This window comes from Novosphingobium profundi, assembly GCF_020524485.1.
In the GTDB taxonomy this organism is placed as follows: domain Bacteria; phylum Pseudomonadota; class Alphaproteobacteria; order Sphingomonadales; family Sphingomonadaceae; genus Novosphingobium; species Novosphingobium profundi_A.
Genome location: NZ_JAIVLF010000005.1, coordinates 513005 through 562030, shown reverse-complemented (window position 1 = coordinate 562030; position 49026 = coordinate 513005). Strand labels below are relative to the sequence as shown.

48 protein-coding genes and 2 tRNA genes (1 of these 50 running past the window's edge) are annotated in these 49026 nt (G+C 64.9%); 32 read left to right on the top strand and 18 right to left on the bottom strand.

Features of this window, described 5'->3' with window-relative positions; all coding sequences use genetic code 11:
- Nucleotides 1-35 precede the first annotated feature (35 nt).
- A tRNA-Met gene (locus tag LC060_RS16415) sits at nt 36-112 on the top strand.
- 162 nt (nt 113-274) lie between these two features.
- Here LC060_RS16415 and LC060_RS16410 read toward each other — a convergent pair.
- Nucleotides 275-1015: a hypothetical protein gene (locus LC060_RS16410; protein ID WP_226637435.1), complete on the bottom strand. Its 741-nt coding sequence runs from the start codon at nt 1013-1015 to the stop codon at nt 275-277.
- Nucleotides 1016-1330: 315 nt separating this feature from the next.
- Here LC060_RS16410 and LC060_RS16405 point away from each other — a divergent pair, with 315 nt between their 5' ends.
- The gene (locus LC060_RS16405; protein WP_226637433.1) at nt 1331-1495 is read left to right on the top strand and encodes a hypothetical protein; all 165 of its coding nucleotides are present in this window, start codon (nt 1331-1333) and stop codon (nt 1493-1495) included.
- Between the two features lie 19 nt (nt 1496-1514).
- On the opposite strand, the gene LC060_RS16400 is transcribed toward LC060_RS16405, so the two are convergent.
- From LC060_RS16400 to LC060_RS16385, 4 genes are all read right to left on the bottom strand, one after another.
- Nucleotides 1515-2204 carry a cytochrome b/b6 domain-containing protein gene (locus LC060_RS16400; protein ID WP_226637430.1) on the bottom strand — a complete coding sequence of 230 codons (690 nt, stop codon included), beginning with the start codon at nt 2202-2204 and terminating at the stop codon, nt 1515-1517.
- A 4-nt stretch (nt 2205-2208) separates the two neighbouring features.
- Nucleotides 2209-2739 (bottom strand): c-type cytochrome, encoded by a 531-nt coding sequence (locus LC060_RS16395; RefSeq protein ID WP_226637421.1) that lies wholly within the window; start codon nt 2737-2739, stop codon nt 2209-2211.
- 128 nt (nt 2740-2867) lie between these two features.
- Nucleotides 2868-3293, bottom strand: a complete 426-nt coding sequence (locus tag LC060_RS16390; protein WP_226637418.1) for a hypothetical protein — start codon at nt 3291-3293, stop codon at nt 2868-2870.
- A gap of 171 nt (nt 3294-3464) precedes the next feature.
- Nucleotides 3465-5915 (bottom strand): PhoX family protein, encoded by a 2451-nt coding sequence (locus tag LC060_RS16385; RefSeq protein ID WP_226637416.1) that lies wholly within the window; start codon nt 5913-5915, stop codon nt 3465-3467.
- Nucleotides 5916-6255: 340 nt separating this feature from the next.
- Between LC060_RS16385 and rpoZ the strand changes: the two genes are divergently transcribed.
- The 3 genes from rpoZ (at nt 6256) to LC060_RS16370 (ending at nt 8581) form a co-directional block, all read left to right on the top strand.
- Nucleotides 6256-6600, top strand: a complete 345-nt coding sequence (gene rpoZ / locus LC060_RS16380) for a DNA-directed RNA polymerase subunit omega (protein WP_226637414.1) — start codon at nt 6256-6258, stop codon at nt 6598-6600.
- Nucleotides 6601-6676: 76 nt separating this feature from the next.
- Entirely contained in the window at nt 6677-7471 is a 795-nt protein-coding gene (locus tag LC060_RS16375; protein ID WP_226637505.1) for a ParA family protein, read from the top strand.
- Nucleotides 7472-7567: 96 nt separating this feature from the next.
- On the top strand, nt 7568-8581 hold the full coding sequence (locus tag LC060_RS16370; RefSeq protein WP_226637413.1) for a DUF3667 domain-containing protein: 1014 nt from the start codon (nt 7568-7570) through the stop codon (nt 8579-8581).
- Nucleotides 8582-8692: 111 nt separating this feature from the next.
- Here LC060_RS16370 and ftsH read toward each other — a convergent pair whose 3' ends face one another.
- Nucleotides 8693-10624 (bottom strand): ATP-dependent zinc metalloprotease FtsH, encoded by a 1932-nt coding sequence (gene ftsH / locus LC060_RS16365; RefSeq protein ID WP_226637411.1) that lies wholly within the window; start codon nt 10622-10624, stop codon nt 8693-8695.
- Nucleotides 10625-10895: 271 nt separating this feature from the next.
- Between ftsH and LC060_RS16360 the strand changes: the two genes are divergently transcribed.
- Nucleotides 10896-12377 (top strand): NCS1 family nucleobase:cation symporter-1, encoded by a 1482-nt coding sequence (locus tag LC060_RS16360; protein WP_226637401.1) that lies wholly within the window; start codon nt 10896-10898, stop codon nt 12375-12377.
- A gap of 132 nt (nt 12378-12509) precedes the next feature.
- Here the strand turns inward: LC060_RS16360 and LC060_RS16355 are convergent, their stop codons facing one another.
- On the bottom strand, nt 12510-14036 hold the full coding sequence (locus LC060_RS16355; protein ID WP_226637400.1) for a replicative DNA helicase: 1527 nt from the start codon (nt 14034-14036) through the stop codon (nt 12510-12512).
- A gap of 155 nt (nt 14037-14191) precedes the next feature.
- Between LC060_RS16355 and LC060_RS16350 the strand changes: the two genes are divergently transcribed.
- The 3 genes from LC060_RS16350 (at nt 14192) to LC060_RS16340 (ending at nt 15924) form a co-directional block, all read left to right on the top strand.
- On the top strand, nt 14192-14674 hold the full coding sequence (locus LC060_RS16350) for a UPF0262 family protein (protein WP_226637398.1): 483 nt from the start codon (nt 14192-14194) through the stop codon (nt 14672-14674).
- A 78-nt stretch (nt 14675-14752) separates the two neighbouring features.
- Entirely contained in the window at nt 14753-15472 is a 720-nt protein-coding gene (locus LC060_RS16345; RefSeq protein WP_226637396.1) for a glycoside hydrolase family 25 protein, read from the top strand.
- Nucleotides 15469-15924 carry a cytidine deaminase gene (locus LC060_RS16340; protein WP_264191920.1) on the top strand — a complete coding sequence of 152 codons (456 nt, stop codon included), beginning with the start codon at nt 15469-15471 and terminating at the stop codon, nt 15922-15924. Before LC060_RS16345 ends, LC060_RS16340 begins: the two co-directional genes overlap by 4 nt.
- 161 nt (nt 15925-16085) lie before the next feature.
- On the opposite strand, the gene LC060_RS16335 is transcribed toward LC060_RS16340, so the two are convergent.
- From LC060_RS16335 to LC060_RS16325, 3 genes are all read right to left on the bottom strand, one after another.
- Nucleotides 16086-17228: a M14-type cytosolic carboxypeptidase gene (locus LC060_RS16335; RefSeq protein ID WP_226637392.1), complete on the bottom strand. Its 1143-nt coding sequence runs from the start codon at nt 17226-17228 to the stop codon at nt 16086-16088.
- A gap of 14 nt (nt 17229-17242) precedes the next feature.
- Nucleotides 17243-17866 (bottom strand): DUF4136 domain-containing protein, encoded by a 624-nt coding sequence (locus tag LC060_RS16330; protein ID WP_226637390.1) that lies wholly within the window; start codon nt 17864-17866, stop codon nt 17243-17245.
- Nucleotides 17867-17983: 117 nt separating this feature from the next.
- Nucleotides 17984-18859 carry a DUF4136 domain-containing protein gene (locus tag LC060_RS16325; RefSeq protein WP_226637388.1) on the bottom strand — a complete coding sequence of 292 codons (876 nt, stop codon included), beginning with the start codon at nt 18857-18859 and terminating at the stop codon, nt 17984-17986.
- Between the two features lie 221 nt (nt 18860-19080).
- Between LC060_RS16325 and ykgO the strand changes: the two genes are divergently transcribed.
- The 7 genes from ykgO to LC060_RS16290 all read left to right on the top strand — a co-directional run bounded on the left by ykgO (nt 19081) and on the right by LC060_RS16290 (nt 24852).
- Nucleotides 19081-19206: a type B 50S ribosomal protein L36 gene (gene ykgO, locus LC060_RS16320; protein ID WP_226637386.1), complete on the top strand. Its 126-nt coding sequence runs from the start codon at nt 19081-19083 to the stop codon at nt 19204-19206.
- 103 nt (nt 19207-19309) lie between these two features.
- Nucleotides 19310-19921 (top strand): HAD-IA family hydrolase, encoded by a 612-nt coding sequence (locus LC060_RS16315; protein WP_226637384.1) that lies wholly within the window; start codon nt 19310-19312, stop codon nt 19919-19921.
- A gap of 165 nt (nt 19922-20086) precedes the next feature.
- Complete coding sequence (locus LC060_RS16310) at nt 20087-21529, top strand: circularly permuted type 2 ATP-grasp protein (RefSeq protein ID WP_226637382.1); 1443 nt, start codon at nt 20087-20089, stop codon at nt 21527-21529.
- Entirely contained in the window at nt 21529-22476 is a 948-nt protein-coding gene (locus tag LC060_RS16305; protein ID WP_226637380.1) for an alpha-E domain-containing protein, read from the top strand. Before LC060_RS16310 ends, LC060_RS16305 begins: the two co-directional genes overlap by 1 nt.
- A 9-nt stretch (nt 22477-22485) precedes the next feature.
- Nucleotides 22486-23364 carry a transglutaminase family protein gene (locus tag LC060_RS16300; RefSeq protein WP_226637379.1) on the top strand — a complete coding sequence of 293 codons (879 nt, stop codon included), beginning with the start codon at nt 22486-22488 and terminating at the stop codon, nt 23362-23364.
- A 102-nt stretch (nt 23365-23466) separates the two neighbouring features.
- Complete coding sequence (locus LC060_RS16295) at nt 23467-24231, top strand: proteasome-type protease (RefSeq protein WP_226637377.1); 765 nt, start codon at nt 23467-23469, stop codon at nt 24229-24231.
- Nucleotides 24232-24402: 171 nt separating this feature from the next.
- Complete coding sequence (locus LC060_RS16290) at nt 24403-24852, top strand: hypothetical protein (protein WP_226637375.1); 450 nt, start codon at nt 24403-24405, stop codon at nt 24850-24852.
- A 24-nt stretch (nt 24853-24876) separates the two neighbouring features.
- Here LC060_RS16290 and LC060_RS16285 read toward each other — a convergent pair whose 3' ends face one another.
- Nucleotides 24877-25560: an extensin family protein gene (locus LC060_RS16285; RefSeq protein WP_226637373.1), complete on the bottom strand. Its 684-nt coding sequence runs from the start codon at nt 25558-25560 to the stop codon at nt 24877-24879.
- A gap of 237 nt (nt 25561-25797) precedes the next feature.
- Between LC060_RS16285 and LC060_RS20960 the strand changes: the two genes are divergently transcribed.
- The 3 genes from LC060_RS20960 to serA all read left to right on the top strand — a co-directional run bounded on the left by LC060_RS20960 (nt 25798) and on the right by serA (nt 28857).
- Entirely contained in the window at nt 25798-25929 is a 132-nt protein-coding gene (locus LC060_RS20960; protein WP_264191919.1) for a hypothetical protein, read from the top strand.
- 81 nt (nt 25930-26010) lie between these two features.
- Nucleotides 26011-27144, top strand: a complete 1134-nt coding sequence (locus LC060_RS16280) for a phosphoserine transaminase (protein ID WP_226637371.1) — start codon at nt 26011-26013, stop codon at nt 27142-27144.
- 126 nt (nt 27145-27270) lie between these two features.
- The gene (gene serA / locus LC060_RS16275; RefSeq protein ID WP_226637369.1) at nt 27271-28857 is read left to right on the top strand and encodes a phosphoglycerate dehydrogenase; all 1587 of its coding nucleotides are present in this window, start codon (nt 27271-27273) and stop codon (nt 28855-28857) included.
- A gap of 523 nt (nt 28858-29380) precedes the next feature.
- Here the strand turns inward: serA and LC060_RS21150 are convergent.
- Nucleotides 29381-29926, bottom strand: a complete 546-nt coding sequence (locus LC060_RS21150) for a helix-turn-helix domain-containing protein (protein ID WP_226637367.1) — start codon at nt 29924-29926, stop codon at nt 29381-29383.
- 1209 nt (nt 29927-31135) lie between these two features.
- On the opposite strand from LC060_RS21150, the gene LC060_RS16265 reads away from it, so the two are divergent.
- The 8 genes from LC060_RS16265 (at nt 31136) to LC060_RS16230 (ending at nt 39563) form a co-directional block, all read left to right on the top strand.
- Nucleotides 31136-32260: an ATP phosphoribosyltransferase regulatory subunit gene (locus LC060_RS16265; protein WP_226637366.1), complete on the top strand. Its 1125-nt coding sequence runs from the start codon at nt 31136-31138 to the stop codon at nt 32258-32260.
- Between the two features lie 152 nt (nt 32261-32412).
- Nucleotides 32413-33702, top strand: coding sequence for an adenylosuccinate synthase (locus LC060_RS16260; protein WP_226637363.1), 1290 nt, complete (start codon nt 32413-32415; stop codon nt 33700-33702).
- 69 nt (nt 33703-33771) lie between these two features.
- Nucleotides 33772-34278, top strand: a complete 507-nt coding sequence (locus LC060_RS16255) for a L,D-transpeptidase family protein (protein ID WP_226637361.1) — start codon at nt 33772-33774, stop codon at nt 34276-34278.
- Nucleotides 34279-34464: 186 nt separating this feature from the next.
- Nucleotides 34465-34872 (top strand): MarR family winged helix-turn-helix transcriptional regulator, encoded by a 408-nt coding sequence (locus LC060_RS16250; protein ID WP_226637359.1) that lies wholly within the window; start codon nt 34465-34467, stop codon nt 34870-34872.
- A complete protein-coding gene (locus LC060_RS16245; protein ID WP_226637356.1) occupies nt 34869-36956 on the top strand; it encodes an FUSC family protein in 2088 nt (695 codons plus the stop codon). Before LC060_RS16250 ends, LC060_RS16245 begins: the two co-directional genes overlap by 4 nt.
- A complete protein-coding gene (locus LC060_RS16240; RefSeq protein ID WP_226637354.1) occupies nt 36953-37168 on the top strand; it encodes a DUF1656 domain-containing protein in 216 nt (71 codons plus the stop codon). The genes LC060_RS16245 and LC060_RS16240 overlap by 4 nt, the downstream gene beginning before the upstream one ends.
- Complete coding sequence (locus tag LC060_RS16235; protein WP_226637352.1) at nt 37165-38067, top strand: efflux RND transporter periplasmic adaptor subunit; 903 nt, start codon at nt 37165-37167, stop codon at nt 38065-38067. The genes LC060_RS16240 and LC060_RS16235 overlap by 4 nt, the downstream gene beginning before the upstream one ends.
- Nucleotides 38067-39563, top strand: a complete 1497-nt coding sequence (locus LC060_RS16230) for a TolC family protein (protein WP_226637351.1) — start codon at nt 38067-38069, stop codon at nt 39561-39563. The genes LC060_RS16235 and LC060_RS16230 overlap by 1 nt, the downstream gene beginning before the upstream one ends.
- Before the next feature lie 26 nt (nt 39564-39589).
- On the opposite strand, the gene LC060_RS16225 is transcribed toward LC060_RS16230, so the two are convergent.
- On the bottom strand, nt 39590-39772 hold the full coding sequence (locus LC060_RS16225; RefSeq protein ID WP_052322424.1) for a DUF1674 domain-containing protein: 183 nt from the start codon (nt 39770-39772) through the stop codon (nt 39590-39592).
- 54 nt (nt 39773-39826) lie between these two features.
- Between LC060_RS16225 and LC060_RS16220 the strand changes: the two genes are divergently transcribed.
- Complete coding sequence (locus LC060_RS16220; RefSeq protein ID WP_226637349.1) at nt 39827-41062, top strand: RsmB/NOP family class I SAM-dependent RNA methyltransferase; 1236 nt, start codon at nt 39827-39829, stop codon at nt 41060-41062.
- A 244-nt stretch (nt 41063-41306) separates the two neighbouring features.
- Here the strand turns inward: LC060_RS16220 and LC060_RS16215 are convergent, their stop codons facing one another.
- Complete coding sequence (locus LC060_RS16215; RefSeq protein ID WP_226637347.1) at nt 41307-42386, bottom strand: choice-of-anchor A family protein; 1080 nt, start codon at nt 42384-42386, stop codon at nt 41307-41309.
- 128 nt (nt 42387-42514) lie between these two features.
- On the bottom strand, nt 42515-43051 hold the full coding sequence (gene msrA / locus LC060_RS16210) for a peptide-methionine (S)-S-oxide reductase MsrA (RefSeq protein ID WP_226637345.1): 537 nt from the start codon (nt 43049-43051) through the stop codon (nt 42515-42517).
- Between the two features lie 160 nt (nt 43052-43211).
- Here msrA and LC060_RS16205 point away from each other — a divergent pair, with 160 nt between their 5' ends.
- The 4 genes from LC060_RS16205 to LC060_RS16190 all read left to right on the top strand — a co-directional run bounded on the left by LC060_RS16205 (nt 43212) and on the right by LC060_RS16190 (nt 45606).
- The gene (locus LC060_RS16205) at nt 43212-44063 is read left to right on the top strand and encodes a class I SAM-dependent methyltransferase (RefSeq protein ID WP_226637343.1); all 852 of its coding nucleotides are present in this window, start codon (nt 43212-43214) and stop codon (nt 44061-44063) included.
- A 14-nt stretch (nt 44064-44077) separates the two neighbouring features.
- Nucleotides 44078-44953: an N-carbamoylputrescine amidase gene (aguB, locus tag LC060_RS16200; RefSeq protein ID WP_226637342.1), complete on the top strand. Its 876-nt coding sequence runs from the start codon at nt 44078-44080 to the stop codon at nt 44951-44953.
- A gap of 4 nt (nt 44954-44957) precedes the next feature.
- Nucleotides 44958-45500, top strand: coding sequence for a 2-amino-4-hydroxy-6-hydroxymethyldihydropteridine diphosphokinase (folK, locus tag LC060_RS16195; protein WP_226637340.1), 543 nt, complete (start codon nt 44958-44960; stop codon nt 45498-45500).
- 30 nt (nt 45501-45530) lie between these two features.
- A tRNA-Lys gene (locus LC060_RS16190) sits at nt 45531-45606 on the top strand.
- A gap of 137 nt (nt 45607-45743) precedes the next feature.
- Here LC060_RS16190 and LC060_RS16185 read toward each other — a convergent pair.
- The 3 genes from LC060_RS16185 to LC060_RS16175 all read right to left on the bottom strand — a co-directional run.
- Nucleotides 45744-47144: a diguanylate cyclase domain-containing protein gene (locus LC060_RS16185; protein WP_226637503.1), complete on the bottom strand. Its 1401-nt coding sequence runs from the start codon at nt 47142-47144 to the stop codon at nt 45744-45746.
- Between the two features lie 169 nt (nt 47145-47313).
- Nucleotides 47314-48558 (bottom strand): polysaccharide pyruvyl transferase family protein, encoded by a 1245-nt coding sequence (locus LC060_RS16180; protein ID WP_226637338.1) that lies wholly within the window; start codon nt 48556-48558, stop codon nt 47314-47316.
- A gap of 291 nt (nt 48559-48849) precedes the next feature.
- Nucleotides 48850-49026 carry the final stretch of a sulfotransferase family protein gene (locus LC060_RS16175; RefSeq protein ID WP_226637337.1) on the bottom strand. It continues 654 nt past the right edge of the window, so 177 of the gene's 831 nt are visible here — the last part of the coding sequence; the start codon falls outside the window, past its right edge — the gene reads right to left on this strand; its stop codon occupies nt 48850-48852.

Below are 49026 nucleotides of genomic sequence, written 5' to 3'. Positions count from 1 at the left end.
TTTTTGCGTCTCTACAAGACGCTCAACATCGGTGACGCGGGGTGGAGCAGCCCGGTAGCTCGTCAGGCTCATAACCTGAAGGTCGTAGGTTCAAATCCTACCCCCGCAACCAACACCAAACCAACACTCTCCAAAGCCCGCCAGCACGGCGGGCTTTTGGCGTTCAAGGCCCTGGCAAATCACAACCAGCAGGCGCCAAACACGCTCAACCTCGACAGTTCGGGGAGCCCGAGCGCAATAGCCCTCGGATAAATCCTCTTCCTTCCCAGCCCCGTCAGAACTCGTGCTGGTACGACACCCCGATACGCTGCTTCTGACCGAACGTGTTGTCGATATGGCTGGCGCGGATTGCGACGGTGTCGTTGGGACCGAGGTGATAGGAGAGGCCTCCGGCCACGGCGTATCCCGAGAAACCCCGGGTGCCCTTCGTGAAGTTGCCTCCGGCCATCAGCGTCATGCGCTGGGTGAGAGGGCGGATGGTGAAGAGGCCGACGTAACCACTGTTGCTGCTGATCTGCATGGGAATGCCATCCTGCACATCGAGGTCGGTCACGGGTTGGCGGCTGTTGGTGTAGGAATAGCCAAAGGGGACGAAGACCTGCCACTTGCCGGTCTTGAGGCCCAGCGAACTGAGCGGGACGAAGCCACCGAGTGAATAGCGGGTCTGCTTGACGCCGGTGTCGAGCTCGCTGCGGCCTGCCGCGAAAGTCAGGATCGCGACCGGCAGCAGATAGGAGGCACCCAGCGACCACTGCCCGGACTTGGCGACACGCCCGTTGATCTTGAACTTCGGGCCGATGGCAAGGGAACCCGATGCGGAGAGTTCGCCCGCATAGGCGGCGCCCACGCGGGTGGAGATCTTGGTGGGGTCTTCGGCCGCTTTCTCCTCTTCGCTGGACGCGGCTGTCTGCTCCTGGGCGTGCGCGGGAGGCGATTGCGTGCTGGAGGCCAGGGCGAGTGCGCCGAAAACCTGCCTTAGAGTGGAGCGCCGGGTCTTCCCGAAGATCGTGCGCATATGGAAAACCCCTGTCCCTGCCTTGGCCCGCCGTGCACGGTCCTGCGTCACTATAGGCGTGCGCGTTTGCCGCGCAGGCGGGGAAGACCCCATGATATCAGAGGGTAACTACTGAGAGCGGAGCGCCGGAGGCCTTGCGGGAACGTGCCGATAGTGCGGGCGCGCTCTGACTCAGGCGCGCTCTGCCTGCGGGGGGGGCCTGAGCAATGCTCCAAATCTTAAGAACAACGTGTGCCGGGTTAACTCTAGACGGAGGCAATCCGGTAGCTCCTTGGGCCCTAGACAGGCACTGTCATCTCCTGGGAGTTAAGCACAGTGGCGACCGCGTTTTCCGATATCGAGATCTCTACACCGACCATGGATGCGCAGGCCTTTACGCCTGATGCACGCCCGCGCATGCGGGGCATCTTCGCGGGCCTCCTCGTCGCTGCGCCGATTTCGCTGGTGATGTGGGCGGGTATCTTCGCGCTCGTCTTCTGACGGCTCGCCTTCCGCTCCGTCAGGACGTGAGCGGGGGAGCCCCCAACCACAGCCAGATCGCAAAGCCGATGGCGATGCCTGCGCAGATGAGCGCGCGCCATGCGGGAACAGGGGCCATGCCCGTCGTACCTGCAGGGGCTTGGCGGCTTCCGGTGACCATCGGGGCGACGAGATTGTCGCGCTTGACGGCGCGGTAGAAGACGATCGCGGCCAGGTGCAGGCCGATCACCGCGAGAATGAGATTGAAGCCGACTTCGGTGTGCCAGTCGGTGGCTTCGTAGGCGAGCTCGAAACCGGCCAGGTCGTATAAGGGACCTGCGGCGCCGTAATCGGGATCGCCGCTGATGAGACCAAGCGCCACCTGCAGCGTCATCGCGCCCAGCAGCGCCAGAACGCTCCATCCACCGGCCGCGTTGTGGCCGACGGTGACATCATGGCCCGGCTTGCCGAGCGAGGCCAGGTAGCGCACCACGGCGAGAGGTCCGCGCACGAAGTTCGTGAAGCGCGCCGTCGAACTGCCCACGAAACCCCACAGCACGCGGAAGGTGAGGAGCGCGGCCAGCGCAAGACCCAGGCGCATGTGCCAGGTCATCTCGTCGTTTTCCGCTGTCCACCAGAGCGCGGGGATCAGCCCCACGAAGCTCCAGTGGCACAGGCGGACCGGAAGGTCCCAGAGCCGGATACGGGTCTGTGCGGGACCTTCCGTCATCACGTCAGCCTTCCTTCTTTTCCTTGCGGAAGTCATCGTGGCAGCCCTTGCAGGCCATGCCGACGTTGCCGAAGGCTTCCTTGGTGGCGGCCGCGTCTTCGCTCTGGGCGGCGGTGCGCAGCGCCATGGTGGCGTCGATCAGCTTGGTAGCGGCGGCCTCGAAGTCCTCGGGACGTTCCCAAATGGTGGGAAGCGCATCGGTTTCCTCACCCGAATCCGGGCCGGTGCCCGCGGGGAAGAGGGCGGGGATCTTCTGCGCGGCGGTGACCATCGCGGTCGCGTTTTCGCCGATGTCCTCGAAATCGGGGCTGCTCTCGTCGAGTTCGGCCTTGTTGGCCTTCATCGCCTTGGCGAGCGACTTGAAGTTGTCCTCGCGCGCCTCGATCGTGGCTTCGGCGTCAACCGCACCGATCGAGGGATCGACGCTCGCCGCCTCGGTCGGATCGCCGGCGGGCTCCGAGCCGCTGCAGGCCGAGAGCGAAAGGGCAAGGGCGAGGGCGGGCGCGGCAAGCCCGGTTACAGACTTCAAGGCCATGTGCGGTTCTCCTGTTGCGTATTTTGACAGCGTTATACCGAAAGCCACGAACGAATGAAGTGACAGAATGTTGCAGCTGCGAAGCAAAAGGCTTTGGCCTTCGTGTCTTGCAGCACCATGACAGCCTGTCAGCTGCTGGATGCGGCGAACGGGACAGCCTCTTCCGGCCAGTCGGCAAAGGGCTGGCGCAGCGCATCCCAATCGTTGGGAAAGCGAAGGTTGAGCGCGGTAAGGGGCGCGCCTTCGAGCCGGGACGCCTCGTGGCCCTGACCCTGTGTGTCGACGAAGACGAAGGCATCGCCGGGCCGGGCAATCGCCTCGCGCAAGGGCCCGCCAGTCACGCGGATGCGCAGGGCGCCTTCGAGGACAAGCTGGAAGCTGCCGCAGCCCTTGGAGGTATGGAAGGGATCGATGAGAGGTCCGCTGTCCCAGACCAGCGTGCGCCAGCCGGGGGTGGAGAACGGGGGATCGCCATAGGCCGGGGCCGTTCGTAGCGAGACGGGCGCCAGGCAGGAGTGCCCGTCCGCCCGGGCGTAGACCACATGAACTGCCATTCGTGCTCCCTCCTGCCGTGAAGGAGAGGCTAGGCGGTGTGCGGGCGCGGCGCGAGTGGCGATTGCGGCCCTGTTCAGCGAACGGATATGCAAAGAGGGAGGGGCCACCTGGGCGCCCTCCCTCCAGCAGGAACTGTGCGTCCCGAAGGACGGCGGTGTTGGCCTGGCGCCTTAGAGCGCGATCACGCCGCCATCGTCCTTGGTGATCGCGACCACCGCCGAGCGGGGGCGCGAGGTGGCCGAGGCGTTGGTCTGGCTTTCGGGCCAGTGGCTGGTCACGTTCCCGGCATCGCCGCGTTCGCCCGGGTGCTGGATGCCCACGAAAAGCGTGCGGCCATCGGGCGTCATGTCGATGCCGGTGATCTCGCACTCGACCGGGCCGACGAGGAAGCGGCGCAGCGTGGCGGGGGTGGCCAGAGCGCCCACGTGCGTGCCCTGGGTGGTGGTGAGCGAGCCATCGGTGTTGGTGACGGTGAAGGCGTTGCCATCGCCCACGGTGCCCGGCATCGCGGCGAGCATCATGCAGTTGGTGACGTCGGTCATCGCGCCATCGTCGGTCTGGATCCAGAACACCGGGTTGAACTGACCCGAGACCGCGCTCTCGCGCGAGAAGTAGGCGCCGTCCGGGCTCGAGAAGTCGTTGCTGGTGTCGAGGTCCGAGATGTTGATGTTGGTCTGCTCGAAGGCGGTGTCGCAGTCGAGCGTGTCCGCACCGAACATGTAGATGTCCCAGGCGAAAGTGCGCGCCGCCGTGGTGTCACCGTCCTCGCGCAGGCGCACGATGTGGCCATTGGGGTTGCCCGAATTCCAGTACGAGCGGGGGTTGGCGGCGTTGGTGCCGTCGACCGGGCGGTTGGAATTGTTCGAGTTGGTGAGGGTCAGGTAGATCTCACCCGTGACAGGGTTGCCCGCGGTCCATTCCGGACGGTCCATCGGGGTGGCGCCCAGCGCGTCGGCGGCAAGACGCGGGTTGATCAGGATGTCGGCCTGGTCGGCGAAAGTGTACTCGGGATAGCTGCCCGAGGCCGGGCGCGGCGGGACCTGGCCAAAGACGAGGGGGAGCCACTCGCCGGTGCCGTCCGCGTTGAAGCGCGCGACGTAGAGCGTGCCGTGGTCGAGGTACTTGTCGCCAACTGCAAGGCGGTCGGCGTTGTCGGCATCGCCTGCGTTCCAGTTCGCGTTCGAGACGTATTTGTAGAGGTATTCGCCGCGCGAATCGTCGCCCATGTAGGCGCCGACCGGCTGTCCGGCGACCGCGCGCACGAAGGCGCCTTCATGGCCGAAGCGGCCAAGCGCCGTGCGCTTGCGCGGGGTCGAGGTGGGATCGTAGGGATCGATCTCGACGACCCAGCCGAACTGGAAGGGTTCGTTGCGGAAGTCCTCGGTGGCATCCGCGCCCATGATCGTCGCGTTCCAGCGGGTGATCGTGGTGTCGGTGGTGGATGCGCTCGACCAGCCGTAGTTACCGCTCGTGCTGCGCACGCCGTAGCGCTGGAGCGAAGTCAGCTGCGCCGGGGTGCGGTTGGCATCATCGCCGCTGTCACGGCGGAAATAGCCGGCCCAGTTTTCCTCGCAGGTGAGGTTGGTGTGCCAGGCCGAGATGCCGTTGGCGCAGTTGTTGATGGTGCCGCGTCCGCTCGTACCATCGGCCGAATAGGCGGTGGTCATCCAGGCCGAGCCTGCCGCCGGGCCCGAAAGCGTCATCGGCGTGTTGGGGGTGATGCGGCGGTTGAAGCTGCTGTCCTGCACGTAGGACCAGGTGCGGTTGCCGCTGTCGACATATTCGGCGACCGAGACGCCGTGGCACTCGATCTCCTTGCGCACTTCATCGAGCGGACGCGCGCCGCCGATGGTCGTGGGGCCTGCGGGGTGGAGGTAGTCCTCGGTAATGTTCTCGTGGTTCTGGACCATGAGGCCGCGGGTGTTGGCCATGTCGTCGGGCGCGCCGGCGGCGGAGAGGCCGAAATAGTGCAGCGCGTCGGCGTGGTCACCGATGCGGTTGGCAAAGTCGGTGTCGGTGCCGTCGTTGGCATAGGCCGAAGTCGCGGCGGTGAGCGGATCGCCCAGGCGCGTCATGACGGTGACCGAGTAGCCGGTGGGGACGACGACCGTGTCGGCGAGGCTGTGCTCGACCGCGGTGAAGCCCAGGACCGCGGGCGAGACACGCACGTAGGTCACGGCCTTGCGCTCGGTGCCCTCGCTGGTGGTGGCGATGAAGGTGAAGGCGAGGTCGATGGCCTCCTCGACGGCGGGCGCAAGGAAGGTCGCGGTGGTGCCGTCAAGCGTCAGCTCGACATCCGGGCCGTCGGTCTGGACCCAGGTGGTGGAGCTTGCCGATCCGGCGACCACGGTGCCGGTCAGCGTGACGACGCGGCCCGCGCTGGTGGCGGCATTGGTGCCGGCATTGACGATGATGCCCGCATCCGAGCCGGTGTCGTCATCGTCGCAGGCGGCGAGCATCGCGGTGCCCATCAGCGCCATGCCGGTGGCCTTGGCCCCGCCCATGATCGTCTGGCGGCGCGAGAACCGATTGTCCGCGAGCGTTTCGAGCGAAGGCGTGGTGGTATCGTTGGTGTCGACGTCGCCGTCGCTGTAACCGCAGGCAGGATCAAGAGGTGTCATGCTAGAAGAGCCCCATCCGTTTGAAGATGGCGCTCCAGTTAAGCGGGGATTGTGTCAGTCGAACGCAAGTTTGATGGCGAATGCGTGACTGTTCTTTTGCTGTGCTTCCCTTTTTGTGTGACAGGCGTCTACTTGAGGGCTTCGTAGGGAAGGGGACGGGCTCACCGGGACCGGATCGGTTTCCACTTCGGGCGAGGAGTGCGGGATCTACCTTTGCGGCCTCTGCGAGACGTGTGTGAAAGGTGCGGAAAAGCGGCGTTTTTCGGGATTTTCTTGACTTCTTCGGCCGCCTTCACTAAGCAGCGTCCTTTCAGGAAAACCAGTTTCTTACGGAGTGCCCATGGCGCGCGTTACCGTCGAAGATTGCGTCGACAAGATCCCCAACCGTTTCGATCTCGTTCTGCTTGCCGCACAGCGTGCGCGCGAGATCTCGGGTGGCGCCGAGCTCACCGTCGACCGCGACCGTGACAAGAACCCCGTCGTTGCCCTGCGCGAGATCGCCGAGCAGACCGTGGTCCCCACCACCCTCAAGGAATCGCTCGTCACCTCGATGCAGCGCGTGCTGCCCGACGACGACGACGAGATGGACGAGATCGGCTCGCTCAGCCAGTCGGCCGAGGCCCTGCGCATCACGGCGTCCGCGCCCACGCGCAACACCTCGATCGGTGGCGATTACGACGGTTGATCCTCACCGCTTGACCTCCCCGGCCTGACGCGCAAGACATTGCGATGTGGCCGGGAAGAAAAGAACTTTGCCCCGCATTGCGGGCTTGACCGGGGGATCGCCTGAGACAAAGGGCGATCCCTCTGGCGCATCGGGCGCCACCATCGCGATCTACAGCGTCAAGGGCGGCGTGGGTAAAACCACCTTCGCCAGCAATCTGGCTTGGTGCTCGGCGCAGATCTCCGGGCACAGGACATTGCTGTGGGACCTTGATGCCGCAGGCGGTTCGGGGTTTCTCTATGGGCTGGAGCCCAAGGGGACGAAGCCCGCGCACGATGTCTTTGCCAAGGAGCGCGCCCCCGAAAAGCTGATCCAGAAGACCGGCTATTCGCGCATTCACCTGCTTCCCGCCGACGAATCCATCCGGGCTATCGACGCCCGGCTGACCGAGATCGGCAAGCGGCGGCGTCTGGCGAAACTGACCCGGGCGCTGGGGGCGGACTACGCCCGCGTCATTCTCGACTGCCCGCCGGTCATCAACGAGCTTTCCGCCCAGATCGTGCGCGCGGCCGATCTTGTCATCGTGCCGCTGCCGCCATCGCCGCTCTCCACACGCGCCTTCGATCTTGTCGTGCGCGAGATTGCCGGGAATACCCGGCGCCATCCCCCGATCCTCCCTGTGCTCTCGATGCTCGACATGCGCCGAACGCTGCACCGCGAGGTGCGCGACCAGCATCCGGGCTGGCCCGCCGTCCCCTATGCGAGCGCGCTGGAGCAATGTGCGGTGCAGCATCGCCCGGTCGGCGAGATCGCGCCGGGCAGTCCGGCCGCGCGTGCCTTTGCAAACCTGTGGGGCGCCATCGAGCGCAAGCTGGCCGAACGGCGCGCCTGATCTGACCGTGCATCCGAATGGCGGGCAGGGCGTTCGCCGTCTTTTCGCAGCTGCACACCTGCGCTAGCGTCCCTGTTGCACAGCAAGGGGCACGAAATGAGCACGAATGTCGAAGGCCACCGGGCCGAGGCGGACGGACACACGCATGAGACCAACTGTCTGAATTGCGGGACGGCGCTGAGCGGTCCGTACTGCGTGCAGTGCGGCCAGCACGCGCACCTGCACCGCACGGTGGGCGCGCTGTTCCACGATATCCTGCACGGGGTCCTCCACTTCGAGGGCCGGACCTGGGCGACACTGCCCAGGCTCGCCTGGAAGCCGGGCGAGCTGACCCGCGCCTACATCGAAGGCGCGCGGGTGCGTTTCGTCTCGCCCATGGCGATGTTCCTGTTCTCGGTATTCGTGATGTTCGCGGTGTTCCAGGTCATGGGGATCGCCCCGCCCGTGGATACCGGCGGGGCCATGGAAGCGCATGTCCACAAGCTTGAGGACGAGCTGAAGGACCAGCGCAGGAACCTGGAGCAGGCCCGTGCCTTCACCGAGCCGGAAACCCACGAGCGGGCGATGATCGACAAGGAACTGGCGGCCAATGCCTCCGAGCTGGAAAAGCTGCGCTCGTTTCCCAGCTACATCCGCGAGGAAGAGAACGAGGAGCGCTTCAACTCGCTCCATTCGGGCTGGAAGCGGCTCGACAAGGGCATCGACAAGTGGCGCAAGAACCCGGGCCTCATGCTCTACAAGCTCCAGACGAGCGCCTACAAGTTCTCCTGGCTGCTGATCCCGCTCTCGGTCCCCTTCGTGGCGCTCCTGTTCCTCTGGCGCCGCCGCTTCGGGCTCTACGATCACGCGGTCTTCGTGACCTATTCGCTTGCCTTCATGTCGTTCATGGGCATCGTGCTGACCATCGCGAGCGGGCTGGGCGCGCCTTCCAACTGGTTGATGAGCATCTTCACGTTTGCGGCCATGGTCCACATCTACCGGCACCTGAAGGGCACCTACGAGCTTTCGCACCGCTCCACGGTGTGGCGCTGGTTCGTGCTCGTGTTCTTCATCGGCGTGATTGCCCTGCTGTTCACGATGATCCTGCTCTTCCTCGGCCTGGTGGGCTGAGGAGGGCGCACATACTGCAGGCAGCAAAAAGGGGCGTCAGGGTAAACCCGGCGCCCCTCCTGCATTCCCCTCTCGGGAACCTTTGGCGGGATCAGAAAGCCTTGACGGCTATCAGGCCCCTTGCGGCTGTGTGCCGCCGGAAAAGCGCTTGCCCGACTTGGGGATCGAGGAGCCGGTGACCGGGCGGACCGAGGAGGGACCGCGCGGGTCGCTCGGACGGTCGATGGTGCCCTTGTCCATCAGTTCCTTGATCTCGTCGCCCGACAGCGTCTCGTATTCGAGCATGGCCTGCGCCAGCGCTTCGAGCTGGTCGCCCTTCTCGGTGAGGATCTGGTTGGCGCGGGCGTGCGCGTTGTCGATCAGCGCGCGGATCTCGCTGTCGATGAGCTTGTTGGTCTCATCCGAGGCCATCGTGCGGTTCGAGCCGCCCATGCCGAGGTAGCCTTCCTGGCTTTCCTCGTACTGGAGCGGGCCCAGCTTGTCCGACATGCCCCACTTGGTCACCATCGAGCGCGCGAGGCTGGTCGCGTACTGGATGTCGCCCGAAGCGCCCGAGGAGACCTTGTCGTGGCCGAAGATCAGCTCTTCCGCCACGCGGCCGCCCATCGCGACCGAGAGGTTCGCGAGCATCTTGTCGCGGTGGTAGGAATAGCTGTCGCGCTCGGGCAGGCGCATGACCATGCCCAGCGCACGGCCGCGCGGGATGATCGTCGCCTTGTGGATCGGGTCCGAGGCAGGCTCGTTCAGCGAGACGATGGCGTGACCGGCCTCGTGGTAGGCGGTCATCTTCTTCTCGTCCTCGGTCATGACCATCGAGCGGCGTTCCGCGCCCATCATGACCTTGTCCTTGGCGTCCTCGAATTCCTGCATGGCCACCAGACGCTTGTTGCGGCGCGCGGCAAGGAGAGCCGCCTCGTTGACGAGGTTGGCAAGGTCCGCACCCGAGAAACCGGGGGTACCGCGGGCAATGACGCGCGCGTTGACGTCGGGTGCCAGCGGCACCTTCTTCATGTGGACAGCCAGGATCTGCTCACGCCCCTCGATGTCGGGCACGGGCACCACGACCTGGCGGTCGAAGCGGCCCGGCCGCAGCAGCGCGGGGTCGAGCACGTCGGGGCGGTTGGTCGCCGCGATGATGATGATGCCCTCGTTGGCCTCGAAGCCGTCCATCTCGACCAGCAGCTGGTTGAGGGTCTGTTCACGCTCGTCGTTCGAATTGCCCAGACCATGGCCGCGATGACGGCCGACCGCGTCGATCTCGTCGATGAAGACGATGCACGGCGCGTTCTTCTTGGCCTGCTCGAACATGTCGCGCACGCGGCTTGCGCCCACGCCCACGAACATCTCGACGAAGTCCGAACCCGAGATGGTGAAGAAAGGCACGCCCGCCTCACCCGCGATGGCGCGGGCGAGCAGGGTCTTGCCGGTGCCGGGCGAGCCGACGAGGAGGGCACCCTTGGGGATCTGGCCACCGAGCTTGGAGAAACGGGTCGGGTCCTTCAGGAACTCGACGATTTCCTCCAGTTCCTCGCGCGCTTCATCGATCCCTGCGACATTTTCAAACGTCACACGGCCCGAGCGTTCGGTCAGCATCTTGGCCTTGGACTTGCCAAAGCCCATCGCGCCCGAGCCGCCGCCCTTCTGGACCTGGCGCAGCGCGAAGAAGGCGATGCCGATCAGGAGCAGGAAGGGCAGGGTGTTGGCGAGGATGTAGACAAGCATGCTGCCCTGTTCGGGCGCCTTGCCCGAAACCTGCACGCCCTGTTCCTCCAGAAGCGGGAGAAGTGTGGTGTCGGTGCCGACGGGAACGGTCGAGAAGGTGTCGCCGTTGCGCATCTTGCCGTCGATCCGGTCCTGCCCGATCTCGACCTGCGAAATGCTGCCTTCGGCCACCTTGTCGCGGAAGTCGGAGTAGGGAATCGTCGTCCCGGTCGTCTCCCGGGCGCTGAACATGGATACCACCATGAGCAGGGCCAGAAAGATGCCACCCCAGACGAGGAGGCTCTTGACCCATGGATTGCCGTTGGGCTGGTCGTCGTTCATTAGTGCAGTACCTGTCCTTTCGCTCCCCCAATGTAGGTGAGCGGGGCTGAATCGCAAGTTAGCGCGCCTATAGTTGGCGAACCTTTCGCCCGCCACCTGTGGGTGTGAACAAGTGTGGCCCGCGAGACGGAGGTGAGCGGTCGCGCAAATGCCCGGGCTTATCCGTCAGATGAACAGCGAATTGCGGTTTCACTTGCCAATCTTGTGCGATGCAGCATCCTCCTTCGCTTCGAAGGTTTCGTAAGGGGCCGGGCAAGATGAGGGGGATGACGTGAGCGAGGGACGCGATTCGCTGTGGAACGAGGATCTGGCCCCCAGCGGGCCGGAGCAGCGCACCTGGCGCTGGTACCATTTCGCCGCGCTGTGGGTGGGCATGATCGTCGCCGTGCCGACCTGGATGCTGGCGGCAGGGCTGATCGAACAGGGCATGTCCGCGCTCCAGGCGACCAGCGTGGTCATCCTCGGCAACATCATCATCCTCATTCCCATGCTGCTGATCGGGCACCCCGGTGCGCGTTATGGCGTGCCGTTCGCGGTGCTGGTGCGCTCCTCCTTCGGGACGGTGGGCGGACGGCTTCCGGCCGCGGCCCGCGCGCTCGTCGCTTGCGGGTGGTACGGCATCCAGACCTGGATCGGGGGCGAGGCGCTCCTCACGCTGCTCGGCATCTTCCTCGGCGCGGACATGCGCGGAAGCCCACTGCCCTTCTTCGGCATCGGTATCGGCGAACTGCTTGCGTTCCTCACCTTCTGGACGATCCAGCTGGCCTTCGTGCGCAAGGGCATCCTCACCATCCGGCGTCTGGAGACCTGGACGGCGCCCTTGAAGATGGTGGCCTGCTTTGGCCTCCTGTGGTGGGCGCTGGATGCTGCGGGCGGTGTCGGGCCGATCTTCTCCAGCCCTTCGGCTTTCGTTCCGGGCGGTGCGCGCGAGGGCGAGTTCTGGCTGGTCTTCCTGCCCTCGCTCACCGCCATGGTCGGCTTCTGGGGCACGCTGGCGCTCAACATCCCGGACTTTACCCGTTTCGCCAAGAGCCAGAAGGACCAGATGATCGGCCAGACGCTGGGCCTGCCGCCGACGATGGGCCTTGTCGCGCTGATCAGCGTGATGACGACTTCGGCTACCGTTGTGATCTACGGCGAGGCGATCTGGGACCCGGTGCAACTGGCGGGCACGCTCTCGGGACCGTTCGTGCTGCTCGGCCTCATCGTCATCGCGGTCGACACCGTCTCGTGCAACATCGCGGCGAACCTGGTGTGCTCGGCCTATGACTTTGCCGCGCTCTACCCCTCGCGCATTTCCTACCGCACCGGGGCACTGTTCACCGCCTTCATCGGCCTGTTCATGATGCCCTGGAAGCTCCTGGAGAGCACCAACGGCTACATCTACACCTGGCTTACCGGCTACGGCGCGCTGCTCGGTCCCATCGCGGGCATCCTCATCGCGGACTACTGGCTGGTGCGCGCAACGCGGCTCGACGTCGAGGGGCTCTACCAGGAGCATGGGCCCTACCGCTATGGCAATGGCTGGAACCCCAAGGCCCTGATCGCGCTGGCCGCGGGCATCGCGCCCAACGTGCCGGGCTTCCTTGCCGTCTCGTTCCCGGCAAGCTTTGGCTCCGTGGGCTGGTTCTGGGGGCAGGTCTACACCTACGCCTGGTTCGTGGGCGTGCTGGTGGCGCTGGGCGTCTATGCCGGGCTCATGCGGATGGGCGCTGAGGAGGTGCCTTCGGGGGAAGTCCAGGCAGCAGAATAAAGAGATTCCGAGGGCCATCGCCCTCGGGCTCCCCATACTGTCGACCTCACCGTTCTCAGCCACCGTGGCGCGAGAGAGGTGAGGTCGCTGATTCTGGGGTCAAGGGGCGATGGCCCCTTGGAAAATATCTTCTTAGTCCGAAACGAACCCGCCGCGCGGATCGTCGGCATCGAGGTCCGAGAACTTCGTGATGCGCGCCTCGAACTTCAGGCGCACGCGGCCCGTGGAACCGTGACGCTGTTTGGCGACGATCAGTTCGGCAAGACCTGTGACCTGCTCCATGCGCTGGCGCCAGGCCTCCCACTTGTCGACTACGTCTGGCGGATCGCCTTCGGCGGGGAACTTGGGTTCGGTCGCGTTGACGTAGTAGTCTTCGCGGAAGACGAACCAGACCATGTCGGCGTCCTGCTCGATCGAGCCGGATTCGCGAAGGTCGGAGAGCATCGGCTTCTTGTCCTCGCGGCTTTCCACCGCGCGGCTGAGCTGGGAAAGCGCGATCACGGGCACTTCCAGTTCCTTCGCCAGCGTCTTCAAACCACGCGAAATTTCCGAAATTTCGTTCACGCGGTTGTCGTTGGCGCGGCCCGAGCCGGAGAGCAGCTGCAGGTAGTCGATGATGATGAGGCCGATGTTGTAGCGGCGCTTCAAGCGGCGCGCGCGGGTGCGCAGCGCGGCAATCGAGAGGCCCGGCGTATCGTCGATGTAGAGCGGCAGCTCGGCGAGGCGCTGGCTGGCAAAGGAGAGCTGTTGGAAGTCCTCGCGGCTGATCTTGCCCATGCGCAGCGCTTCGGAGCTGATGCCCGACTGTTCGGCGAGGATACGCGTGGCCAGCTGGTCGGCGCTCATTTCGAGGCTGAAGAAGGCGGTCGGTGCGCCGACCGAGCGCTTGTGCTCGATCCCCAGCGCCATGTCGTCGACATAGCGCTGCGCGGTGTTGAACGCGATATTGGTGACGAGCGAGGTCTTGCCCATGCCGGGACGCCCGGCCAGGATGATCAAGTCGGAATCGTGAAGGCCACCGATCTTGGAGTTGACCGATTCCAGACCGGTCGTCTTGCCCGAGATGTTGCCGCCCGAATTGAACGCCTTCTCGATGTTGAAGATCGCGGTGTGGGTGGCCTGCGCGAAGCTCTTGGCCTCGTTGGCCGACGCAGCGCCTTCGGCCACCTTGTAGAGCGCGGCTTCGGCCTGTTCGATCTGCTGCTGCGGCTCGACCGCCTCGGAGGTGTCCATCGCTCCTTCGACGAGGGTGCGGCCCACCGTAATCAGTTCGCGCAGGAGCGCCAGGTCGTAGATCTGGTCGGCCAGCTCGCGCGGGGCGAGGAGGCCCTGTCCGTCGGCGGTGAGGCGCGCGAGGTAGGAGACGCCGCCCAGCGCCTTGAGCTGCTCGTCGGCCTCGAAATAAGGGCGCAGCGTGACCGGGGTGACCACCGCCTTGCGGTCGAGCAGGGTGACGATGCGCTCGAAGATGCGGGCGTGGACCGGCTCGAAGAAGTGCTGGGGGCCGAGCTGGGTCTGGAGTTCCTCCAGCACGCGGTTGTCGATCAGCAGCGCGCCCAGGAACGCGGCTTCGGCTTCCACGTTCGAGGGAAGGGCGCGCGCGCCCTGCGTGTCGTCGCTCGAGACTTCGGCGAGTTTGAGAACGTCCTGCTGTGCCATAAGCCTTCCCCAATGCGCCCGCGCGCGCCAGCGGGCAAGGGGGCGAGGCACAGGCGACGGCGAATTTTTTCCCCAGCTTGTGGATGGGGCGTGGCAAGGGCACCAAAGGTCAGGGTTGCCCGGTCCTGCTGCAAGCGCGTAAGGCCAGAGGAATCATGGCGGACCCGCGCATCTCTCATATCGAACTCGACGATACCACGATCCTGTGGCGCAATGCCGATATCGAGCAGGAGCGCCGGATCGCGATCTTCGACCTGATCGAGGACAACCTCTTCAAGCCGCTGCGCGCCTACGAGGGCGGGCACGAGGGCCCCTACCACCTGCATCTTTCGGTACGCGACGGGCGGCTCTCGATGCAGGTCTCCGACGAGAAGGGCACCGAGCTGGAAACGCTGGTGCTGGGCCTGGCGCGCTTTCGCCGCCCCATCCGTGAATACTTCGCGATCTGCGAGAGCTACTACCAGGCGATTCGCAAGGCCACCGCGCAGGAGATCGAGACCATCGACATGGCCCGGCGCGGCATTCACAACGACGCCGCCGAACTGCTGATCGAGCGTCTCGACGGCAAGGTCGAGACCGACCATCCCACCGCGCGGCGTCTGTTCACGCTGATCTGCGTGCTCCATATCCGTGGTTGACGATTGTTAACGATCGAAGACCATACTTCACTCTTACACTGCACGCGCTGACGACAGGGCCCGGGACGCAATCAAGGCATGACATCGCGAAGGAAGAAGGCGGCCGCACGGCTGCGCTGGCTGGTGCGCTTCGTCGTGGTGCTGGCGGTGCTGGGCCTGGGCGGGGCAGGCTGGGCCTGGTACCGGGCGCATAGCTGGCTGCCCGACCGGGCGCTCTACCCCACGCAAGGGGTGGAAATCGGCGCGCGCGACGGCGTGGTCAGCTGGAAGTCGCTGAAGGCCATCGGCGCGGACTTTGCCTATATCGATGCGAGCGCGGGCGTGGACGAGCGTGATCCGCGTTTCGTCGCCAATTTCGAGGCCGCGCGCGGCGCCGGGATGCAGGTGGGGGCGGTCCACCGCTACGATCCGTGCCAACCGGCTGAAAAGCAGGCCGCCAACTTCGTCACCACGGTCCCGCGCGAGGGGGATCTGCTGCCCCCTGCGGTGGAGCTCGACACGCTGGCCGATGGCTGCGCGGGCAAGGTCTCCGACGCGCGGGTCGAAAGCGAGCTGATGACCTTCCTCAACCAGGTCGAGACGCATACCGGCAAGCCCACGATCCTCAAGGTCACGCAAGCTTTCCAGGCGCGCTATGCGATCGCGCGCAAGCTCGACCGCAACCTGTGGCTGGTGCGCGACCGCTTCGCGCCGTCCTATGCGGGGCGCGACTGGATGCTGTGGACCGCCAACAGCGCGCTTTCGACACAGATTGCCCCGGGCGATCTGCGCTGGCTCGTGATAAGGCCCGCCTCATGACGACAACGCCCGATTCCTTTTCCGAAGCCCAGCGCGATGCGCTGATGGCGAAGGCGCGCGAGGCCGCGCACAGCGCCTATGCGCCCTATTCGAAGTTTCATGTCGGGGCCGCGCTCCTGATGGGCGATGGCGCGGTGGTGACCGGCGCCAATGTCGAGAACGCGAGCTACGGTCTCTCGCTCTGCGCCGAGACGGTGGCGGTTGCCAAGATCCTGTCCCAGCCCGGAGACGCCGGGCAGCTTGTTGCGGTCGCGGTGACGGGCGGAGCGCCGGGGCATCCGGGCGAGGGCATGGTGGTGACGCCGTGTGGTCGCTGCCGTCAGATGCTGAACGAGGTGGCGCAGCTGGGCGGTACCGACCCGGTGGTGTGGAGCGATGGCGCGGAGGGCGTGCTGGAAGAGCCGCTCTCGGTGCTGATCCCGCACGCGTTCGGTCCGGCCAACCTTGCGTAAGGGCAGCCAGTAAAGAAGGTTTTCAAGGGGCCATCGCCCCTTGACCCCAAAACTGTCTACCTCACCTCTCGCGCGCCACCGTGGCTGAGAACGGTGCGGTCGACAGTTCCGGGAGCCCGAGGGCGATGGCCCTCGGATTCTCTCTTCTTCCTGCTCTATCTTCAGCCTGCGTCGCGCTCTTCAAGCCATTCAAGCAGCGCGCCCAGGCAATCCTGGCCCAGCTGCATCGAGCGTTCCGGGCTCCAGGCCTGGCGCGGATCGGCGGCCGGGTCATGGTCCTTGAAGGGCATTTCCAGCGTCATCGAGACCGCACCGAAGCGTTCGGCGACCTGGTTGGTCGACATCGCGAGGTTGCCCTTGCCCGCAGGCGCGGTGGGGTAGCCCAGCTTGCGCTGGAAATCGGGCGTGCGGCGGTCGAGCAGTTCGCCAAAGCGATCGTACCCGGCCTTCTGCGCGGGCGTCAGCGAGGGAATGCCCTCGAAACCGGCGAGGAAGACGGCCGGAATCGCCTCATCACCGTGGACGTCCATCGCAAAGTCGACCCCGGTCGCGTCCATCGCGTTGCGGATGGCGAGGACCTCGGGCGATTTTTCAGGGGTCGGCTCGGCCCATTCGCGGTTGAGGTTGGTGCCCACCGCGTTGGTGCGCAGGTGCCCGCGGCGCGAGCCGTCCGGGTTGCAGTTGGGCACGATGTGGAAGCTGGCGCGGCGGCGCAGTTCGCGGCCTACCGAGTTGGCGGGATCGGTGAGGAGGTCAAGCGCGCCTTCCATCCACCATTCGGCCATCGATTCGCCCGGATGCTGGCGGGCGTAGAGCCACACGCTGACAGGGCCGGTACCCATCTCGAGGCAATCGAGCGGCTGGCCGTCGAGCGTGGTGCCCAGCGTGCGCAGGGTGACGCCCTCGCACTGCGCGGCGTCGGCGATAAGATCGTGGTGGCGCTCCATCGAATAGGGCGCGAAGTAGGCGAACCAGGCGAGATCGGAGCTGGGCGTATAGCGGATCGTCAGGCTGCCGCCTTCATCGCCCTCGGCAAAGGTGCTCGGCGTGCGCGTCCACAGCGCGCGGTCCTCGGAGACGCAGGCGTTGTAGCCGGGCCAGCCCATCGGGTAGGCCGAGCCATTGAGGCCGGTGATCTTGAGCGTCAGTTCGCGGCCCGCCGCGCCCGACACGCGAAAGTGGAACCACTGGGCGAACTCGCTCATGTGGTCGCGCTGGATGGCGAGGCGTGCGCTGGCGCCCTCGATCGAGAGCACCTCGATGTTGCCCGCGTCGAAGTCGGCGTGGATCTGGATGTCGGTCATTCTGGTCTTTTCTGTCATTTCACGAGGATGGTTTCGCCCGATTCGCCGGGGAAACCTTCAAGTAGGGCGCGCGCGAGCGCCTGGGCGTTCGCGTCGGGCGCGGCAAGGTCGGACTTGGTCGAGACGATCCGGTGGGCGCGGCCCTCCCACTGGCGCGCACCCGAGGCGGCGTCATCGATGGTGAGGAAGAGCCGGGTCTCGATCTGCTCGCCGGGACGCGGCGTGAGGTCAAGGCCGATGCCAAGGCCTACCCCCGACCCGTAGCCGCCGGTCCCCGCGCTGCCCCCCACCGAAACCGGCGAGCGGCCCGAGGAGGGACGGAAACGGACCTGTTCGATCCGCAGGCGCGCGAGGCTCTGCGCGGTGCTCGCGCCCGCGGAGGCGGGAAGGACGCGGTAGCCCGCGCGTGTCAGCTCGGCGGCAATGGCCGCGCGGTAGGGGGCAAGCTCCAGGCTGCTGGCATCGCTCGTCACGAGCTCGAGGCGCAAGGCCCCGCGCGGGGTGCCGGGCGCTGCGGGCAGGCGGTGGAAACGGGTGACCTCGACAGGGCCTGCCACCGGGGTGGTCGTGCAGGCAGCAAGGCTTGCCAGCGCGCCGCCTGCGGTGAGCGCAAGCAGGGGAAAGGGCAGCCTTGGCATTGCGGATCTCCCGGACATGGCCGATCTCCCATCGGGGAGGGCGCGTGGATCGTTCGGGCACCGCGTGGTGCGCCGATGTCCCTGATGTGGGCGTCCGGGCGCCGGGATGCAAGCGCGCTACTTGGCGGGAAGGGCGCCGTTTTGGGGATCGGGCAGGACCTCGGGCGCCTCGGGGATGCCGATCTCGGTGACAGGCACAGTGACGGGCTCGCCATCGGGGAAGCGGTCGAGCAGGGCATCGGCAAGCCGCGTCGCGATGGCGGCCTCGCTCCAGTCCTCATCGCCTTCGTAGGTGGCCATCTCGGCGTTGCCTTCCCACAGCACCTTGCCCTCGGCCCGGTCGCGGATGGTGAGCTCAAGCCGGGTCGAGACAAGCGCGGTGCGCGGCTTGGACATGTCGACATTGACCGAGAGGCCATAGGCGGTGCCCAGCGTGCCGACCGAGACGGCGGCGGCGCCGCTGACGGGCTTGTGGTCCATCTCGGCGGGGACGAGCACGCGCTGGCGAATCGTGAGTGCGGCGACCTGCGTGTCAGGGCCGGTGGTGTTGAGCGTGTCGTAGCCCGCGTTGACCAGCGAGTTGACCACGGCGGCCTCGAAGCGGGCGCGCTCGGAAGGATCGACCCAGTCCCCCTCGGGGCCATTGTCCTGCGCGGTGGTGATGACCTTGATCGGGCCATGGCCCAGCGTATCGGCCAGGGTGTCGGCGCGCACGAATCGGCTGACCTGGACGCGGCCATCGCGCGGGTCCTTTTCGCGGTGGCTGGAGCGCGGGGCCATTGGTGCGATCGGCCCGCTCCAGCCCGGCCCGCGCCAGCCACCATAGCCCCCGTATCCGCCCCATCCGCCGTAGCGCGAACCCCAGCCCGGCTGGGCGAGGGCGGGGGAGATCAGGAGGGCGCTGGCCAGCGAAACCGTCAGCACCCGTCCGGCGGCGCGGCGCACCGGGCCAGCGATGGACCGGCGATTCGGCGAAAGATCAGGGTAGGCCACGTGCGTCTTTTCCTTGGGGCTGGCGTGTCGGGCGCGATCTGGGTAGGGGAGCGGACCCGCGAAGGCCATAGCATCTGCGTGCGTTGCTGGCAGATGAATGGCCCCGTTTTGCCGTTGCTGGCGCGGCGCGATGCTTGACTCTGTGCGCGCCAACCAGTAACGGGCCGACTTCAAATTTCCGGCGGTCGGTAACCGCCTGACCAACCTGGACGAGACAAGACATGAAGATTCGCAACAGCCTCAAGTCGCTCAAGGGCCGTCACCGCGATAACCGCGTGATCCGTCGCCGTGGCCGCACCTACGTCATCAACAAGACGCAGCCCAAGTTCAAGGCGCGCCAGGGCTGATCTGATTCGCCTGTCCCCGCGGCCTGTCGGCGGCGGGGAGACTTACGGCGGTCGGTCTGTGCACTGATGACATGAGACCCCCGCCATGTGCGGGGGTTTTGCCGTGTCTGGAATAGATGCCGTTGTTTTCGACGTGGGCCGCGTGCTTGTCCAATGGGACATGCGCCGCCTGTTTGCCCAGCTCATCGACGATCCGCAGGAGCTGGATTGGTTCTGCACGACGGTCGTCACCGAGAAATGGCACCATCAGCATGACGAGGGCCGCGAGCTTGCCGAGCTCGTCGCCGAGCGCAAGGCCGCGTTCCCCGGCCACGATCACCTGATCGACGCCTACGCCACGCGCTTCCTCGAGACGATCCCCGGCAATGTCCCGGGCTCGCACGAGATCGTGCGCGAGCTGGCGGCCTCGGGCATGCCGCTGTTCGCGATAACCAACTTCGCCTCGCCCTTCTGGCGCGAATACCGCGCGCAGGAGCCGCTCTTCGACCTGTTCGGGGAGATCGTCGTCTCGGGCGATGAGAAGATTGCAAAGCCCGACCGTCGCATCTTTGATCTCGCCGCGCAGCGCTTTGGCCACGCCCCTCCCGCGATGCTCTTCATTGATGACAACGCGGCCAATATCGAAGCGGCGGCCGCGCTCGGCTGGAACGTCCATCACTTCCAGGATGCGCCCACGCTGCGCGCCGACCTTGCGTCCCGGGGGCTGCTCGCCTGAGCGCACGGACTTGAGCGTAAAAAGCCTTTGCTTTTCGCTGGAACACATCTCTCCTGTCTGCCTTAACCCTTCTGCAGGGTGTGAAACTTTTATTTCGCACCTGCAGCGGGGGGTCCTTGGCAAGTCCCGTTCTATGTTGCATCACGTGGACAAACGGGAGTCACGATGTCGACGACGAACGCACCGAAGTTTGACGAAATGCTCAACGAGGACGGAACTGTTCGTTCCGCCTATGCCGATTTTCGCAATTGGTACGACGCGCAGGACAAGTCCTGGTTGAAACGACAGGACGGGGAAGCCGAACGTTTCTTCCGCCGCATCGGAATTACTTTCAATGTCTATGGGGAATCGGACGCCGAAGAGCGTCTCATCCCCTTCGACATGATCCCCCGGATCATCACCGCAAAGGAATGGCGCAAGCTCACCAAGGGGATCGAGCAGCGCGTGCGCGCGATCAACGCCTTCCTCCAGGACCTCTACCACCGCCAGGAAATCATCCGCTCGGGGCGCCTCCCGATCAGCGCCTTGCGCAACAACGAGGCGTTCCTCTCGCAGATGATCGGCTTCACCCCGCCAGGCGGAGTCTACACCCATATCGTGGGCATCGACCTCGTGCGCACGGGGCCCGATGAATTCATGGTGCTGGAGGACAACGCGCGCACGCCGTCCGGCGTCTCCTACATGCTGGAGAACCGCGAGACGATGATGGCGATGTTCCCGGACCTGTTCACGCAGATCCCGGTGCGCCCCGTCTCGGACTACCCGCGCCGCCTCGCGCGTTCGCTGCGCGCCTGTGCGCCCGCGGCCTACAACGCCGCTGGGGGCAAGCGCCCGGTCGTCGCGGTGCTGACGCCGGGCATCTACAATTCGGCCTATTTCGAGCACGCCTTCCTCGCCGACCAGATGGGCGCGGAACTGGTGGAGGGCAGTGACCTTCGCATCATGAACGGGCGCGTCGCGATGCGCACGACGACCGGCTACAAGGCGATCGACGTCATCTACCGGCGTGTCGATGACGACTATCTCGACCCGCTCACCTTCAACGCGGATTCGGTGCTGGGCGTGGCGGGCATCATGGACGTCTACCGTTCGGGCGGCGTCACCATTGCCAACGCGCCGGGCACAGGGATCGCCGATGACAAGGCGATCTACAGCTACATGCCCGAGATCGTGGAATTCTACACAGGCGAAAAGCCGATCCTCAACAACGTGCCGACCTGGCGCTGTTCGGAGGAAGATTCGCTGGCCTACGTGCTCGACAACCTGAAGGACCTGGTGGTCAAGGAAGTGCACGGTTCGGGCGGCTACGGCATGCTGATCGGGCCCACCTCCTCGAAGAAGGAGCTGGCCGCCTTTGAGCAGAAGCTGCGCGCCAAGCCCGAAAACTACATCGCCCAGCCCACGCTTTCGCTCTCGACGGTGCCGATCTTCACGCGCGAGGGGCTGGCGCCGCGCCACGTGGACCTCAGGCCCTTCGTGCTGGTCTCGCCCGACGGGATCGACATCACGCCCGGCGGCCTCACCCGCGTCGCGCTCAAGAAAGGATCGCTGGTGGTCAATTCCTCGCAGGGCGGTGGCACCAAGGACAGCTGGGTGCTGGAGGACTGATGCTCGGACGTGCTGCCAACGGCGTTTACTGGATGGCCCGCTACCTGGAGCGGGCGGAGAACACCGCGCGCCTGATCGACGTGGGCTTCCACCTCGCGCTCACCGGATCGAGCAAGGATTCGCAGCACGACGAGTGGCGCTCGGTGCTGACTACGGCCGGCCTGATCGAGGATTATGAGGCCCTCTATTCCGATTTCTCCGGCCCGCAGGTGTTCAACTACATCCTGCGCGATCCGGAAAATCCGGGATCGGTCCTCAAGATGCTCGAATACGCGCGGACCAACGCGCGGGTCGTGCGCACCAGCATCACCAACGCGGTGTGGGAAGCCACGAACGAGGGCTGGATGACGCTCAAGGACATGCTCGCGCGCCCCGTGCGTGAGACGAACCTGGGCGAAGTGCTCACCGCGATCCGCCGCACCGGCACGCTCGTGCGCGGCGCGCTTGAAGGCACCATGCTGCGCAACGAGGTCTATAACTTCGCGCGCATCGGCACTTTCATCGAGCGCGCGGACAACACCGCGCGCATTCTCGATGTGAAGTACTACGTGCTGCTACCCTCCAACGCCTGGGTCGGCTCGAACCTCGACAACCAGCAGTGGGACACGCTGCTGCGCTCGGTCGCGGGCAACCGGGCGTTCTCCTGGCTCAACGCGGGCTCGATGGACCCGCGCGAGATCGCCCGCTTCCTGATCCTCGACGGCCAGTTCCCGCGCAGCCTGGTGTTCTGCGCCGAGAAGATCCGCAGCAATCTGGCTGGCCTTGCCAAGGAGTACGGCGGGGAGACTTCCGCGCACGAACTCCTGCGCGACAAGCTCTCGCGGCTGCACCAGATCGATGTCGAGGAGATCTTCGACCAGGGCCTGCACGAATTTCTGCAGGACTTCATCACCCGCACCAACGAGGTCGGCGCCGTCATCGCGGCCGACTACCGCTTCACAGAGTAAGGGGCCTTCGTGCTGCTGACCGTTTCCCATACGACCCGCTATGTCTTTGAAGACCCCGTTTCGCATGGATTGCAGCGCCTGCGCCTGAAACCCAAGTCCACCCACGGGCAGGACGTGCTCGACTGGAAGATGGAGCTGACCGGCGCGAAGGTCGAGGCCGAGTACGACGACCAGCACAACAACCACACCGCGCTCGTCTCGCTCGAGGCGGGCGCGCAGGAAGTCATCGTGACCTGCAAGGGCTCGGTGCAGACCTCGATCAGCGACGGGGTGACGGGCATGCATTCGGGGCACATGCCGCTGTGGTGCTTCCTGCGCCCGACCGGCCTGACCCGCGCGGGCAACAAGGTGCGCCAGCTCGTTGCCTCGGTCGAGGCGGACCGCGAGGACACGCTCGGCTTTCTCCACGCGCTCTCCTACGCGGTGGGCGAGGCGGTCGAGTACCTGCCGGGCGAGACCGACACGTCGACCACCGCCGAACAGGTGCTCACCGCGGGCAAGGGCGTGTGCCAGGACCATGCCCACGTCTTCATCAGCGCCGGGCGCCTGCTCGACATTCCGATGCGCTACGTGGGCGGCTATCTCAAGATGGACGACCGCGACGAGCAGGAGGCCGGGCACGGCTGGGCCGAGGCGTACGTACAGGGCCTGGGCTGGGTCGGCTTTGACATCTCGAACAAGGTCTGCCCGGATGAGCGGTACATTCGCGTAGCCACGGGTTGCGACTATGGCGAGGCCGCGCCGGTTACAGGTATTTCCCATGGCGGCGGCGCGACGAGCCTTGATGTCCATTTGTCGGTGGCCGAGAAGCTGCTAGGAGGTCAGCAGCAGCAGCAATCCGGCGACGGGTCGCAGCAGCAGCAGCAGACGGGAAGCGGTTCGGCCTGACGTGACGGCCGGTCTGTCCCGGCTGTTCAGGTTACGGGACGTGAGACGTTCGGGGCAGGGCTCCGGCGCTCCTCAGAAAAGTTTGCAGGAACAAGAGCTTCCATGACGTACTGCGTTGGCATGATGCTGGAGCGTGGCCTCGTGTGCATGAGCGACACGCGGACCAATTCGGGGGTCGATAACATCTCGACCTTCCGCAAGATGAACCACTGGGAAGTGCCCGGTGAGCGAATCATCACGATCATGACGGCAGGCAACCTCGCCACCACGCAGGCCGTGATCAGCCAGCTGGAAGAGCGCAACAAGGCCCCCTCGGACCGGCACAATTCGCTGCTCGAGGCCGAGACGATGTTCCAGGTCGCAACGATCGTGGGCAACCTCCTTCACGAGACGATCGCCAGCCGGGTCGAGGACAATGGCCAGCGCGCGGCGGCGGGCACTTTCAGCGCGACGATCATCGTGGCGGGCCAGATCGCAGGGATGGAGCCGCGCCTGTTCATGATCTACCCGGAAGGCAACTTCATCGAGGCGAGTTTCGACACCCCTTTCTTCCAGATCGGGGAGACCAAGTACGGCCGTCCCATCCTCCTGCGCGGCTACGAGCCCGACATGAGTTTCGAGGCGGCGGTGAAGCTGATGACCGTGTCCTTCGATTCCACGCTCAAGGCCAATCTCTCGGTGGGCCTCCCGCTCGATCTTCTCGTGATCGAGCGCGACCGCTTTACCCCGCTCCACGAGCGGCGGATCGAGGCGGGCGACCCCTATCTGCAGTCGGTCTCGGACGGCTGGGGCGAGGCGCTGCGCCAGGCACTGGAAGCGCTCCCTGATTACCGCATGGACGGCGATGAGGGCGGTCTTTCGGCCTGATCCGTCGCCTGGAGAAACACCTCCATTCCCGAGTTAGTTGGCGCTGCTAACTCGCCTTTCTGCATGGTACCCCAAGCCTTCGACTCCCCCACAAGAATGGAGCGGATCATGGGCCTTGGAGTGTTCAGAAAAGGTGGCCGCGGACCTGCGCAGAGCAGCTCAGCGGCGCGCATGCGCGACGTGCGCACCGAAGGGAAGGGCTACTTCCTCGCGGGCAAGGGGCAGTACACGCACGAGGTGGTGCGGCTGGCCCGGGGCCATTCGGCGCTGGCCTGGGGGGCAGAGGCACCCACGGCCGTGGCGGGGATCGTCACGCATGGGACCAGTCAGGCAAAAGTGCTCGGGCGCGATTTTCTCGCCCGGCTGGTCGAGACCGCGCCCAATGGCTTTGCCTGCAACCGCATCGCCGTCCACATCGCGGGCGAAGGCATCGGCTACCTGCCGCCCAGCCTTTCGTCGATCTACGCCGAATGGGCCGAAGACTGGCGCCTGACCCAGACCTTGATCCTGTGCAAGGCGCGCGTTCTCATCAAACCGGGCAAGGGACCCCGGCGGCGCCCCTGCGCGCAAGTCATGCTCGACATCGCGCGCCCCTTCGAAATCCGCGCCTTCGGGAGCTGAGGGGCGGGGCAGCGTCGCCGCGCCCTAGCGGCAATAGCTCCCACCCGTCGCCTCCAGGTGGAAGTGGTTGGCATGCGCGGCGTTGTAATCGGGACCCAGCACCATGCCGAACCGCTTGCAGGCGCTCTCGTGGACGACGCGCAGGAAGCGCTTTTCCGCGCCGGATCCCTGTTCCCAGTCGTCCAGGACCGAAATCCGCCGTCCATCGGCAAGGACAAAGGCCGAGACGTCGATGGCGTTGGCCGTCGCGTGTCCTGAACGCTTGGCGGTCCCGGCCACGTTTCGGCAGTTGTAGCTGCCGAACGTCTCGATCCGCGCGATGCGGCTGCCCAGGATCTGCTCGGCCGCCCGGTCGACGCCAAAGCGCGCCCATCCGGCAAACCCGGTCGCCACCGTGCAGGTCACCGGGCCCAGGTTGGTGAGGCCAAGCGAGGCGGTGTCGCTGGCAAGGCTGGACAGGCGCACCGTGTTCACGGTCGAACAGCCCTTGCCGAAGTACTTGTCGTCGAGCGGCTGGAAGGCGGCGTGCTGCGCGCTCAGTTCGCTCAGACACTGGCCAAAGGCGGGGCTGGGGCGGCTGTAGGCGTGCGAAGGCCGCGAGGACTGGGACGGCCGCGCGCTCTCGCGCTGCGAGGCAGGCGGCTGCGGGCTGCCGATGCAGGCGCCGAGCAGGCCCAGGAGGGGCAGGATCAGCAGGTTTCTGCGCATGGGATGAGGGTATCACACCTGCGTGGTTAACGTGAGGTTGCTTCCTCAACCCGTGGAGATCGCTGGTGTTCCAAGGAGATGAGTGCGCGGAGCTGGCTAGCCTGCGGAAAAAGCAGGAAGATCACTTCCGAGGGCCATTGCCCTCGGGCTCCCCAAACTGTCCACCTCAGCTTTGTCGCGCCGCCATGGCCGAGACTGGTGAGGTCGCCGATTCCGGGGCCAAGGGGCGATGGCCCCTTGAAAAACAACTTCTTTCTCACCGCGATTGGACTTTCCCTCGGCAACTTCCCCGACGGAAAAGCAGCCTTCCGGGGCGCGGAATATCCGACCATCGTGCAATTGCCCCGATTGGCAGCGGGAATCGTTTGACATGATCGGGCAACGCTTTAGATGCGGCTTCGGGCCACGCGGTCCCAACGCCGCGCGTGCTCTCTGTGAGGAGAGTCTTAAATGACTGATATTACGGTTCCGGCGCGCAAGCCTGCGCGTCCGCATTTCTCGTCGGGTCCCTGCGCCAAGGCACCCACCTTTGCTCCCGAAAAGCTGGCCACCGAATCGCTGGGTCGTTCGCACCGCGCGAAGATCGGCAAGTCGCGCCTTCAGTACTGCATCGACCTGATGCGCGAAGTGCTGCAGCTGCCCGACACCCACCGCATCGGTATTGTCCCCGGTTCCGACACCGGCGCCTTCGAGATGGCCATGTGGACCATGCTCGGCGCCAAGCCGGTCACCACGCTCGCCTGGGAAAGCTTCGGCGAAGGCTGGGTGACGGACGCGGCCAAGCAGCTCAAGCTCGACCCCACCGTGATCCGCGCCGACTACGGCCAGATCCCCGACCTGACCCAGGTGGATTGGAGCAACGACGTGCTCTTCACCTGGAACGGCACCACTTCGGGCGTGCGCGTTCCGAGCGCGGACTTCATTCCCGCCGACCGTGAAGGCCTGGCCTTCGCCGACGCGACCTCGGGCGTCTTCGCCTACGACATCGACTGGTCCAAGATCGACGTTGCCACCTTCTCCTGGCAGAAGGTCCTGGGCGGCGAAGGCGGCCATGGCGTCCTGATCCTCGGCCCCCGTGCGGTCGAGCGTCTGGAAACCTACACCCCCGATCGCCCGCTCCCCAAGATCTTCCGCCTCACCAAGGGCGGTAAGCTGATCGAGGGCATCTTCAAGGGCGAGACGATCAACACTCCTTCGATGCTGGCCGTCGAAGACGCGATCTTCGCGCTGGAGTGGGCCAAGGACCTGGGCGGCCTCGAAGGCCTCAAGGCCCGTTCGGACGCCAATGCGGCAGCCCTCGACAAGATCGTGGCCGACCGCGACTGGCTCGGCCACCTGGCCGCCGATCCGGCGACCCGTTCGAAGACCTCGGTCTGCCTCACCGTCGAAGGCGCGGACACCGACTTCATCAAGAAGTTCGCCGCGGCTCTGGAGAAGGAAGGCGCGGCCTTCGATCTCGCCGGCTACCGCGATGCGCCCGCAGGCCTTCGCATCTGGTGCGGCGCCACGGTCAACACCCAGGACATCGAGGATCTCGGTCCCTGGCTTGACTGGGCCTACGCCACCGTCAAGGCCGCTGCCTGATTTTGTCGCTGTGTCCCGGCCATCGCGCCGGGGCCGGTTCTCCCGCAGGTCTGGCAATGTGCCGCCTGTGTTCCCCGCCAGCTGTCCATGTGTGGACGCGCGGGACGACGACAAGGAATTTGTAAAATGACCAAGCCCAAGGTTCTCATTTCCGACAAGATGGACCCCAACGCCGCGCGCATCTTCGAAGAGCGCGGCTGCGACGTGGACGTCATCACCGGCGAAACGCCCGAGCAGCTGATCGCCCGCATCGGCGAATACGATGGTCTTGCCATCCGTTCGTCGACCAAGGTCACCAAGGAAATCCTTGATGCGGCAACCAACCTCAAGGTCATCGGCCGCGCCGGCATTGGCGTCGACAACGTCGACATCCCCTATGCCTCGGGCAAGGGCGTGGTTGTCATGAACACCCCGTTCGGCAACTCGATCACCACCGCCGAGCACGCCATCGCCATGATGTTCGCGCTGGCTCGCCAGATCCCGGAAGCCAACGCGCAGACCAAGGAAGGCAAGTGGCCGAAGAACGCCTTCATGGGCGTCGAAGTCACCGGCAAGACGCTTGGCCTCATCGGCGCGGGCAACATCGGTTCGATCGTGGCCAGCCGTGCGCTCGGCCTCAAGATGAAGGTCGTCGCCTACGATCCGTTCCTCACCCCTGAGCGCGCCGTGGAAATGGGCGTGGAGAAGGCGGATCTCGACACCGTCCTGGGCAAGGCCGACTTCATCACGCTGCACACGCCGCTGACCGAGCAGACCCGCAACATCCTCTCGGAAGACAACCTTGCCAAGACCAAGAAGGGCGTGCGCATCGTCAACTGCGCGCGTGGCGGTCTGATCGACGAGAACGCGCTCAAGAAGATGCTCGACAGCGGCCACGTGGCCGGTGCCGCGCTCGACGTGTTCCAGACCGAGCCGGCCAAGGACTCGCCGCTGTTCGAGTGTGCGAACTTCATCTGCACCCCGCACCTGGGCGCCTCGACCACCGAAGCGCAGGTCAACGTCGCGCTGCAGGTGGCCGAGCAGCTCTCGGACTACCTCGTCAACGGCGGCGTCACCAACGCGCTCAATATGCCCTCGCTCTCGGCCGAGGAAGCGCCCAAGCTCAAGCCCTACATGAAGCTTGCCGAACAGCTCGGCAGCCTCGTCGGCCAGCTGACCCGCGATTCGGTCCCGCGCATCTCGATCCACACCGAAGGTGCGGCCGCCGAACTCAACATGCGCCCGATGGTCGCCGCGGTTCTCGCCGGGTTCCTGCGCGTCCAGTCGGACTCGGTCAACATGGTCAACGCCCCCTACCTCGCCAAGGAGCGCGGTCTGGAAGTGCGCGAAGTGAAGACCGAGCGCGAAGGCAACTACCACACGCTGATCCGCGTCTCGGTCAAGACCGAAGCCGGTGAGCGCTCGGTGGCGGGCACGCTGTTCAACAACCAGGACCCGCGCCTCATCGAACTGTTCGGCATCAGCGTCGAATCCGACCTGTCGGGCGACATGATGTACATCGTCAACGAAGACGCCCCGGGCTTCATCGGCCGCATCGGTACGCTGCTGGGCGAGAACGGCATCAACATCGGTACCTTCAACCTGGGTCGCCGCGAGACCGGCGGCGAAGCCGTGCTGATGCTCTCGGTCGACAGCGCAGTCCCCGAGGACGTGCTCAAGCAGGCCGAAGCCCTTCCGGGCGTGAAGCTGGTCAAGGCGCTTAAGTTCGCCTGATCCACGCCGCGGCCTCCGGGCCGCTGCCGATACGAACGATCATGGGGGCGGGCCTTCGGGCGCGCCCCTTTTTCGTGTCGAAGGGGTGGGGAACTTTGAAGAAGGTGGAAGCAAGACAAATGCGAGGGCCATCGCCCTCGCGCTCCCGGAATCGGAGAGCACAGCGCTTTACGCCATGGCCGCTTCTTCCCGCAGCCCGCAGTTCTGCATAACGTTCTTGCAGGGGTGTTATGGCTGTTAGGCGCCCTAATTGGCCGTTCAGGGCCTGAATTTACGTGCCTGTGAGCAGTCAGTCCGCTCTATGTATACAGGCTCGCCGCACTTATGCTCAGATTACTCCTTCAACAATCGCCTAATAGTATGCAGAAAAAGGCGAATCAGCGATCGCCGCTGTCCCGATTTTCAAGGTGTATGTCGAGGATGTGGTATCATTTTCTGCATCCTATTAAAGGTCAACTGCTACCCTGCGACTGATGTTTACGCAACAAAACCTTTGCAAACAACCAGAGCGCAACTCACGCGCTTACCAAATTACGGGTGGAAGCGAAAACCCCGGCGGCGAGGGAGGCTCTCCATTGGCTCCCTCATCGATCCAATTTCTGAATGTCATATCACCGCAATATCGAACAACAGTGGGCGTTTGCCCCGGTTGAAACGGACTCGGGATAACGCTCACTCTTACGGAATTGAACGAACTTCTGAGATTTTGATACCCTTGGCTACTGAAATACCTTGAGATCAACCCCAAGAGCTTGTCCTCTTTTGCCCCCAAAGTAATGGTTTGAAAATACCATCCATATAAATACATCTGTTTGGATAGATCGACCACGATGTTCATTAGATGGAATGGCTCCATCCCCAGAGCTCCGCACGCAGAAAGGGCGGCGTCGAATGTGAGGTTAGAATCTCCATTTTCAATTTTACTCCATGCACTTGGAGTAACGCCAAATGCTTGCGCAAACCTTCCTTGTTGAACTCCCCTCTCTAGTCGTGCTTCGCGAAAAACAAGCAGCGCGAGGGTCGAGTAACTTGACGTAAGGGACTCTTCCAAATTTCGAACTCCATTCACAGGAGGGCCAGCCGCTCCCGAATGAGACCATCCATATCCTAAAGTCGATGATTGTCAATAAATCTAGAAAATATCGATCTCAATGGGAAACAAGAATTCCATATTGGACATTTCTGCCCTTCGCAAAATGCGCCCAGCGGGTCCAGCGCGGGTCACCTTTGCAGGATTCTTCCTATCAAAGTGCTTTCATTGGGAAGCGCCCGAAGCCGGGCGATGGCACAACTTGGGGGGTCTCTGAGTCAAACCCGAAGGGGCCTCCCGATCACCCCGAAAATGAGGCATAATCCGGCATTGGCTTATGGCACCCGGATGCAATAGAGCGATCCTTCGGATCGCAAACGCGATCTGGTCCGTGGCGCATATCATCGCGGCGTGCATGTGAATGAGAGGACTCGCATGGCGCAATGGTGGTCGGATCACCTCATAATGCTTCGGGATGGCGCAGGGGTGTTGCGGTCAAGATTTGGGACCAAGGCGGGGTGCTTTAACCCGTCTGCTTCAAATTGTGTCCAGCGGTTGCAGTGTCGGTCTGCTGTCGGTGGTTGGTCGGCGGCCGACAGCGAGTGAGTGTCGGCTAACCCTCTAACTAAACTACGGAGCGGACAGTCGCCAACCGGCCCGACGATGACACTCCGGATAGGGCGCTTCGAATGCAACGGCCATCCTTCTTAGATTGAGGTGGAAAGGCAGAGCTGCGCTCGACAGTTTGGGGAGCCCGAGGGCGATGGCCCTCGGAACTCAACTTCTTCGCTCTTCTTCAGCCGCATTTTCTGACAAGGCACGCGAGAGGATGCCTGCAGCGCCTTGGCTTTGCGCGCGGTGAGATTGGATTTTCCTACACCGGGGCGCCTGCGGTATTCTCTCCGTTCGCTCTGCCGTGTTGGGGCGGTCGGACAGGAAAGGGATGTGTGGCGGTGCAATTCTGCAGGGATCGGACGGAGGGGCGGTTTGGCGCGGGGTGACAGGTGACACGATCTTCCCCTGGACAGTGTCAACTGTGTCAACCTGGGTGTCACCCTTGGGCCATTGAGGGCATGAAATCGGGGCGGAGGTGGCAAGATCGTGCGCGGGGGTGGCTCGCGGCTTGCTGAATCCGTCTTGCTGGCCCTATAGGCGCACCCGAACAAGGCCGCGCACCTCCCGCGCGCGGTTCGAAAGCGCCGGGTTGCCTGATCTGCCGTCCGGCCATTGGAGTTTGGAATCGTTCACATGCAGGATACCGACCGCGACCTGTTGCCCGAAGGGCTTGGAGACCGTCTGCCCGCGCAGGCCCGTGCCGCGCAGCATGTGCGCCGCGTGGGGCATGACGTTCTGGCCAGCCACGGCTACGCGCGCGTCGAGCCGCCGCTTCTCGAATTCGAGAAGTCGCTGGCGAGCCGCATGGCGGGTGTCCAGGCGCGCCGCATGTTCCGTTTCGTCGATCCCGCGTCGCTGCGCCTTCTTGCGCTGCGCTCGGACATCACCGCGCAGGTCGCGCGCATGGCCGCGACCAGCCTCGCCACCGCGCCGCGCCCGCTGCGCCTGTCCTATTCGGGCCCGGTCTCGACCATCAAGGGCGATGGCCTCGACCCCGCGCGCGAGCGTCTGCAGTTGGGCGCCGAGCTGGTCGGCACCGACACGGTCGCGGCGGCTGCCGAGATCGTGGAACTGGCCATCGAGACCCTGGCGAGCGCCGGGGCGACCGGGATCTCGGTCGACTTCACGCTGCCGGATCTTGTCGACACGCTGAGCGCCGGGCCGCTGCCGCTGGACGCCGCGCAGATCGAGAAGGTGCGCGAGATGCTCGATGCCAAGGATGCGGGCGGGCTCGTGGACGTGGGCGGCGAAGGCTATCTCCCGCTGCTCTACGCGGTCGGCCCGTTCGAGAGCGCCATCGCGCAGCTGGAGTCGTTCGAGGCGGGCGGCGCGCTCGACAGCCGCATCGAGGGCCTGCGCGCCATTGCCGCGCGCGTGGGTGGCAAGGCCCGCCTCACGCTCGACCCGTCCGAGCGCCATGGTTTCGAATATCAGTCCTGGTTCGGCTTCACGATCTATGCCGAGGGCATTTCGGGCAGCCTGGGCCGGGGCGGGACCTACCAGATTCTCGGCCAGGCGGGCGAGGAGCCCGAGGCCGCGACCGGCTTCTCGCTCTATCCCGACCCGCTGATCGGCGCGCTTGCCGCCACCTCGGACGAGCCGCAAAAGCTTTTCCTGCCGCTGGGTTACGATGTGCAGGTAGCCGCGCAGCAGCGCGCCGTGGGCTGGATCACGCTGGCCGCGCTGTCGGACAGCGACGATCCGCGTGCGCTGGGCTGCTCGCACGTTCTGGAAGGGCGTGAGGCGGTCGCGCTCTAAGGGACATTACGACCTCGCGGGCAATGCAATTCCCCGCGAGGCGGCCTTCATGGCAATTCTATTGCAGATGGGAGCGTCCAAACCTTGCCCTTGGCGCCACCTTCCCCTAGGGCGCGCCTCGGAACTTCAATTAGCAGTGAAAGCGTGAAGCGTTGGCAAACGTAACGGTGATCGGCGCCCAGTGGGGCGATGAGGGCAAGGGCAAGATCGTGGACTGGCTGGCCAGCCGGGCCGACGCGGTTGTCCGTTTCCAGGGCGGCCACAACGCCGGGCACACGCTCGTCGTGGGCGAGCAGGTCTACAAGCTGTCGCTGCTGCCTTCGGGCATCGTGACCGGCACGCTGTCGATCATCGGCAACGGTGTCGTGCTCGATCCCTGGCACCTCAAGTCCGAAGTCGAGAAGCTTCGTGGCCAGGGCGTGGAGATCAACGCGGACAACTTCGCGATCGCGGACAACTGCCCGCTGATCCTGCCGGTCCACCGCGAGCTCGACGGTCTGCGCGAAGCGGCGGCGGGTGCCGGCAAGATCGGCACTACGGGGCGCGGCATCGGCCCGGCTTACGAGGACAAGGTCGGTCGCCGCGCGATCCGCGTGTGCGATCTGGCCCACCTCGACGCGCTCGAGCCGCAGCTTGATCGCCTGTGCGCCCACCACGATGCGCTGCGCGCCGGCTTCGGCCAGCCGCCCATCGACCGCGAAGCGCTGCTCAAGGAACTGGCCGAGATCGCGCCGTTCGTGCTGCAGTTTGCAGGGCCGACCTGGCGCCGTCTGAACAAGGTCAAGAAGGCGGGCGCCCGCGTCCTCTTCGAAGGCGCGCAGGGCGTTCTGCTCGACGTTGACCACGGCACCTATCCCTTCGTCACCAGCTCGAACACGGTGTCGGGCACAGCGGCGAGCGGCTCGGGCCTTGGCCCTTCGGCCACCGGCTTCGTGCTGGGCATCGTCAAGGCCTACACCACGCGCGTGGGCTCGGGCCCGTTCCCGACCGAACTCGACGATGAAACCGGCCAGCGTCTTGGCGAACGTGGCCATGAATTCGGCACTGTCACCGGCCGCAAGCGCCGCTGCGGCTGGTTCGACGCGGTCCTGACCCGTCAGTCCTGCGCCATCTCGGGCGTGACCGGCATTGCGCTGACCAAGCTCGACGTTCTTGACGGCTTCGAGAAGGTCAAGATCTGCACCGGCTATCGCCTCAATGGCAAGGTCCTGGACTACTTCCCGAGCCACGCTGCGGACCAGGCCGCGGTCGAGCCGATCTACGAGGAAATGGACGGCTGGCAGGGCACGACGGCGGGCGCGCGTTCGTGGGCGGACCTTCCCGCGCAGGCGATCAAGTACATCCAGCGCGTGCAGGAACTGATCGAGACCCCGGTCGCGCTGGTCTCGACCAGCCCCGAGCGTGAAGACACGATCCTCGTGCGCGATCCCTTCGCGGACTGATCGCACACATAGCCTTTTTCCGCATACATGCGGACTGGCGGCCCGCTGAGGGCCTGATAGGATCGGGGCATGCGCTGGCTTGCCCCGATCCTTCTGTTTTGGGCCCTGGTTCCCGCCGGGGCGGAGGCTCCCGGGCCGCTGCCGGAACTCGACTTCCTGCGCGTCACCAAGTCCGCGCGCACGTTGGAACTCTGGCAGGGGGAGCCGGGGAAGGGCGGCCGTCTCGTCCACGTGATCGAGGGGCTCCAGTTCGGGGACAATCCGCATGGCCACAAGCGTTTCGAAGGCGATGAGCGTACTCCCGAGGGGCGTTACGTCATCGATTGGGGCAATCCCAACTCGCGCTACCATCTCTCGCTGCACATCTCCTATCCCAACGCAGCCGACCGGGCCTACGCGAGGGCGCGGGGGCGTTCGCCGGGCGGGATGATCATGCTGCACGGCCAGCCCAACGGTTGGGGTGAGGGGCGTGTGCCGGGGGACTGGACCGACGGCTGCATCGCGCTTTCCAATGCCGAGATCGAGGCCCTGTGGGAGGCTGTACCAGACGGTACGCCCATAGAGATCCGCCCCTGATCCGAGGTTTGGGGGCGTCCTGTGGGCATACGTCAGGAAGGCATCTCTTTCTCCTCAGGTTGCAAAAAGCGACATTGCTGCAATGTAAATTGCAAAGCACAACCTGTTGCGGAAAAAGCTTAGGAGCCTAACTAAGTATCCATGCCTCACCGCGATTCCCTGTCCGCTGCTCTGCCAGCGCATGTCATGTCCCTTGCCCGCAGCTGGCGGCAGCTGGCCGATCGGGTGCTGGCCTCGCTCGAGATATCCAATTCGACGGGGTACGCGCTGCTCCATCTGGAGCGTCGGGGTGGGGGCATGCGCCAGTCCGACCTGGCGCGCGAAATCGGTATTACCGAGGCTTCGCTGGTGCGCACCTTGCAACATCTCGAACGGGCAGGCCTTGTCTCGCGCGAAGGTGATCCCGAGGACGGTCGCGCCAAGATTCTTGATCTCACGAGCGAAGGCGCACGCCTTGCGCGCAAGATCGATGCCCGGCTCATCGAGCTGCGCGCCGAATTGCTCGACGGGATCAGCGAGGAGGACCTCGCCACCACGGTCGAGGTTCTCGATCTCGTTGCAGCCCGTATCAATGAGCGGCGCGCACGCACATGACCAACCGCTGGGGCATCAATGCCGCGGTGTTCTCTCTCAAGTGCTACATCGCTTCCATGCTGGCGACCTTCATCGCCTTCTCGATAGGGCTGGAGCGCCCTTATTGGGCGTTCCTTACGGCCTACATCGTCTCGGGTCCGTTTGCGGGCGCGGTCGTCTCGCGCGCGCTGTTCCGCCTGATCGGGACTTTCGTCGGCGCCAGCTTCGCGATCTTCATCGTGCCCCCGCTGGTGCACAGTCCGGTGCTGCTGGTCAGCGCCATGACCTGCTGGCTGGGGACCTGCGTCTTCCTTTCGCTTCTCGACCGCAAGCCGACTTCGTACATGTTCGTGCTCTCGGGCTATACGGCGGGCCTCATCGTGTGGCCGATTGTCGATGCGCCGCAGCACATCTTCGATGTTGCGACCTTGCGCGCGCAGGAGATAGCCATCGGCATCATCTGTTCCGCGCTGATCCACGGGGTTGTTCTTCCCGGTTCGGTCTCACGCGCGTTGGCGGGCAAGATGGCTGGAGTCCTCAAGGACGCGGAAGCCTGGAGCCGCGACACCTTGGATATCAACCCCGATCCCAAGATCGACCTCGAACGGCGTCGTCTCGCGCAGGACATCACTGAGCTCCACCAGCAGTCGGTTCACCTGCCTTTCGAGACCACCCAGACTGCGCCGCGCGTGAAACTGGTGCGCGCGCTCGAGGACAACCTGGCCCACCTCATGCCGCTGGGCGCGGCCATTGCCGACCGCGTAGCGAGCCTGCGTGCGAACGCAGCGCTGCCTGAGAGCACCGCTGTGCTCATGGCCGATATCCGCGCCTGGATCGACGATTTGAGCGATGATCTTGGGGTCATCGAAGAAACCGGCGATGCCCTGATTGCGCGCTGCGCCGAACTGGAACCTGCCATTGATGGGCAAAGCGATTGGCTAGAGCTGCTCCACATGAGCCTTGTCGCGCGCCTTGGCGAACTGGTGACGGCACATCTCAATTGCCGGGTTCTCAAGGTGCAGTATTCGGCGCCCACCACGCGCTCGGTTTCGCCACGGATCCCATTGCTGCTGGCCGATATCGGTGAGCGTCCGCTCAACCGCGACTACACCGGTGCGGCGCGCGCGGCGGGCGGCGCGATGCTGACGGTCGTCGTTGGCTCGCTCATCTGGCATTTCAGCGGCTGGAGCGATGGGGGCACCTTCCTGATGCTGGCCTCGGTCTTCCCGGCGCTGTTCGGCGCGATGGACAACTCGATCCCGCCGGTCATCGGCTTCTTCAAGGGCACTGTCCTCTCAGTCATCATTGCGGGCGCCTATGGCTTTGCCATCCTGCCTACGCTTGACGGCTTTCCCGAACTAGCGGTCTCGCTCGCGCCGGCATTGCTGGTGATCGGCTCGCTGATCGCCAACCCGAGGACGGCGGGCTTCGCGCTGCCCACGATGCTGGGGCTGGGCAGTCCCTTCATCATCTCCGAGCAATATGGCGCGGATCTGGGGCCCGGTGTTCCGGCGAACTTTGCAACCTTCCTCAATTCCCAGATGGCAACATTCGCGGCGATCTTCTTTGCCGGCGCAATGATCCGCATCATTCAGACCGCCGGTGTGCATCACGCGATCCAGCGCAACCTCAAGGCGGGCTGGAATGATCTGGCCGAGCGCAGCAACCGTTGGGCGCGCCCGAACCTCCAGGGCTGGATATCGCGGATGCTGGATCGCCAGGCGCTCCTGGGGCCGCGTTTGCGCGCGGCGGGCAAGGCACCGGGTGAGCCCCTCTACGACATCTTGCGCGACCTTCGCGCGGGCGTTGCCATCGGGGAATTGCGCAGCCTGCGCCTCGATCTCGCCCCGGAGCACCATGCCCCGCTTACCGACGTGCTCACGGGCATGCAGGGCTATTACCGGAAGCTCACTCCCGAAGCTCCGCCGCCCGAGGATGCAGGCCTGCTCGCCCGGATCGATGCGGCGCTCGCCCGCTTCCGGGCCGATCCGGAGCAAAGCGTACGTCGCCGCGCCGCGCTGCCCCTGATCACCCTTCGCCGCACCCTTTTCGCCGACGCTCCACCCTTCACGGGCGTCTCCACCCCTCCCGGAGGAAAGCCATGAACGGAGAGTTCTCGCTTAACGGCATCTACGTGCCGTCCCTGCTGGTCTTCGGGATTATCGCGTCGCTTTGCACGCTGCTCCTGATCCGGCTGTTCAACCGCTTCGGCATCTACCGCTTCGTGGCTTACCGCGCGCTGGTGGACCTCGCCCTCTACGTCATCGTCTTCGGTGCCGTGGCCTTTCTTGCTCCCCAATTCGGTTTCGCCCCATGAAGAACACACTCGCCATGATCGGCCGCAGCGCGGCCACCATCGTCATCGTCCTCATCGCCCTCGTGATCGCGATCTGGATGTGGAACCACTACGAGCGCAGCCCCTGGACGCGCGACGGGCGGGTGCGGGCCGAAGTCGTGCGCGTGACACCGGACATCTCCGGGCTCGTCACCTCGGTCGAGGTGAAGGACAACCAGAAGGTGAAGGCGGGCGACCTGCTCTTCGTGCTGGACAAGCCGCGCTATACGCTGGCGGTCGAACAGGCACGGGCCGGGGTGGCGAGCGCGCAGGCGACACTGGCGCAGGCCCGCCGCGAGGCGAACCGCGACCGCGCCCTCGGCGATCTTGTCGCCACCGAAACCCATGAGCAGAACCTCGCCCGCGTCCAGACGGCAGAGGCCGCACTCGCCGAGGCGAAGAGTGCGCTCGATGGCGCAAGGCTCAATCTGGACCGTACGCAGGTCGTGGCTTCGGTTGATGGCACGGTGACCAACCTTGACCTCCATCCGGGCGACTACCTTGCCGCGGGCAACCAGGCGATGGCGCTGGTCGACCGCAACTCGCTGCGCATCGAGGGCTACTTCGAGGAAACCAAGCTCCCCATGATCCACATTGGCGCGCCGGTGACGGTGCATCTCATGGGCGAGGAGAAGGACCTCAAGGGCCGCGTCGAAAGCATCGCCGCGGGCATCTCGGACAGCTCGCGTGGGAACGCCAGCAATCTCCTGCCTGACGTTGAGGCGACCTTCGCCTGGGTGCGTCTGCCCCAGCGCATTCCGGTGCGCGTGAAGCTGATCGACGTGCCCAAGGACGTGCGTCTCGTGCTGGGCAGGACGGCCACGGTCACGGTCGAGCAGCATGAGGGCGGCGAGGCCAACGCGAAGTCGGAGGCAAAGTGATGCGCACGCTGCGTTCCTACGTCGCCCTTGGCGCGCTGGGGCTGGCCTTGGCTGGCTGCGCGACCGCGGGGCCCGACTACACGCCGCCCGAGCAGTCCATGGCGAACACCCCGGCCGCACAAGGCGCCTTCGACGCCGGTGACGACGCCGCCTTCGCGCAGGCCGATCTGCCCGACCACTGGTGGCGGCTCTACGAGGACCCGCGTCTCGACGCACTGGTCGAAGAAGCGCTGAACGCCAATGCTGACCTGCGCGCGGCCGAGGAGAACGTCTTGCGCGCCGATGGCGTCGTGCGCGAGCAGGCGGGCGAGTATGGTTTTGGAACCGAGCTTGCCGGTAGCGTTCAGCAGGAGCGTAATTATTCGATCCGCTCGGCCAACACCAATCTGCCGGGTGTGCTGACCGGCAACTTCGGCATCTCGGTCACCTATCCGCTCGACCTGCATGGCAAGATCAAGCGCGGCATCGAGGCGAGCCTGGCGGACCGAGCGGCGCGCGAGGCGGCACGCGACACGGTGCGCACGACGGTCGCGGCGGCTACCGCGCGGGCCTATGCCAACGTCTGTGCGAGCAATTACCAGATCGCGACCGTGAAGAAGGTGGTGCGGCTGCAGGAAGAGACGCTCGACGCCACGAAGCGACTCCAGAAGGGAGGGCGTGGCACCAGCTTCGATGTCAGTCGGGCGCAGACCGCTGTCGATGCGAGCCGCGCGAACCTTCCGGCACTCTACGCCCGGCGAAAGGGGGCGCTCTATCTGCTTGCGACCCTGCTCGGAAAGGCCCCCGCCGACTATCCGCGCGATGTCGAGAACTGTGCGAGCCTACCCCGGCTTTCGCGTCCCTTGCCCATTGGCGATGGCGCGGCGCTGATCCGTCGCCGGCCCGACATCCGGGAGGCCGAGCGTACGATTGCGGCGGACACCGCGCGCATTGGCGTGGTGACGGCAGATCTCTATCCCTCGATCAGCCTTGCGGGCGGGCTCATGGCGTTCAACCAGGCGAAGAACCTGCCCAAGCAGGAATCGCTGAGCTTTGGCCTGGGGCCCTTGCTCAGTTGGAGCTGGCCCTATCAGGCCCAGGTCCGTGCCCGGATCGACCAGGCGAACTCGCAGGTGCGCGGGGATATCGCCCGTTTCGATGCGACGGTGCTGGAAGCGCTGCGTTCGGCCGAGACTTCGCTCGATGAATATGCACGGGGGCGCGAACGTGCCGCCGCACTGGGCAAGGCTGCGGACAGTGCCGGAGTTTCCGCGGCGCAGGCGAACAAGCTGTTCCGCTTTGGCCGTGCGGATTTCCTCTCGCTGCTGACCGCGCAGCGCGAACTGGCGAGTGCGGAAGTTTCCCACGCCGCGGCTGAAGCGGCCCTGGTCGACAACCAGATCGCCGTGTTCCTGGCGCTGGGCGGTGGCTGGCAGAAGAACGCAGACGAAAAGGCCGCCGCCGCGCAGGCGGCTGCAGACGCGTACCAAGCTCCGGGAACTTCCAAGGCCAACTGACCGCGCAAGGGGCGGTCAGGCCTGGCTCAGAAGTCGACCGCGATACCCTTGAGCACCCAGTCGCCGTAGCGCGTGGGGGAGACGCCTTCGGGCTCTTCCCCTTCGGGCGCAGTGGTCTTGGTCTCGCCCGTGGGCTCGGGCGCAGGCTCGTTCGTCCAGTGTGCGGGCTTCACGAAGCCTTCGGGACGGGTTGTTGCGCGCTTGATCATGCCCCCCTACTGCGACGACTGGCGGGAAAAGGCAATCGCCTGTAAGGCGCGGCGATGGATATTCCCGGTCTTCCCGCGCGCCGTGCCGCGCTTAATCTCATCGATGCCGTGCTGCGGCGGGGCGAAACGCTCGACCAGGCCGCCAGTTCGGCGCTTTCGCGCGTGCGCGGCGAGCCCGACCGGGCGCTGGCCCGCGCGATTGCGGGCGAGGTGCTGCGCTGGCGCGCGGACCTCGACGAGTTGATCGACAGCGCCACGCGCCTGCCGCTCGCCGATGACGCCAAGGCCCGGGCTGTGCTGGAGATCATGCTGGCACAGGTGCTGCGTCTCGAGACGCCCGCCCACGCCGTGATCGCGACCGGCCTGCCGCTTCTGGCAGGTGGTCCGCGTCGCCTCGCTCATGGGGTATTCTCCACGCTCACCAGGCGCGGCATTTTCCTCCCGGACGTGCCCACTTTGCCCGACGCGCCGTACGAGCGTTGGGGTAGCCGTGCCGAGGCCATTGCAAAGGGGCTTGCGCTGCCGCCGCCGCTCGACATTGCGCTGCGCGACGCGGCTCAAACGGAAAGCTGGGCCGAGAAACTGGGCGGGACCTCGCTCATGCCCGGCCACGTGCGCTTGGAACGCGGTACGCCGGTGACCGAACTTGCGGGTTTTGGGGAGGGCGCCTGGTGGGTCCAGGACCTGGCGGCCAGTCTCCCTGCACGCCTGCTCGGCGCTGGCGAGGGGCGCCGTGTGCTCGATCTGTGCGCGGCGCCGGGCGGCAAGACCATGCAACTGGCCGCAGCCGGGTGGAATGTAACCGCGCTCGACATCGCCGGGCGCCGGCTTGAACGCCTGAGGGCAAATCTGGAGCGCACGAACCTTGCGGCCGAGGTCGTCCAGGCCGACGCGCTGAAGTGGGAGCCCGAGGCGCCGTTTGACGCGATCCTCCTCGATGCGCCGTGCACCGCGACCGGCACCTGCCGCCGTCACCCCGAAGTGCTGCACCGTATCGGTCCGCGCCAGATCGACGAGATGGCCGAAATCCAGACCAAGCTGCTTGCCCGCGCCGCCGAGTGGCTCGCGCCGGGCGGTGTGCTGGTCTACGCCGTCTGCTCGCTGGAAGAGGCCGAAGGCGAAGCGCAGGCGCGCGCTCTCGAAGGGCTCCAGCACGAAGCGATCACGCAGGCCGAACTTCCTGAAGGTCTGGCACCTACAGATGAGGGCTGGTTGCGCACCGATCCCGGCATGCTGGCCGGGCAGGGCGGTCTCGACGGCTTCTTCATCGCGCGCTGGCGCAAGGCGTAAAAGAGAGACTATCAAGGGGCCATTGCCCCTTGACCCCAGAATTGGCGACCTCACCTTGATCAGCCCATGTCGTGGGCGGGCGGTGAGGGCACGCATCGGATCATTCCGGAGGGCTTCGCCCCTCAATTTTCCGGATAGCAGCCTTTCTCATCTCCACCAGCGCCGAGCGAGCACACTGTGCCAGACAGTTCGGGGAGCCCGAGGGCGATGGCCCTCGGAATCTTCCTTTTGCTTTCTGTGCCTTTCAGCCGACGTGCGCGCGGCGGCGGCGTACCATCAGAGCAAGGCCGCCCAGGCCAAGGCCGAAGAGCAGCAGCATGCCCGGCTCGGGCACGTCGGTTCCACCCGAGGTGCTGCCACCCGAGGTCGAGCCGGTGTGGGGATCGCCGCTGGGGTCCCAGCCACCAGCAAAGGTGCCCACGTGCATCTCGCCGTCCTGGTCGAGGCTGCCGAACACGGCCGAACCCTCGATGTAATTGCCCGTGCGCGCGTTCGCGTGCGGAGCGAGGACCGAGCCTTTCCACGCGGTCGAAAGGCTCAGTTCCTCGGCCTCGGGGAAGTTCCAGATCACGTTCTCGCCAAGGCCGCTCGCATCGCCGAGGAAGTTGTCGTTGAGCGTGATCGATTTGCCCGAAACATTGACGATCACGGTGTCTGCGCCGCCGGTGTCGAACGAAATCTCACCCACGCTGTCGAGCTGGGCTGCGGTGATGTTGAAGACCGCCGTCCCGTCGGCTCCGGGCGTTGCCGTGAAGGTCGCGCGGTTGCCGCTGATCGCGACCGTATCGGTCGCCGCCATCTGACCCAGCGTATAGGAGAGTTCCTGGGTAGAGGTGGAGATCAGGCTCTTTTGCTGGGTGAGGTTCTGCACGAAAGCGGGATCGCTGGCACCAAGGCCCGACTGCACCACGTTGCTGTTGACGTTGGTGTTGCTGATCGATCCGCCGACCAGAACGGTCTGCGTGCCGCCATTGAGGTTGAACCCGCTTGCCACGTTGCCGCCGACAATGGCGCCCGATCCGTTGTTGAGGTTCTTGATGTTGCCGGTGACATCGCCAACGACGGTGAGCCCCGAAACCCCGTTCGAATTGTCGACGCTGCCCGAGATCTGGTAGTTCGAGGACGATCCGGTGAGGTTTCCGCCGACCCAGGTCTTGCCTTCCACTTCCGAGGTGGAATCAAGGTCGCCCAGCACCACCAGGTTCCAGGTCCGCAGGATGTCGAGCCCCGATACCATCGGGATCGAGTCGGCAAGAACAGCCGAAGGGGCGAGGGCCGCGGCCAGCGTGGCCGCGCCAAGGGCAATCTTGCGAATGTCGGTCATGGAATAGGGAGAACCTGGGTTAACGGCGGGCGCCTGACTTTCGGTTCACCTAGTAGGACTTGGCAGTTGTATAAAGATTAATCGAAGGACTGTCCCGTCCATGGACAGTCCTTCGATCCAGGCCTGTGTCAGGCCTTTTCGCTTTTTACGGCGTTCTGGAAACTCTTGCGCAGTTTCATAAGCTTGGGCGGGATCACGGCCATGCAGTAGGGATTGCGCTGACCTTCGCCTTCCCAGTATTCCTGGTGGTAGTCCTCGGCCGGGTACCAGGTCGCGGGCCCTTCGATCGTGGTGACTACCGGAGCGGTATTGGCCTCGCCCGCGCGCGCGATCGCGGCCTCGGCTTCGGTGCGTTGTGCATCGTCGAGGGGGAAGATCGCCGAGCGGTACTGCGTACCCACGTCATTGCCCTGGCGGTTGAGCTGCGTCGGATCGTGCGTGCCCAGGAACACGTCGAGGATCTGGGCGTAGGAGATGGCGGCCGGATCGTACGTCAGGCGCACGCCTTCGGCATGGCCGGTCGCGCCCGTGCACACCTCCTTGTAGGTGGGGTTCTCGGTGGTGCCGCCGATATAGCCGCTCTCGACTTCGGTGACGCCGATGACGTCGCGGAATACCGCTTCGGTGCACCAGAAGCATCCGCCTGCCACGATGGCTGTTTCCATGATCTGTCCTGTCCTTGTGATCGGGGGGTGTTACCTGTGCAGATAGGGATCGAAACCGTGCTTGTCATTGGGCGGGCGAACACTAGGTTCGCGCAGCAGGGAACTAGCGCGCGGACAATCCCTTCCGGATAGAACCCGCGCCCTGCCTAGGAGGATACCGATGCGCCGTTTCATGCTTGCTCTTTCCACCTGCCTCGGCCTGATCGCGGCCCCGGTTGCCGCCGATGCGGCCGAAGATGGCGCCGAAGTCGTCTCGTGCAACGGCTGTGAGGCGCTGCTCGAACTTGCCGCCGCCACCCCGGCGCGCAAGGACGACCGCGCCCGCGATGTCTACCGCCACCCCGTGGAAACCCTTAAGTTCATGGGCGTCGCGCCCGACATGAAAGTCGGTGAATACGCGCCGGGTGGCGGCTGGTATTCGCGCATGCTCGCGCCCTATCTCGCCGAGGAGGGGCACCTGACGGGCCTCTATTTCAACCCGGACGTGGTGCCCTTCGATGGCAGCAAGCTCGCCGAATCGGCCGCGGCCTTTTCGGGCAAGGTCGTCGAATGGACCGGTGTCGATCCCGATTCGGTTTCGGGCATGACGCTCAAGGACATTCCCGATGCCGAGAAGGGCTCGTACGACCGCATCGTCCTCTTCCGCATGCTGCACAACATGATGAACTGGAACATTGCCGACGCCGAGGTGAAGGCCATGCGCACGCTCCTCAAGGACGATGGTCTGCTGGGCGTGGTCCAGCACCGCGCCAAGGCCGATGCGCCCTTCAGCTACACCAATGGCAGCAAGGGCTACCTGCGCCAGGCCGATGTCGTGCGGCTGATGGAGCTCAACGGCTTCGAGCTCGTCGCCAGCTCGGAGATCAACGCCAACCCCAAGGATCCCGCGAACTGGGAAGGCGGCGTGTGGACGTTGCCGCCGCAGTTCGCACTCAAGGAGCAGGACAAGGCCAAGTACGCGGCCATCGGTGAAAGCGACCGGATGACGCTTCTTTTCCGCAAGCGGGACTGATATCGGCCCGGTCCATGAGCACCATCACCGTCGCCGCACTCCAGCTTCCCCTCGGCTCGCAAGTCGAGGCCGAGAACATCGCCGCCGTCTCTGCGCTTGTCGAGGAGGCGGCGGGCAAGGGCGCGCAGCTGATTCTGCCGCCCGAACTGTTCTCGGGGCCCTACTTCTGCAAGACCGAGGAGGAGGAACTCTTCGCGCTGGCCCGCCCGACCGAGGTACATCCCTCGGTCATCGCCATGCGCGAGCTGGCGGCCAGGCTGAAGGTGACGATCCCGACCAGCTTCTTCGAGAAGGACGGGCATCACTACTACAACACGCTCGCGATGATCGGTCCGGACGGGGCGATCATGGGGACCTACCGCAAGAGCCATATTCCCGACGGACCGGGCTACGAGGAGAAGTACTACTTCCGCCCGGGCAACGACGGGTTCAAGGTCTGGGACGTTCCGGTGAACGGCGAGGTCGTGCGCGTGGGCGTCGGGGTGTGCTGGGACCAGTGGTATCCCGAATGCGCGCGCGTCATGGCACTGATGGGTGCCGAGCTCCTGCTCTACCCCACCGCCATTGGTTCGGAGCCCTACGACGCCACGCTCGACACCAGTCGCATGTGGCGCCGCGCAATGATCGGTCACTCCGTCTCCAACTGCATGCCGGTGATTGCCGCCAACCGCATTGGCGTCGAAACCGAGTGTGGGACCGAGCAGACGTTCTACGGTCATTCCTTCATTTCCGACGAATGGGGCGATTACGTCACCGAATTCGGGAAGGAGGAGACGGGTGTGCTGGTGGCAACGCTCGATCTTGCACGTGCGGCGAAGCACCGTGCAGGCATGGGCTTCTTCCGAGATCGCCGCCCCCAGCTTTACGGCCGCATCGCGCAGGACGTCTGAGAGCGTGACCGGCACGGCGGGGCAGGGCGTGGCTCGGGATGAGGAGGGCGCCTATCTCATCGCGCTTGGCTCGAACATGCGCCACCCGCGCATCGGCCCGCCGCGCCGGGTCCTCAGGCGCGCCCTGGAGCTGATCGGGGAGGAGATCGGCGAGGTCACGGCGATCTCGCCCTTCCTCGAGACACCCCCGGTCGGCCCCTCGCGCCGACGCTACCTTAACGCAGCCGCCATAGTCGAGACTGGGCTGGCGCCTCTGGCGGTGATGCGCGCACTTCTCGCGATCGAGGCGCGGCTGGGGCGAAAGCGCCTCGGCCAGGACTGGCAATCGCGCGTCCTTGACCTTGATATCGTGCTGTGGAGCCAAGGACCCTGGGCCGAGGATGACGGACAAACCAGTCTCGTCCTACCCCATCCCGCCTTCCGCCAACGTGATTTCGTGCTCGCCCCCGCACGCACCATAGCCGGCACATGGCGAGATCCTCTGACAGGTTTGTCGATCAACCAGTTACACACCCGCTTGACCAAGTCCCGACATGCCCCTAGGTGAGCCTCCACCAGATCCGCAAAGCGGCGTCGGGGGCCCTTAGCTCAGTCGGTAGAGCAACTGACTTTTAATCAGTAGGTCGCTGGTTCGAACCCAGCAGGGCTCACCACCTTTTTCCAAACAACATCCTGTAATTACCCCGCGGGGAAAGACCAAGAGGTCGCCTTGCGGTTGCGGGAAGCCGCGTGCAGGCCAGTTTCGTGTTGCGCTTTGCGCCTCGGCGCCAGTTGCAAGTGCCTTCAGGCGTCAGGGGCGCGCGATGTTGTTGCCGGGAGTTGTCGAGCGCAGTGGGAAGGCCGTTGGCGTGCTGGGTATCTGGAAGGGGAGCGGGGAAAGCGCTTCGCAGCTGGCGCGCATCTCGTCCAGGTGCTCGTGGATGGTGCGTACCAGTAGCGCGATTTGCGCATCATCGGCGTGACGCAGGGCGGTCTCGGCACCCGCGGCAAGGGACTGCAGGTGTGTTGCGCCGAGCGTGTCGGCGCTCCCTTTCAGTTTGTAGAGCCGGCGGGCGAAGTGCAGGGTGGCCTCATCTTCCTCCATGTCCGCGTACTTGCGCGGTTCGACAAGGTCCTCGAACTGATCAAGCAACTTGGCGACAAGGGTGATGAACAGCTCGCGATTGCCGCACAGGCGCTGGTAAGACAACTCGCTGTCGATGCCCCTGATTTTGGGCCAGGAAGCACCCTTTTCAAGGGATGTTTCCTGGGTCGGTACCGGACGGCGGCGGCCTGAACGATAGACGAAGCGCGCCCGGCCTGAATCTTTCGCTTCGGTGAGGGCCTGCGCAGCACGTTCGCCCAGGTCCCGGGCTATGGCCTCGACCGTGGTTTCGGTGTCGATGTCGCTGGAAGGCTCCAGGCAGGCAAGGCCCAGGCTGACGGTGACATGGTCTGCAACCTGGGAGCGCAGGTGTGGGGGCGCGGCATCTTCCAGAGCTGTCAGGATCGTCTGTGCCACCTCCATGCCCCCGGCCGCAGGGGTGTGCGGCAGGATCAGGGCCAGTTCCTCCCCGCCAATGCGCGCCACTGCGTCTGCGGGACGGCGCGCGCAGGTTTGCAAGAGTTGCGCGACCTTGCACAGGCACTCGTCACCCGCAGCATGTCCATACTGATCGTTGAAGAGCTTGAAATGATCGAGGTCGACGAGGATCAGGCTGAGCGGTTCGCGGCTTCGCCGAGCGCGGGCCAGTTCATGGTGCAGCACCTCTTCATAGCGGCGTCGGTTAATGAGCCCAGTCAGAGGATCGGTAAGGCTGAGCAACTCAAGCTCGCGGGTCAGGCGGGCCAGTTCCAACTGCGTTCTTACGCGGGCGCGCAGAACCGCTCCGCGGGGGGGCTTGGGGATGAAGTCCACGGCGCCGCTTTCCAGAGCTTCGATCTCGAAGCTTTCCCCGGTCTGAGCCGTAATGAAGATGATCGGCACGTGGGCAAGGCGCGCGTCGCCGTGCAGTGCCCGGCACAGATCAATGCCGTGGGTGCCGGGCAACTCGGTGTCCAGCAGGATCAGTTCGGGCACGCGCTGTGCGATCTGCTTCATCGCCTCGCTTGCATTCGCGGCTGCGCGCGGCCGCGCAAGTGGGGCGAGCTGTTCGATGAGAATCTGGGTCATGATGGGATCGCCATCAATCGTGAGAATGTCGTGCTCCACCCCATACCTCTTCTGCCGTGCCGGGAAGGCCCTGAGGGTAAATGCCAAATTAAAACGGCGGCCTAGGGTGAGGGTAGGTGTAAGCTCTCGTATCGGCGCCAACCGACTTTGCCTGGGCGCGAGGCAGCGACGCTGTCAGGCCGGATTGCCATCGCGGTGCGTTGCGTAGCTAGGCCAGAATGCTGACGGCTTCGCGAACGACGGAGGTGGTCTGGATATTCTCCAGTGCGCCTTTGATGCGTTGGGACTCGTTCGCGTGTTCCGCGCTCATGCGGTCGATCTGCTGGAATATCCGGCTGGTGTCGGGGTCCCGGATGTCGACGACGTAGTCCTGCTGTTGGAAGTGCTCGGCAAGGTCGGTGTACTTGCTGGCCCAGCCCAGGATCACGGCCGGAACCCCGCTCCTGTAGGCAAACACCACCGAGTGGTAGCGCGATGCAACGACGTATTTGAAACGGCTGATGATCTCGATCAGGGTCGGGCTCGAGTGTTCTCCGCTTATGATCTGTATGCGCTCAGGCTTGCGGACCTTGCCGAGCACACCGTTCACAAGGTCCGTGTCGGCGGTGGACGTGTTGATGATGTAGACATTCTCGCCGTTGTCGATGAGGCGGTCCAGGATTTTCGCATAGAGATCGAGCACGGCGTTCGGATCGCCGATCCGGAAGACGTTCTGGTTGATGATGAAGCCGACGGAATCTTCAGGGGGCAGGTCGAACGGTTTGGCTGCCAGGGACGTATGAATGTCCTGGGCTGTCGGGAAGATCTTTTCGCGAATGACCATGTCCTGTGACAAGGCGACGTTCTTGAGGCCAAGCGATGTGAGGCAGTCGTACCCCTCCTTCTCGCGGGCATAGATCTTGAGGCAGTATTCCAGCTCGTCCTTGATCCGGGCAAGGAACTCGGAATTGTCCTCATCTGCCCAGTTGAAGGGACCAAAGCTTTGCGGCATCAGGATGATCTTCTTGTTATAGGATCGGGCGATCCGGATCGTCTGGAGCAGCAGTTCTCCCGCCTCCTTGCTCCAGCCAGAGCCAAGCGTGTAGCCGCTGGCATCGAAGATGGCGTCGGCTTCGCGCAGCGCCTTTTCCATGGCGGGAACCTTGCCGTTCCATTTGTCGCTCTTTTTCCAGAGGCTGACCGAATAGGTCAGGAGCGATTCCAGAGGCAGGATCTTGTTGAGGTGATACTTGAATACACGGCGGGTGTAGTCGTCGTAGGGCAGCATGTCGAAAGTGTATTGTTCTGGGTGATCATACTTGTTCGCAAACCCCACGACCTCGCAATCGGGATAGAGGGAGCGAAGGGTGTAATAGAGCGAGAGAAACATGGCCTGGGAGCCCTTGTTTCGCATTTGGATGCCGGTGATCACGAATTTCTTCATCGTTGTTACCCTCTCCCGCTGTGTCCGCATTCGGTGATCCCGCAGTGGGGGCGGCCTTGGAGGTTCTGCCATTCTCTTGCCTGGAAGGTGCTTCGATCAGAGCGTGTCCAGAATATGTATCTGACCCTGTATAGCGCCGCCTTGGCGGTAGCCTTCGCAGGATCTGGGTTATCAGGGCGCGCGCTGGGGCACATCTGCATAAAGGGGATTAGCACGTTATCGACATCGCCTATGCCCATGGGAGCGGAGCCCGGGCGCGAAGGACCGAGCGGCACACTGGGGGAGGGCTTTCCGCTTAGCGCTGGCATTCGTTTGCCCGCCTCATGCCGTGGGGCCATACCAATGGCGAAGGGACTGGCCGCTGATCCGCTCCAGGGCCTCGATTGAAGGGCTGTAGTAGTCGTTGAGACGCTTGCGCAGATCCTCCGTCAACGGCGGGTACTGGACCCTCCGGGCAATCAGTCCGCGCATGGACTCGAAAGCGGGTGTGCCGCGCAA

Excerpts from the sequence above, each read along its gene's own strand:
- LC060_RS16410 (WP_226637435.1), bottom strand. The coding sequence starts at position 1,015 with ATGCGCACGATCTTCGGGAAGACCCGGCGCTCCACTCTAAGGCAGGTT.
- LC060_RS16400 (WP_226637430.1), bottom strand. The coding sequence starts at position 2,204 with ATGACGGAAGGTCCCGCACAGACCCGTATCCGGCTCTGGGACCTTCCG.
- LC060_RS16395 (WP_226637421.1), bottom strand. The coding sequence starts at position 2,739 with ATGGCCTTGAAGTCTGTAACCGGGCTTGCCGCGCCCGCCCTCGCCCTT.
- LC060_RS16390 (WP_226637418.1), bottom strand. The coding sequence starts at position 3,293 with ATGGCAGTTCATGTGGTCTACGCCCGGGCGGACGGGCACTCCTGCCTG.
- LC060_RS16385 (WP_226637416.1), bottom strand. The coding sequence starts at position 5,915 with ATGACACCTCTTGATCCTGCCTGCGGTTACAGCGACGGCGACGTCGAC.
- rpoZ (WP_226637414.1), top strand. The coding sequence starts at position 6,256 with ATGGCGCGCGTTACCGTCGAAGATTGCGTCGACAAGATCCCCAACCGT.
- LC060_RS16370 (WP_226637413.1), top strand. The coding sequence starts at position 7,568 with ATGAGCACGAATGTCGAAGGCCACCGGGCCGAGGCGGACGGACACACG.
- ftsH (WP_226637411.1), bottom strand. The coding sequence starts at position 10,624 with ATGAACGACGACCAGCCCAACGGCAATCCATGGGTCAAGAGCCTCCTC.
- LC060_RS16355 (WP_226637400.1), bottom strand. The coding sequence starts at position 14,036 with ATGGCACAGCAGGACGTTCTCAAACTCGCCGAAGTCTCGAGCGACGAC.
- LC060_RS16350 (WP_226637398.1), top strand. The coding sequence starts at position 14,192 with ATGGCGGACCCGCGCATCTCTCATATCGAACTCGACGATACCACGATC.
- LC060_RS16345 (WP_226637396.1), top strand. The coding sequence starts at position 14,753 with ATGACATCGCGAAGGAAGAAGGCGGCCGCACGGCTGCGCTGGCTGGTG.
- LC060_RS16340 (WP_264191920.1), top strand. The coding sequence starts at position 15,469 with ATGACGACAACGCCCGATTCCTTTTCCGAAGCCCAGCGCGATGCGCTG.
- LC060_RS16335 (WP_226637392.1), bottom strand. The coding sequence starts at position 17,228 with ATGACCGACATCCAGATCCACGCCGACTTCGACGCGGGCAACATCGAG.
- LC060_RS16330 (WP_226637390.1), bottom strand. The coding sequence starts at position 17,866 with ATGCCAAGGCTGCCCTTTCCCCTGCTTGCGCTCACCGCAGGCGGCGCG.
- ykgO (WP_226637386.1), top strand. The coding sequence starts at position 19,081 with ATGAAGATTCGCAACAGCCTCAAGTCGCTCAAGGGCCGTCACCGCGAT.
- LC060_RS16310 (WP_226637382.1), top strand. The coding sequence starts at position 20,087 with ATGTCGACGACGAACGCACCGAAGTTTGACGAAATGCTCAACGAGGAC.
- LC060_RS16305 (WP_226637380.1), top strand. The coding sequence starts at position 21,529 with ATGCTCGGACGTGCTGCCAACGGCGTTTACTGGATGGCCCGCTACCTG.
- LC060_RS16295 (WP_226637377.1), top strand. The coding sequence starts at position 23,467 with ATGACGTACTGCGTTGGCATGATGCTGGAGCGTGGCCTCGTGTGCATG.
- LC060_RS16290 (WP_226637375.1), top strand. The coding sequence starts at position 24,403 with ATGCGCGACGTGCGCACCGAAGGGAAGGGCTACTTCCTCGCGGGCAAG.
- LC060_RS16285 (WP_226637373.1), bottom strand. The coding sequence starts at position 25,560 with ATGCGCAGAAACCTGCTGATCCTGCCCCTCCTGGGCCTGCTCGGCGCC.
- LC060_RS16280 (WP_226637371.1), top strand. The coding sequence starts at position 26,011 with ATGACTGATATTACGGTTCCGGCGCGCAAGCCTGCGCGTCCGCATTTC.
- serA (WP_226637369.1), top strand. The coding sequence starts at position 27,271 with ATGACCAAGCCCAAGGTTCTCATTTCCGACAAGATGGACCCCAACGCC.
- LC060_RS16265 (WP_226637366.1), top strand. The coding sequence starts at position 31,136 with ATGCAGGATACCGACCGCGACCTGTTGCCCGAAGGGCTTGGAGACCGT.
- LC060_RS16255 (WP_226637361.1), top strand. The coding sequence starts at position 33,772 with ATGCGCTGGCTTGCCCCGATCCTTCTGTTTTGGGCCCTGGTTCCCGCC.
- LC060_RS16250 (WP_226637359.1), top strand. The coding sequence starts at position 34,465 with ATGTCCCTTGCCCGCAGCTGGCGGCAGCTGGCCGATCGGGTGCTGGCC.
- LC060_RS16245 (WP_226637356.1), top strand. The coding sequence starts at position 34,869 with ATGACCAACCGCTGGGGCATCAATGCCGCGGTGTTCTCTCTCAAGTGC.
- LC060_RS16240 (WP_226637354.1), top strand. The coding sequence starts at position 36,953 with ATGAACGGAGAGTTCTCGCTTAACGGCATCTACGTGCCGTCCCTGCTG.
- LC060_RS16235 (WP_226637352.1), top strand. The coding sequence starts at position 37,165 with ATGAAGAACACACTCGCCATGATCGGCCGCAGCGCGGCCACCATCGTC.
- LC060_RS16230 (WP_226637351.1), top strand. The coding sequence starts at position 38,067 with ATGCGCACGCTGCGTTCCTACGTCGCCCTTGGCGCGCTGGGGCTGGCC.
- LC060_RS16225 (WP_052322424.1), bottom strand. The coding sequence starts at position 39,772 with ATGATCAAGCGCGCAACAACCCGTCCCGAAGGCTTCGTGAAGCCCGCA.
- LC060_RS16220 (WP_226637349.1), top strand. The coding sequence starts at position 39,827 with ATGGATATTCCCGGTCTTCCCGCGCGCCGTGCCGCGCTTAATCTCATC.
- LC060_RS16215 (WP_226637347.1), bottom strand. The coding sequence starts at position 42,386 with ATGACCGACATTCGCAAGATTGCCCTTGGCGCGGCCACGCTGGCCGCG.
- msrA (WP_226637345.1), bottom strand. The coding sequence starts at position 43,051 with ATGGAAACAGCCATCGTGGCAGGCGGATGCTTCTGGTGCACCGAAGCG.
- LC060_RS16205 (WP_226637343.1), top strand. The coding sequence starts at position 43,212 with ATGCGCCGTTTCATGCTTGCTCTTTCCACCTGCCTCGGCCTGATCGCG.
- aguB (WP_226637342.1), top strand. The coding sequence starts at position 44,078 with ATGAGCACCATCACCGTCGCCGCACTCCAGCTTCCCCTCGGCTCGCAA.
- LC060_RS16180 (WP_226637338.1), bottom strand. The coding sequence starts at position 48,558 with ATGCGGACACAGCGGGAGAGGGTAACAACGATGAAGAAATTCGTGATC.